This is a genomic window from [Borrelia] finlandensis (genome assembly GCF_000181875.2).
Lineage (GTDB): Bacteria > Spirochaetota > Spirochaetia > Borreliales > Borreliaceae > Borreliella > Borreliella finlandensis.
Genome location: NZ_ABJZ02000001.1, coordinates 1 through 57671, shown reverse-complemented (window position 1 = coordinate 57671; position 57671 = coordinate 1). Strand labels below are relative to the sequence as shown.

Below are 57671 nucleotides of genomic sequence, written 5' to 3'. Positions count from 1 at the left end.
AAAAAGAAAATAACGATTTTGCTCTACTAATAATGGGCAATTTCCCAAAAGATATTTTCTGGGGAATTCATAAAAATAGAAATACAGAATCAATAGGCAATATATTTACAAATCCAAAATGGAAACTTAAAAATTCAAATATATACATTATTCCAAACAAAGCTAGAACTAGCATTGCAATAACCCAAAAAGATATAACCGTAAAAGACAATAATATACTAACAACAAAATATATTGGGGAAATAGAAAAAAATGAAATGTTTTTTTGGATTCAAGATTCAACATTATTGCTCCCAAGCCAAATAGTACGCAGCAAAAATTTAATCCCCTTTAGCAGTGGAACTTTGTCTATAAACAGCTTAAATCAAGACGAATATATTTTTAAATCCTTAATCAAAACAAATAATCCACCAATACTAAAAATATTGTCAAAAAAGTTAATTCCAACCGTCTTAGCAAACATGACAAATCTCACAATATCAAGCCACATAAAAACCACAATAAAAGACCAAAATACAGTTGAAATAGAATTTAATATTCAAAAATCTAGTGTTGAAAGCCTTATAGAAAAACTAGCTTCAAATATTCAAACCTAAAATTTCTGTCACTCCACTAAAATGAGGTATTATTTTGATTTTTGCAAGTAAAATAATGATACAAAGCTCCAATTTTACCAGATTCATTATTAAATTTAGTAGGCTCAAGTGCTACAAGATTTTTTATATTATTATTATCATCAAAAGCCATTTCTAAAGACCATAAATTTTCTAATTTTTCATATATTCTATCTATTAAATCGGGTCTTGCGCTTATTCCTCCTCCGATCAAAATTTTTTCAGGATTCAAAATAAAAGTTAAATTAAAAATACCAAATGACAAATTCTCAAAAAATCTATCAACTTCATTTTTTGCATGAATATTCCCATTCTCAGCTAGATCAAAAACAAATTCTCCTGAAACCTCTTTTAAAGGTTTTCCTAATCGCATGGCAACTCTTTTTCTTAAAGCCGAAACAGACGCAATGGATTCCCATCTGCAATTAAAGGGAATATTGTTGCTAATACCTCTAGTAATCATAAATCCAACCTCTCCGGACATAAAAGAATTTCCTCTTAAAAGCTTGCCATTTGCAAAAATTCCAGCACCAATTCCTGTGCCAAGAGTTATAGCAATAAAATTATTAGAGTCAATAGCATTACCCTTAAATTTTTCTGCTAAGGCCACACAATTAGCATCATTTTCAATCTCTGTACTTACTCCGGTTAAAGATTCTAATCGCTCTTTTAAAGGATAATTAACAAATCCAGAAATAGCATTTACCCTAAGAACATTTCCCTTAAGATCAACAAACCCAGGAATACAAATTGCAACTCCCGCAATATCACTTGATTCTTTGTAAGAATTAATAATATTAACTAAAATATTTACTTGTTCGTCAGAAGTAGCACCTGTGCTTATTTCATTTTTATCAAAAAAAACACCGCTTGAATCTGAAAGCGAATATTTGGTACTAGTCCCGCCAATATCAATCGCTAAATAATGTTTCATATTTATCCTCAAGGCCTAATTGTACATAAATGATCATAAATTTTCCATAGCAATATAAGAAATTTTAGAAATCTTGTTTATAACTATTTGCGCTTTAATCATCTCCTTCAAATAAGAAACATGAGAAATTATGCCAATTTGTCGTCCAGTCATCATTTGAAACTTAGAAAGCTTAGGCATAACTTGAGCCAAAGTATCTTCATCAAGATTACTAAAACCTTCATCTAGGAAAAAAGCTTCTATTTTTAACTCACTATCCCTTATTTTATCAGATAAAGCTAAGGACAAAGCTAAAGACACAAGAAATTTCTCACCCCCAGACAAAGTTTTTACCGTTCTTATTTTATTAACATCTTTTTTGTCTTCAATTAAAAAATCAAACTCTTTGCTCTCTTTGTTCGTTTTGAGCTCAAAATCAGGGAAAATCCACCTTAAATACTTTTCATTTGCCAGTCTTAAAATATCATTAATTAAAAAAGTTTGAACATAATATTTCAATCCAGAAGATCTAATAACCACCTTTCTTAACACATCTAGCTTATCTTTCCTTTCTTTAGCAAGATTTAATTCACCCCTTAGCGAGTCTAAATTAATTTTTTGTTGATTAATCTTTTTTTGAAGAGTTTGAAAATTTAAAAGCTTGATTTTATACTTTTCAATATCTCTGGATAAAAATTCAAGCTTAGAGCTAATTGATAAACTCAATTTTTGCAAAAAATACAGACTATTCTTATTGATTTGTTCTAAGTCAGTTGTTGATTCAAAAGAAAATGAACTAAAAAAAACATTTTTTAAATTTGAAATTAAATTAATAAAATTATTTTGCTCTTCATTTAATCTCGCTTTTAAAGTCAATACAGATTCCTTTATAAATTTAATTTGTGTTTCGGTTTTAATTTTTAAATCTTCTAAATTTTTAAGATTTAAAACAAGCATATTCCATTCATTTTCTACACTTTTCTGCTTAGCCAAAACAACATTAAATTCCCTTTCCAAAGAAGAATAATCATTAAAACTTAAATTTAAATTAAGTTTTAATGATAAATCCTTAATCTTTAAAAGATTTTGATCAAAATTTTTATTTTTCAAAGAAATTTCAACTTTTAAATCTTTTTTCTTAGCCTTAAATTGTTCAAGCTTTTCTAATTTATTTTCAAATGCTAAAATTTTTTCTCTGTCAAAATAATTTATATATTTGTCAAATAAATTTTTTCCAATCAATCTTAAAATTTCAGCATTATTCTTTTCAAACTCCAAAGCATTAACCTCTTGTTTAGAGATTTCTTCTTGTCTACAAGATAGCTGATATTTAAGCTCATCAATTTGATTTTGTATCAAATGAAGCTTTGAATTTAAAGCGTAAAGCTCTTTCAAACTGCAAAGCGATAATTTATCTTTATGCTGATAATTTTTATATTCAGCCTCAATATATTTTAGCTTTTCTTTATCACTATTAATAGAAAAATTTTTATCATCAAGATATTTTAACAACTCTTTATACAAGTCAATCTTAATAATATTTTTTTCCTTATTTTTATTAAAATCTTCTTTGTCAGTAGATTTTAATAAAACTTCCAGCCTATCTCTATATTTTGAAATCAACTCATCATTAAAAGTTTGAAACAATTTCAATGCTTCATAGTAAACATATTTGTCAAAATCAAAATTAGATTTCTCAGAAGAAATGCTTTTAATCTCATCATTTTTTTTGCTCTGAGACCTTAATAATTCTTTTTTTTCATACTCAAGACTATTTTTCCTTAAAAGCAAGCCTTGATAATCATTCTCAACAAGTTTTAAATTAAAAAGATTGCAATTTTTATTATAAAGTTCCTTAACATAATTAAAATTAAAATCATTGTTATACAAATCTTTAATTTCTTCTAAATTATTCATCACTTTTGAAAGTTCTAAATCAAGCAATCTGCTATCATTAAACAATTCGCCTTGTACAGCAACTAAATTTTTCAAACTCCAAAAATCTGAACATAAATAAACTTTTCGATCCAAATCTAAGCTTTCTTTTAATTTCTTTTGAAGGGAATGATCCTTCTCTAGAGAATTTAAATATTCAATCTGAGAAGATAATTGATCATTTAGAGAAGACATTTCAATTTCCAAGCCCAAATATCTCTCATTAGACACTATTGCCTGATTACACAAAGAAATGGCTCTTCTAATATTTTCAAGATCAATTTCTAATCGATCAATATCAACCAAATCCAAATAACCTTTAAGTGATTTATACTCACTCTCATCATAATCAAGAATTGATTTTTCATAAGATTCAGAATTCAACAATTTATCTATATTAAACCTTGTGCGCTCAAAATCACTTTTTAAATAAAATTCCAAATTATCATATTTTTTCAAATTAAAAATATTATCAATTATTGCAGCTTTCTCTTTGGGAGTTGACGTTAAAAATTCTTGAAAATTGCCTTGTGGTAAAATTACAGTTTGACAAAATTGGTTAAAGTCTAATCGACAAAGACTTTTAATATGCTCTAAAACATCGGTTCGACCCTCAATAATCCTATTATCAAAAAAACAATTAAGCAACATACTCTTAGGGGTCTCTATATTTTTTACATTAAGCTCAACAAAAGATTCATAAATCTTCCCAGAAATAGTAAACGTTAATTTAACATAAGCGCTAGTCTCGCCTTTTGATATAATATCTACAATTTTTTTTCCAAGTCTGTAAACACGAGCATATAGCGCCAAAGTTATGCAATCTAAAATGGTGCTTTTGCCTGATCCAGTATTACCAGAAATTAAAAAAATGCCCGATTGTCTTAAAAGAAGTGTATCGAAATTTAACTCATGCTCGCCTTTATAAGAAGCAATATTTTTAAATATGAGCTTATTTATCCTCATATTCACCCAAATATCCGTTAGTTAAAACCTCGTTAAAAAGAGAAATAAGCTCTTCTTCCTTAAATTTGACACCTCTAATAACACCGTTCTCAAAATCCCATCTCAACTTTTTCTCAAAAAAATATTTTTCATCCATTTCAAGCACTTCAAGTTCTCCAATAAAGTTGGAATCTTCTTGCAAATCCTGGCTTGAGGATAAAGAATAGGAAATAGAAACTAAATTCATAAAATTAAGCCTTGCTAAATCATAAATAGCCTCCTCAGCGCTAGTATCAACTGCCTCATTAAGTTCAATTTTTAAATAAATAGTGAAAGACTCTTCTTTTTTGGCATTAGCCAAAAAATCAAGAACTTCATTTAAAGAACCTTTAGCAAAGATTAATTTATTGAAAATCGGCACCTGAAATGCTTCTTGCAAGATTAATTTATTGTCATTAAAATGTAGAACGTTTATGTATTTATCGCAGGTCTCATTAAATGAATATTGCATGGGAGATCCTGAATAAACAATATTATCTCTTAGTTTCATAAACTTATGAATATGTCCAAGAGCAACATAAGAAAAACTATTTCCACAAACATTAAAAGGGATAATATAACTACCTCCCAAGATGTCAATCTTTTTACTGCTGCCAAAAAAAGAATGCGCCATTAATATCTTAGGAATTCCTTTATACTTGTTTTCTAAAAAATTCGATAAATTTGATATCTTTTCTCTGTAGGCATTTTCTAAATTCTCAAGAAATAGCTTGCTGGAAGACTGATCTTCTAGTCCAAAAATATTGTCAAAATTTTGACCTAAAATAAGCCTTTCATTTATATGGGGGAGACAAACAACAATAAACTTAAGATTTCCATTATCTTTTAATAAAACTATTTGCTCATCAAAATCATATTCTGTTATTAAAAAAAAATTAAACCGTGAGAGAAGTTTTTTATTTATACTTAAATAATCCCTTTTATCATGATTTCCAGAAATAACCACACACCATTTACAAGAAGTAAAAGAAAGCTCATAAAAAAAATTATTCACTAATCTTTGCTCTTCAAACCCAGGCCTTTTGGAATCATAAACATCCCCGGCAACAAGTAAAAGATCTATATTTTCTTTTTTAATAAATTCTAAAAGAAAATATAAAAAATTTTTCTGCTCCTTAAGTATTGAAAAATTTTCAATTTTTTTTCCAATGTGCCAATCTGAAGTATGCAGAATTTTATAATTGCTCACAAAATACTCTCACTTTTTTTAATTCTTAAATTATATTTATATATTATAATACAATATATAAACATAGGGAATTTATGCAAAATAAAAAATTGATAATAGTTGAATCGCCAACAAAAGCCAAAACAATAAAGAAGTTTCTCGATGAATCATTTCTAGTAGAAGCATGCATTGGACATGTAGTAGATCTACCAAACAATGCAAAAGAAATCCCCAAAGAATATAAAAAATACGAATGGGCAAATATTTCTATAGATTATAACAATGGATTTAATCCAATTTACATTATTCCCAGCAATAAAAAACCAATTGTATCAAAACTAAAAAAATTAGTAAAAACAATAAATGAAATATATCTTGCAACCGACCAAGACAGAGAAGGAGAAACTATAGCATTTCACTTAAAAGAAGTGTTAAAAATCAAAAATTACAAACGGATGATATTTCATGAAATCACAGAAACCGCAATAACTGAATCACTAAAAAATACTAGAAATATAGACATGAACCTTGTCAATGCCGGGGAAGCTAGAAGAATATTAGACAGGCTATACGGGTATACAATCTCTCCGCTACTTTGGAAAAAAGTAGCTTATGGACTTTCTGCTGGGCGAGTACAATCTGTTGGGTTAAAATTATTAATAGAGAAAGAAAAAACTAGAATAAATTTCAAAAAGGCAAATTATTATTCAATTTTACTTCAATTTAAACACGAGAAAAAAAACTTGTTGCTTGAAGCAAAATTAGAAGAAATTGACGGCAAAAATGTAGCAGAGGGTAAAGACTTTGTAAATGAAACTGGAAAGCTTAAAAATATTGCCAAAACAACAATAATAACCCAAGATTTAATGATAGAACTTGAAAAAGAATTAAATAATGGACAAAAAATTGAATTGATTTCAATAGAAACTAAAAAAATAAAAATACCTCCTCCAAAGCCATTTACCACCTCTACACTTCAACAAGAAATAAATAAGCGTCTTAAAATTGGAACAAAGCAAATCATGCAACACGCTCAAAAACTTTACGAACACGGATACATTACCTATATGAGAACAGACTCTCATAATATTGCTAAAATTGCAAAAGATAAAATAACAAAAATAATAAAAAATAAATATGGAAAAGAGTATATAGAGGAAAAAGATAGAATTTATGAAAAAGAAAAAATGGCTCAAAATGCACATGAGGCAATAAGGCCTTCTGAAATATTTATTCCAAATGAAACCATAGAAATAGAAAGCAAAACCGCTAAAGAAATTTACAAAATAATATGGGATAGAACCATTATTTCTGGAATGAAAGATGCAATAAAAGAAAATATAAAACTGACTTTTAAATATAAAAACTTAATTTTCAGATCAAGTTTTACAAAAATAATTTTTGATGGATTTCTTAAACACACTAAAGAACAAGATGAACACCTTAACATAAATTTTGACTTAATTAAAAAGGGAGATACATTTTCCATAGTTAAAATGAAAACAAGCGAGCACGAAACAAAGGCTCCATTTAGATATACAGAAGCGTCTCTTGTGCAAAAAATGGAAAAAGAAGGAATAGGTCGTCCCTCGACCTATTCTACAATTATATCAACACTTTTAGAAAGAGAATATGCATTCAAACTTAACAACACATTAATGCCAACTATAAAAGGCGCTGCTGTAATAAATCTTCTTGAGAAATATTTTCCAGTATTAATTGAACTAAATTTCACCTCTAATATGGAAGAAAAATTAGACAAAATAGCAATAGGAAAACTAGATAAAATAAAATATCTAAGTAAATTTTATAATGGCAAAAAAGGACTAAAAGATACAGTAATGCAACTAGAGCCTAAAATTGATTCCTCTGAATTTAGAACCGTTATTGAAAGTCAAAAAATAGAAAATAAAAATAATAATAGCGTTAATTACACAATAAACATTGGCAAATATGGACCTTATTTGATATTCAAAGGACATAATTACTCAATTAATGCAAAAACTCCATTAGAAAATCTGTACAAAAAAGATGAAATAGAAAAAATAATAAATGAAAAAGAGCTAAAACCCAATATACTTGGGGTTGATCCTTTAACAGGACTTAATGTGATCTTTAAAAATACAATTTATGGAAACATTGTTCAACTTGGAGAAGATACCCATGCCCCTCAAGAATATACAAAAAAAGGAAAACCTAAAAAATTAAAAATAATTAAAGCAAAAAAAGCATCAACTAAAAAAATTGACCCTGAAAACATAACATTAGAGCTTGCCTTAAAATTGCTCTCACTGCCAAAACCAATCGGCAAACATCCCCAAACCAATGAACAAATCATTGCTGCAACTGGTGTTTTTGGGGATTATATTAAAACTGAAAGCGGAAGTATTGCTTGCTCGCTAAAAAAAGATTTAAAAGCATATGACATAACACTAGACAAGGCCATCAACCTACTCAACGAAAGAGCCAATAAAGTGGGTATAATCGTTAAAACAATCACATTTTCTAAAAACAAAATTGGCAACAAAATATATATTTACAAAAAAAACGACAAATTTTATGCTAAAATTAAAAGAAAGAAGATTGATTTACCTGATAACGTTAATCTTGAAGAAATAGATGAGAAATATGTATTCAGCTTGTTATAAATATGAATGATTTCAAACTCCCAATTTATAAATACAAAGATGAATTAATTAAAGTACTAAAAAGCCACAATGTTTTAATTGTAGAAAGTCCAACAGGTAGCGGAAAAACCACCCAACTACCAAGAATAATTTACGAAGCGGGTTTTGCAAAATTAGGAAAAATTGGAGTAACTCAACCAAGAAGAATAGCTACAGTATCAATAGCTGAATATATTGCCAAACATATTGGCGTAAATGTTGGAGAAGAAGTTGGCTATAAGATAAGATTTGAAGAAATTACAAGTCCAAAAACCAAAATCAAATTAATGACTGACGGAGTGCTTCTGCAAGAGCTAAAAAAAGATACACTGCTTTATGAATATGATGTAATAATAATAGACGAAGCACACGAAAGAAGTTTAAACATTGATTTTATATTGGGTCTTATCAAAGACATTTCAAGAAAAAGGGATGATTTTAAAATCATAGTTTCGTCTGCTACAATAAACACAAAAATATTTTCAAAATATTTTAATAATGCACCAGTTGTTAGCATTGAAACTATCACTTACCCAGTACAAATAATATACAATCCTCCTCTTTTAAACACATCAAAAGGAATGATATTAAAAATAAAAGAAATTGTCTTAAACGTAATAAAAGAAAAAAAAGCGGGAGATATTCTTATATTTTTATCTGGAGAGAAAGAAATAAAAGAAACTATAAAAGAATTACAAGAATTAAACTCAAAAAAAAATTTAATAATATTTCCTTTATACGGCAGAATGCCCAAAGAAGCTCAAGAGCAAATATTTATGACTACTCCTAAAAATAAAAGAAAAATAATAGTGTCAACAAATATAGCAGAAACTTCAATCACAATTGAAAATATTAAAATAGTAATAGATAGTGGAAAAGTTAAAACAAATAAATTCCAAACAAAAACTCATACCTATTCGCTCCAGGAAGTTCCAATTTCAAAATCATCAGCAACTCAAAGAGCTGGTCGAGCAGGAAGACTTTCAAAAGGAACTTGCTACAGACTTTACAAAAGAGAAGATTATCAATTAAGAGAAGATTATCAAAAAGAAGAAATATATAGAACAGACCTATCTGAGGTAGTACTAAGAATGGCAGATATTGGAATTAGAGATTTTACCCACTTTGACTTTATCTCAAAACCATCAACACATTCGATTCAAACTGCAAGCAAAATATTAAAATCTCTGGATGCTATAAACAATAAAAACGAACTTACAGAAATTGGGAAATATATGATACTATTCCCATTAATACCAGCACATTCAAGAGCATTAGTCGAAGCAATGATAAATTACCCACAAGCGATCTATCAAACCACAATAGGTCTATCATTTTTATCCACAAGTGGAATTTTTCTACTACCCCAAAATGAAGAAATGGAAGCCAGACAAGCTCACTTAAAATATAAAAATCCAATGGGAGATTTAATTGGATTTGTTAATATCTTTGAAGATTTTAAAAAAGCTCCAAATAAAGAAGCTTTCACAAAGGAAAATTATTTAGATCTACAAGGACTCGAAGAGATAGCAAATGTACAAATGCAGCTTGAAAACATTATTAGCAAATTAAATATACCAATAATACAAAAAGGTGTTTTTGATAACGAAGGATATTTAAAATCAATAATGAGAGGAATGAGGGATTATATTTGCTTTAAAACTTCAAAAAAGAAATATAAAACCATCAAGGCTCAAAACGTAATAATTCATCCCGGATCACTTATTAGTACCGATTCTGTGAAATATTTTGTTGCAGGAGAAATTATAGAAACTACAAAAATGTATGCAAGATCTATTGGGGTCTTAAAAAAAGAATGGATTGATGATATTATCCTTAATGAAGAGTTTAAACATAAAGACATATCTAGCAAAGAGAAACAAATAACAAATACCGGGCAGACAAAAATTATCAATGAAATCAAAATAGGTAAAAAAATTTTCAAAGCGGAATACAAAAATAACATTTATGTAATAAAAATTAACCTAGAATCGCTAAAAGAAATGATTTTCAAAAACGAACTAAACAATCAAAATAATGAAGATCTGAAAAAAATTAAAATACAATTGATGCATAAAAATATAACCGTTTTTAACAACAAAAAATTTTTAGAAACTATAGAAATAGTCAAAAACATGGGAAAAGATTGGCATTGTATAAAAAAATATGAAACAAATAATGTAAACATTAATGAACCTGAAAAAATGAAAAATCTTTTAGAATGCACAATGCAATTTATAAGCTCCCCCCCCAAAAAAAATGCTCTTTTTTTATCGTTGGAAACAGATTATTCTGGAAATTTTAGACTAAAACCCAAACAAAATTTCATAATGGCAATAGAAGAATCTATGGAAAGCATAAAAAGCCTTATAGAAAACAAAGAATACATACAAAAGTTACATTTTATAAAAAAATTAATAAATAAAGTTTACAAAAAATTAAATTACTTTTTTTAAAAACTAAACTTTGAAAGCCTTGTTATAATATAAAATATAATAATCAAATATTATTCAAAATTAACAGCAATGAAGTTTATAATAAATTATGAACTGGCTATCCTTTTTTTATGTTTTATTATTTTTAGTAATTTTTCCTTTTGAATTACAGAGTAATAATAAAGAAAATATAGAAAATTTAATAAAGCTACATATGCTTTATGATTTAACCAATAACCTGTCAAAAGAATTAGAAACAATAAATAAAATTAAAAATTTTGACTTAGAACAACATTATCTGCTAATTACAAAATATTATCTAAAAATAAAAAAATATAAAGAAGCTAATGATTTTTTAAAAAAAATAAACCAAAAAAAGATAAAAAATCAAAAAATAAAAAACGAAATCATTTCGCTAAAATTAAGAATAAATGAAGATAATACTAATGAAGAAGAAATCAAAAAAATTTTAAATAACGAAAAAAATATAGATGTCAAAATAATTTATCAAATATTTAATCTTATAAAATTTAAAAATAAAAAATTAGCAAATAAAATTAAAAACATAATACTAACAAACTATCCCAAAAGCATTTATTCTTATAAAATAAAAAGAAATGAATAAAAAAATATTAACACTGCTAGTATTGATTTTGAGTATTTCATCAGTACTAATGCTGTCCAAATCAATCACTAAAAAATCCAAATACAAAATTATTAGGGATTATTTCATAAACAGCAATTATGTTCTGGTGAAAATTGAAAATAAAGATCTAAAATTTACCATATCAAAACCTATTTACGACAAAAAGCTAAATAATTACTTCTTTAAAGGCCAAACAACAAGCCATTTCTTAATTTCTAACAATGTTGACATTGCAATTAACACAAGTCCATACGAAATTAAACAAAACATGTTTTTCCCAAAAGGACTATACATATATAATAAAAAAATGATTTCAAAACAAATAAATAACTACGGGGAGATTGTAATAAAGCACAACAAAATTATATTAAATCCCAAAGAAGACGAAATAGAAAACTGCGATTATGGATTTAGCGGATTTTTTGTTTTAATCAAAAACGGAAAGTATAAAAAAAATTTTAAAGAAACAAAGCACCCAAGAACAATAATAGGAACTGATAAAAATAACAAGCATTTATTTCTTGTTACAATAGAAGGAAGGGGTGTCAATAATAGCAAAGGAGCCTCTCTTAATGAAGCTATTGATTTTGCATTAAGCTATGGCATGACTAACGCTATTAATCTAGACGGGGGGGGCTCAAGCACTCTTGTTGTAAAATCAAATAACGCTCCTTACAAATTAAACTTTACTGCAAATATCTTTGGACAGGAAAGACCTGTCCCATTTCATTTAGGAATAAAGCTTCCTAATTGAAAAATCTCCAACCGATATTAAATCCAAGCATAATCTCGGTTGTTAACCCAGAAAAATTTTTATAATTAGAAAATGGAGAAATAGAAAGCATAAACAACGGCCTAATATATAAACCATCAAGATCGGGAATAAAAAGATCAGCAGCAAGCCCCATGCTTAAAAAAAAGAGATTAAAGTTATTAGAGCTCAAATCAAAAGCATATTTAAACCCAATTAATGGGAAAAGCATTCTAACCTGCTCTTTGAAAACCATTGGATATGTTCCATAAAGCCCAAGCGAGAAATATCTCCCATTGTGAGTAGCAACAAAAGCCTCTTTGTAAGACATCTCAAAAAGTACATAATTTGCATCAAAAAATAAATTCAAATTAATCCCATGATCTGCTCTGGTAAAATTTGGAGCAAATTTAGTAGCGCCTGTTTTATCAGTATAATTAGTAAATTGATAAGAAAAACCTCCACCAAAAGAAAGTGGATAAGAAACAATTAAATTATTAGAAGAGATGAGAAATAAAATAAAAAAAAGATATTTCTTCATTAACAATCCTTAAAAATTCTAAAAAATACTATATTATTATAGTAACACACTAAAGTAGTATATAAAAAATCAAGGAAATTATGAATACAAAAACATTATATTTAATATCCTTAATTCTTTTAGCTTGCAATAAAAATAACAAAATTCCTCTCATTCAAAAATTAGATTTACCCAAAAGCAGCATTCTTGGCTTCAGCAATAAAATGGGCATAATAATAAAAGATTATGCTTTTCTTAGTAAAAGCACTAAGAAAAATAGCGAATTGGACTATGATTACGCAATTCTACTCAGAAAAGATGAAGTCATAAAAATTGAAAAAACACTAGAAAAAACAGAGCGCTATGGAATTGAAGGAAATTGGATCCTAGTCAATTACAAGGGAACTAAAAGATACATCTTTAGCAAAGATATCAATATAGTCAACAATCTAATAATTGATCATTCTAAATAGCTTTACCACATAACCGGACAAAAGTCCGATCAATGTAATAAATTACTTATTTTTTTTCTTATGTCTATTTTTTCTTCTTTTTTTCTTCCTTTTATGGGTAGAAATTTTTTTTAATTTTCTTTTTCTTCCGCAAGGCACTCCCTAAATCTCCTTATCAACCTTAAAAATTAAATTCAAAATGTTATCTAAATCATCCTCTGGATGAAGCCATAAAACATCAGAAATTTTGGCAAAAAAGGTCATTTGCCTTTTTGCATATAAAAACGAATTTTTGTTTATTAAACTTATTATATCATTTAAACCATAGCAAGGTCTACTTTTCCATAACAAAAACTCATTATAGCCTATTCCTTTAAAAGCCGGAGTATTTTCATTGTAACCCTTGCTAAATAAACCTTTAATCTCGGAAAGTAGTCCACTATTGAGCATTTCATTAATTCTTATTGATATTCTGGTTTTCAAATCTTCAAAAGATCTCTTAAGGCCTATAATCACAATATTTTTAAATTCACTATTTTGTTTTTTTTGAAATTGGCTAATAGGAATTCCTGTTTGATAGTAAACCTCAAGCGATCTTTTAATGCGATAAATATCATTCTTATTTAACATATTAAATCTGATGGGATCTACATTTTTCAATTCTTTTAAAAGATAAGATTTACCCTTAAGCTCTAAAAGATTGTTCACATAAATTCTTATTTTAGAGGTAACCAAGGGTGTTGAAGGAAATCCATCCTTTAAATGCTTAAAATAAAAAGCAGTACCCCCTACAAATATAGGAATTTTTTTTTTCTGTCTTATTTCTTTTACTATTTTTAAAGCTTGTTCGTAAAAAATTCCAATAGTATACTCCTTTTCGGGATCTAAAAAATCTACTAAATGATGCTTTATATGTTTCATTAAATTTTTACTTGGCTTTGAAGACGCTATATTAAACTCTTTATACACTTGAATGGAGTCAACATTAATAATTTCTGCTTTATTTTTTGGAAAATGAAATAAAATATTGCTTTTGCCCACAGCTGTAGGGCCAAAAATAAAAACTACTCTATCTTCCTTCAATTGAATAGCTAAATTTACCAGTCAAAACGTCATTAAAAGCTTGTCCTAATATTTTATCATCAAAAATAGCGTGTTCTGCTAAAGAAATATTGTCTATAATTTGCTCTGTGCGCATTATAGTTGCAACAACAAGTTCATAAAAATTTCCATCAAAATCTTGTATTTTTTTTAAAGGCATTTTAGTCATTTAATCTCCTTATAAACTAAACATATTAAATAAGTTTAGCTAATTTTTTTCAAGTTTCTTTTATCAATTTCATCTCTAATTAATTCAAAAACTTCATTTGGATTAATATTTGTAACATCAATTACCAAATCGGTCTCTGAAGAATAATCATCAATATCTATATTGTAAATAGCTAAATATCTTTTTTTATCATTTTCATCTCTAACAAAAGTACTGCTTAAAACGTCAGAATACATGCCCCCCTCTCTAGTCATTATTCTCTCGGCTCTAACTTCCATTTTAGCATAAAGATATATTTTTAAATCAGCACTCTTAGAAATCCAAATAGCAAGACGAGATGCAAGCACTGTATTATTTTTTCTAGAAAGCACAGACAATCTATTATCAAGGTATTTATCCCAATAATAATCATTTCTCCCTATTATCTCTTTTTCATAAAACTCTGAAAAAGGAATATTATGCTCTCTTGCAATATCATGAAAAGTATAATTAATAAACTCAAGACCGTAATGTTTGGCAATCATCCCGCTTACAGTAGTATTGCCACAACCACTCTTACCAGAAAGTGCTATTTTCATTCAACATTCCTTATTTGCTCTTTTATTTTTTCTAAATTTAACTTCATATTCAAAATCAAATTCTTAATATCAAGATCAACCGCCTTATTACTCATGGTTGTTATTTCTCTGTGCATTTCTTGAGAAATAAATTCAAGAACTTTGCCACATATCTCATATTCAAGATTTTTATAAAAAGTTTCTATATGAGAATCTAAGCGCATGATCTCTTCATTAATATCCAGACGAATTGCCATTTTAGCTGCCTCTTCTGCAATATTTAAATCTCTAAATTCATCCATTAATTTAGAAATATTTTCTTTAATGCTTGTAAATAATTTGACATTTATATCACTGCAAGCATCTTTAACAATTTTAAGGTCCCGCTCTATTAACACAAGAGTTGACACTATGTCCGACTTGGTATTTTCTCCTTCAAAACTTCTTCCATTATTGTAATGCAATAAGGCTTCTTCTAGAACACCTTTAAACAACCCATAAATCTCTTCTTGATGCTCACTATCCTCATCAATTATCAAAGCTCCTTTTAATGATAAAAAATCGCCCAAACTTAGTTCGTTTTTAATATTAAGATTGGTATGTGCCAAAGAATCTCTAAGTCTAGAAATAGCCTCAATATAATTGGGATTAATCGCAAAATTCACACGAGGAACCAATTCCTTATATCCTACATTTAAAAAAACATTGCCTCTGCTAATATATTTTGAAATCAAATTTCTTATATCAAGATCATAGCCAGAAAAAATTTCTGGTAACCTAAATTTAAATTCTAAAAACTTTCCATTATAAGATTTCAAATTAACACTAAACGCATAGTTACCAATTATCTTTTCCAAATAAAAAAATCCTGTCATGCTTTTCAATATAACACCCTTACAGAAAATCGTGTAAAATAAAATTATTTCCAGCGCCCATTGTAATAAACAAGTCTCCAGATATTAATAAACTTTTTATAAAGTTAATAGAGTCTTTAACATCCTTAAAAAAATAAGTATTCTTATTTATTTTTTTAATACTTAAAAACAATTTAACAGAAAGTTCATCTGGATTAAAATTTTCCCTATTTGAAAGATATATATTGTGCAAAATTAATATATCAGCAGCACTTAGAACTTCAACAAAATCGGCAAAAAATTCTTTTGTTCTTGTAAAGGTATGAGGCATAAAATCCAAAATTATACGTTTGTTCTTATAAAAATTTTTAATACCAAAAAGAGTATTTTTAATTTCCCTGGGATGATGAGCATAATCGTCCATGTAAATCACTCCATTTTCCTCTTTAACAACTTCAACCCTTCTTTTTATACCACTATAATTTTTTGCAATTCTCTTTATTGCTTCTTCAAAATCAAAAATTGATTTCCCATTACTTTCTAAGAAAAGATTTAAAGCCAAAAGCGCTGCTGAAAAATTCAATACATTATGAAATAAAACAGTCTTAAGCTCAACGTTTAAAAAGCCTAAAAAAGAAAAACAAAAATATTTACTCCTAACTGCAATATTACTTATTTGAAAATCAGATAAATCTCCAGATCCATAGCTAAAAATACTTATATCTTTTCTGTTGATTTGCCTTTTAATTTTAAGCAAATTATTATCATCGGAATTAATTATTAATATTCCATTTTTCTTCAAATTATCAATATACTGTAAAAAAGCCTCTTCAAGAGCCTCATAATTTTTAAAAAAATCAACATGCTCATAGTCAACATTGGTTAAAATAAGCATATTAGGGCTAAAATTCAAAAAATGTTTCTTATACTCACAAGTTTCAACAATAAAAATATTGCTAATACCTGCTATTGCAGAATTATCTTTAAAATCTTTAACGCTTGACCCCACAATAACATTGGGATTTAATCCTAATTTATTAAAAAGAACACCTAAAAACGCCGTAGTGGTAGTTTTACCATGAGAACCTGCAATTCCAATGCTATAGTGCTTTCTAGAAAGCTCTCCAAGAACCTCAGGATAAGATAAAATAGGTATATTTAATTCTTTTGCCTCAAGTAAAACTTGCAAATCATCCTTATTATAGGCCGAAGAATATACTATTAAATCAAAAGACCTATCAAGCTGTTTTAATGAAAACTCATAAATATTCTCATAATAAGATATTTTATTATTACTTAAAATTTCATCGGTATAAAATTTATCAGAAACATCTACCCCTTCTACACAATACCCTTTTGAATTTAAAAAACAAGCCAGAGAACAAGTCCCACTTCCCTTTATTCCTACAAAAAAAATATTATTCAAATCGTCAAAATCAACCTTCATAGCTCTCTTCTAAATAATCTTTTTTGTCATAAAATTTATGTATAACTATATCAATAGATAATATATTAATTATTGTATACTTAAGTACGTTCGTAATAATATAGGTTCTAAGCATTTCTGTATTATTAAGCAAGTTATTTCCAAGAGGAATATTTAAAAACAGCTTAAAAAGGTAATTGTTTCCATCTTTTTTGATTTTAAGATCATAAACAATATAATTTCTATCATACTCAGAAACACAATGTTCAATAATTTGCCTTACAGCTCTCTTAGAAATAGATAAAACCCCTTCTTCATAAAAATGGGGCCTTACAACAGATCGAATATAATTTTTCTTCCTAGTAAAGAACCATCCGCTTTTAAAAAAAACTTTAATTGAGTTTAATAGCAAATTGGGCCTAATAGACGTTATTTCAAAAGCAGCCGCTGGTACAACATGCTCCCCCATTTGCCTTGAAATTCTTGCTTTTTCTATTTCCTGTCTGGTTGAAACATCTGTTATGTAAATAATCTTAAAAACATTTGGCAACAAAAGTTTTGAAATTATTTTATCTATCATTTTAAGACTTGTTCCTAATATTAATATTTTATTAAATTCTTCTTTTGCAAGCACTTCAAGCATTTCTCTGCAATGAGCATCATCTTCAAATACAGATCGCCTTACCGCTTTAAAAACATTATCTTCAAACTTAGCAGAACTTCCGGCAATAATTTTCATATTTTTAATTAAAACACCATCATCAATTATTAAAGGTATTGAATATTTATCTGCTACCAAATGCGATCTAAAGCTCTTACCAGTTCCAGCAGATCCTACTAATGCATACACCTTAACCCTAACAAATTTATGCTTAATGCTAGTTGCAAAGTTTTTAACCTTGCTTAATATTTTTTTTAAAAAAAAATCACTTGAAAAATTCTGAAAATTCATAGACATCAAAAATATCTTTTACTTGCTTTAAAAATTCTAAACTAGGCTTAGAGCAAAATTCATTCTTTTTAAAGAATGTTCCATTAAATTTTACCAAAAAAGCATGTAAAAAGTAATCGCTTTTCTTGAATTTATCACAGTATTTCTTGTCATTAATTAAAGGATGATTATTAAAGGAACACTGAGACCTTATTTGATGGGTAAAGCCTGTTTCAATAACAATCTCGACAAGAGTAGCTCTTTTGCAAGATAATATTGGATTAACCTTTGTAATTGCATTAACAAAATTTTTATCTTCTAAAACAAAAGTTTTTCTCAACCTTTTATTTCTAAATAAATGATTTTTATAAACAACAGAAGACTTAACCTCGCCTAAAAGTATTGCAAAATATTTTTTAATTATAGATCCACCACTAAATGCCTCACTTAGCTTTCTTGCAGTATTTATATTTTTTGCAAAAATAATAATACCAGAAGTATTTCTGTCAAGCCTGTGAACTGCCGAAGGCTTAAAGCTTAGAGATCTTAAATTTTGACTTAAAAGATAAGCATTCGCTAAAAAATCAAGAGAATTTTTACCTCCATGAACTAAAATGCCTTTTTGCTTATCTAAAACAAGTAAGTCGCTGTCTTCATAAATTATTCTTTTTCGAATATATTGAAAATCAATATTGCTTTTAAAGCATTCATCCGTGGTTAAGTTCAAATTTTGGGCTAAAGATTTGTACAAATAAATTTTATCACCTTTGCAAACTCTGCATGAAAAATGTGATTTTAAACCATTTAGCCTAATGTCGCCCTTTCTAATATGTTTTATTATCCGCGCTTTAGAAAAATTTAAAATTTTAATTAAAATTGAATCTAGTCGCTTGCCATTATCATTAGCAATCACTTCTAAAAAAATATATTTATCCAAACGCAAAAAATACCCCTAACAAACCTTACTATTTTTTTTACAAAAAAAATTAACTACTAAAAATGTAAATATAGAAACAAAAAATGATGGAAAAACGGGGTGAAAAAACCACATATTTAAACCAAAGAATAAAATGGACAAATAAAATATTAAGCCTAAAAACATAGAAGCAAAAGCCGCTATTTTGCTTACAAAATTTAAATAAAGTCCAAAAACAATAATAGGGAAAAACGAAACTTCCAAAGCTCCAAAAGCAAAAATATTAACGAAGAATAAAAAATTGGGAGGGAAGAGAGAAAATATAAGTATTATTAAAATAAAAAAAATATTAGAAATCATTATTACCCTGCCAATCTTTACATCTTCTTTTAAATCTTCTTTATAAATAAATATTGACTTTATTAAAACAGACGTTATTAATAGCAAATTTGAATCCACTGTAGACATTATTGCAGATAAAAGACCCATAAAAAACATAAAACAAGAAAAAGGATTTAAAACTTTTAAAGCCACATTTAAAACAACTTTATCATTTGGACTTAAATCTGGAAAAAGAATAATAGCAAAAAACCCTATTAAATGCATCAAAACAATTAAAAAGCTAATAATAAAAGTAGAAATGGGAAGAGAAAATTTTATAGCATTCTCATCTTTAAATGCTATAAAATTATTAATAATCTGAGGCTGCCCTAATATTCCTATTCCTATTAATATCCAAAAAGAAATTATATATTGTGGCTTTAAATCAGCATTTGAAGGAAGTAAAAGGCTTTTATCTAAGCTAGACATTGCTGTTTTGAATAAATTATTAATACCTCCTCCCAAATCTAGCATCTTGGAAAACAAAATAACAGATGAAACTAGCATTAAAAATCCTTGAATCAAATCTGTATAAGCTACTGCCTTAAAGCCACCAAAAAATACATAAATAAAAACCAAGAAGGCAAAAAAAGTAAGACCAACTACGTAATCAATACCCCAAAAAACTTCTATAAGCTTAGCACCACCTATTAATTGGGCAGAAATCAAAAACATTGAAAAAAAAATCAATACAAATCCACTCATTAACGCCAAAAAATCACTTTCATATCTATGCCTAATATAATCAATAATATTAATTGCATTAATTTTTTTTGATTCGCAATTTAATCTCTGACCAACAATAATAAAAACAATTAAAGTTGTAGGAATTTGTATGGTAGCTAATAATATAAAAGATAACCCATACTTATAAACAGCAGAAGGACCGGAAATAAAACTACTAGCACTAATATAGCTAGAAGAAAATAATAAGGCCATAACAATAAAATTAATATTTCGATTTGCAAGAAAATATTTATTTAATAACAAAAACCTACCTCTATTTCTTTTTTTAAGAAAATCTAAAAATAAAAAAATATCAATAATGTATCAAGTTTTACTAATTACTAAAATAAAAAAACAAACCAAAAAAAAATTTATACTGGGGAATAAAATTCCTGACAAAAAAAACCACAAAGGAATATTAAATATAGTAGCTGATGTGTCAATAAAATAGGCAAAACAAAACCACAATACAAATATAAAAACATACAATAATATAGCGTACAAAATCCTATTTCTCATTTAAAACAACCTTAACAAAAGGACATCAAAATTTATAAATTCAAATATAACTTATATTATATAATATATATTATATGGATAAAAATAAACATATATTAATTGGTATATGTGGGGGCATAGCCTCTTACAAGTCAGTTTACATAGTTTCCAGTTTAGTTAAATTAGGATACAAAGTTAAAGTTATAATGACACAAAATGCAACCAAATTTATTGCTCCATTAACTTTAGAAACCATTTCTAAGAACAAAATAATTACTAATTTGTGGGATTTAGACCACAATGAGGTGGAGCATATAAAAATTGCAAAATGGGCACACCTAATTCTTATTATTCCTGCTACCTACAACACAATATCTAAAATTGCATCAGGAATTGCTGATGATGCATTAACTACAATAATATCTGCAAGCACAGCTCCTACTTATTTTGCAATAGCAATGAATAATATAATGTATTCAAACCCTATTTTAAAAGAAAATATAAAAAAGCTTAAAACTTATAATTATAAATTCATTGAACCTGATAAAGGATTTTTGGCTTGCTCATCAAATGCTTTGGGGCGCCTTAAAAATGAAGAAAAAATTATAAAAATAATATTGAATGAATTTAATCAAAAAGACTACCTAAAAAACAAAAAAATACTTATAACAGCATCCAGAACTGAAGAATTAATAGATCCAATTCGCTATTTCTCAAATACATCAACGGGAAAAATGGGGTTTTGCTTAGCACAAGAGGCTGTCAAACTAGGAGCTCAAGTTACAATTATTACAGGACCAACCAATGAAAATGGGCCTGAAGGAGTCAACATTATAAAAATAAAAACTGCAATGGAAATGTACAAGAAAGCTCTCAAAATATATAATAAATTTGAAATAATAATTGGAGCCGCCGCTGTTGCCGATTTTAAACCCAAACACATTTTCAATAGTAAAATTAAAAAAAATAAAATCAATAGATTATATATAAAATTAGTAAAAAATCCCGACATAATCCAACACATAGGACACAATAAGCTTAAAAACCAAATTGTTATTGGATTTTGCGCTGAGAGTTCTAAAAATTTAATTCAAAAAGCTAAAGAAAAATTAAAAAATAAAAACTTGGATTTTATCATTGCAAATGAACTTAAATATTTTGGTTCAAACTTAAACAAAGTTTATATAATAAATAAACAAAACACAAAAGAACTGCCAGAAATGGAAAAATCAGAAGTGGCTAAAGAAATTTTAAAAATTTTATACTAATATGCTTAATAGTTTATTAATAATCAATAATCTTTTAAAAGCATTTTAATATATTCGGAGTTCGTTTCACTTTTAATTTTTTTAAGCTTATCAGAAAGCGATGAAGATTTATTATAAACAGCTCCCTTTAATGCCAAATACCTTAAATCAATATTTTTGCTGTCAATGATTTTAGAATAAAAATTATCAAAATTACCCTTTTTACCAGCCAACATTGAAGCAACACCTCTTAAAACATTTGAGGGTCTATTAATATTTTCTTTATTAACAATTTCTAAAGCAATTGACAATGCTTTTAGAGAATCCTTATCTAAAAGGTAACTAAACATTGAAATTTTAAAATTATTGTCAATCTTAAAATCAAACATAATGTTTTTTATCTCAATATTCCCAAGATCCATATCAATCAAAGCCTTAGCAGAAACCTCCCTAACTTTAAGAGATGGATCGCTTTTAAGCTTATAAATCAAAATATCCTTTGCAGAAGAGTCCTTATGTCCTTTGATTGCATTAATAGCTTTAAACCTAATATTATCATCAGAATCTCTTAAAAATCCTTGTAAAATCTCTTTAGACTTTAAAGAAGAATCTTTGGACAAAGAAGCAATAATAGCTAATTTAACATTTAAATTATTGTTATTACTCTGAAGATATAAATCAGCATTTTCAGTTACTTTATCTGAAGCAAGATATGACAACGCTTCGATTGCAGCAGCCTTAATTGATGGGCCCTCGTAATTATCTAGCGAAATTTCATAAATTCTATCCTGATAATCAACAGCGGCCATTTTTCCAAGAGCAATAAGTATTTCTCTTCTAGCCCCATCATTTCCAGAATATTTTTCAAAAACTTCCATCATGTTTTTGGAATACTCAAGAGCATTAAGCTCTCCTAAATAATAAGCTGCAATAGATACCACATTGCCCTCTTTATTTTCAAGAATGTCAATAAGAGTTTTTTTTAATTTTTCTTTATCATCAAACTCCTTAAGATACGAAATTGCCAAGCCAAATAAAGAGTTTGAATATCTTTTACTCTCATAATTTTCAAGAATATAATTTGCTGTATCAATGCCTCCCGAATACTTAAGAGAAATAAACAATTCAAGTATTTCCCTTTTAAGCTCAGCATTAAAAGTTTTCTCAAGTCTTTTTTTAAGAGAAAAATTATATTGACTATCGCTTGATTTTTTAAGAGCTTTTATAATGCTTGTCACTTGGCTATCAAGCCCATAAAGAATTGTATCGTTAACATACTTACCATCTAAACCAACATTAGAAAAATTCTCTCCCTTAGAAGAATTTTCTCTCTCAACAAGCTTATTTTCTGTAATTTCGGGCAACAAAGGAGGACTAGGAAGAGTTGGAGAATTAACATTTTGAGCATATACATTAAAAATAGGTAAAAAAAATAAAAAATAAAAGTATTTCATAAAGCATCCCCCCTAATATATCTAAAAAGCTTATTTATTCCCAAAACAGAATAACAAATAAACAAAACAAAAATACTAACAATTCCAGCTGCCATTAAAAAATAAAGATTTTTAAAACTAAACCCCACATCCCACTGAAACTTTTCAAAAAAGAAATAAATTGCATATAAAGGAAAAAGTGTAATAATTGACTTTAAAAGAACAAATAAAATTTCAATTAAATCAATTTTAACTCCACTTTTCAATATTATAAAATAAAAAACAATTACACAAATCATAAAAGAAATAGATTGGGCTAATGCTAAAGCGTTCAAACCATAATAATTAATACCAAAAACAGAAAGTGCAATATCAAGAATAGAAAATAAAACACTCAAATAAAACGGTGTTTTTGCATCACGAATAGAAAAATAATATTTTTGGAAAAAACCAAACATTGAATAAAAAAGCAGGCCTAAAAGAAAACATTTCAAAACACCCGCTGTTTTTTGAGTATCATAAATAGAAAACTTGCCTCCCATAAGAAATAAATTTAAAATATAATCAGACCAAATAAACATTAAAAAAGACACTGGAATAAAAATTAACAATAAAATTTTAATTCCATCTACTAAAAGGGCATTTAATTTTATATTATTCTCCAAAACAGCGTGCTCCGCCATTTTGGGGAAAATCACTGTTGCAATAGAAATATAAAAAATTCCTACAGGAAGCTGATAATAAACTACAGCATTACTAAGAATAGAAACACTTCCTATCTCAAGGGTAGATGCTAATGCAAATGAAATCTGCTGAGTAACAATTGAAATGGAAAATCCAAAAATCATACGAAGCCATCTGGTTAAAAAATTTAAAAATACTTTTTCTCTGAAATAAAATGTTGGTTTCCAGGCAAAACCAATCAGAAGGCAATTTGCAAACGGAATCAAAAATTGTAAAAACCCTCCAAAAATTACGCCAATAACAGCACTATATATTCCAAAACGACCATAAAATAAGAATATGCTCAATATTATTCCAAAAGAAAGCATAATAGGGGAAAATGAAGGAATGAAAAAAATTTTATATGAATTTAGAACAGACACAAAGATTGATGATAAGCTTATTAGTAAAATATATAATACCAAATAACCAAATACAGAACTTGCAAAAATTAAGTTTTCTCCCCTATAATAAGATATAAAATACATAATAGGCTTTGCAAAAATAATCATAACTAAAACAATTAATCCAATGGAAATAATGTTAAAGGTTATGACAGTTCTGAAAAAAGAAACAGCTTTTTCGTGCGATTTGTTTTTTTCATGTGTAAATTCAGGTAAAAAAGCCGAGGTCATTGCGCCCTCTGAAAGAATTTTGCGCAAATTATTAGGAATATTGAAAACATAGTTAAAAATATCAGCATCAAGATTTGCACCAAAATAATAAGAGAAAATCTTTATCTTTACAAAGCCCATTATTCTTGAAAAAAAAGTGGAAATCATGACCAAAATTGTAGAAACAACATATTTATTCATCGAAATTTCCCTCTTCATACTTTTTTAAATATGAAGTTCTAAAGTTTAAAAAATCATCATTTAGAATTGCGGTTCTGATCTTTGAAATCAACCGAAACATATAGCAGATATTATGCTCACTTGCCAAAACTATTACAAAAAGCTCTTTCGATTTTATTAAATGTCTTAAATATCCTTTTGAATACCTTGTACACAAAGTACAGATGCAATTTTTCTCTATCTGAGAAGTATCATCCTTATACTCCTTTCTACCAATGCGCATAATCCCATTATCTGTCAAAAGAGACCCATGCCTAGCAATTCTTGCGGGATTAACGCAATAAAAAATATCAATGCCATAATATATGGCATCAAGTATGTAATGGAGAGTGCCAATACCCATTACATACCTTGGTTTTTCTTTTGGTATCAACAAAGAACTATATTTAAGGATTTCTAAATATTTCTCTCTTGGTTCTCCAACAGAAATGCCTCCAATGACAATACCTGGACTGTCTAATTCCAATATATCATTGATGCTTCTTTTCCTTAAATCTTTAAAAAAATTTCCTTGAGCTATTAAAAATAAAAGCCCGTTGTATCCCTCTTTTCTGTTTTTATAAGATTTGAATGTGCTGCAAGCCCAATTAGTTGTAATATTTGTATATAAATTGGCTTCATTATAATCAATCCCGTAAGAACTGCAAATGTCAGGTGGCATAATAATATCACTGCCAAAAATTTCCTGCATAGCAAATATTCCCTCGGGAGTAAAATAATGATACGATCCATCCAGATAAGATTTAAAATGTACACCTTTTAGATCAATTTTTCTCAGATCAGAAAGAGAAAACACCTGAAATCTGCCCGAATCGGTTAAAAAATTTTTATTCCAAGTTGTAAAATTATGAAGACCACCATATTTTTCAATAGTTTTAATTCCCGGCCTTAAATATAAATGATAAGTATTTGCAAGCATCAAATTACATTCTAACTTCTCAAGAACAGCATGTTTTAATCCTTTCATTGCCTCCAAAGTATCAACTGGCATAAAACAAGGAGTATCTACTCTACCATGAGGAAGATTTAAAAATCCAACCCTTGCATTAGAATGTTTATCATTCTTGATTACACTAAACATATAAATATCCCAAATAATTATATATATTATTTCCTAACAATCCTATAAACAAAAAAATTGATAATCAAAAAAAATATAGTTGTAAAAGAACTTGCTATATATATATGTAAATAGCCTAAATCCGCTAAAAAATTAAAAATTACAATAGAAATAACATAAACAACAGCAAAAGCAATGCTATTTAATAGGCTGAGTATAAAAATATTTTTTTTAAGAGCAAGAGCAATAAAACCAACAGTAAAGCTAAGAAGAATCAATCTAAATGAAAAGAATATCCTATTTAATAAATCAAAAAATGCATCAGAATAATTTAAACGTTCAGATTTGAGAAAACTTATCCAATTAATAAGTTTAGTAAAATTTAATGCCTTTGATGAGAGCATCACAGTTCTTATGTAATCAGGCGCTAGCTTAATAATTCCTGTCCCATCAAGAACATCGTAGGCGTTCTCCTTAATTTTTTTACCAACCTTAACAAACTCTCTAATACCATAAAGCTTCCATTTATTATCTTTCCATTCGGCTTTATTTATATCGTACCTTGTTTGAAACTCATCTTTACTGTCTTTAATTATAATCATCAAGTTAGCAAAAGTATTCTCATCAATATCATAAGATTTAATATTATAAATTTCTCTAGCAAGATCTCTTATTATTATAGTTTTATCCCCAGATCTACTGTCGCCAATGCTATTCTTAATAAGAACATCTCTTCTTGCTATAGTATCTATTACTAAATAATTATCAAAAAAGAAAAGAACAACTGAAATAAATATACTAATTAAAATGATTGGTTTTAATATCCTGGTAAGTGGAACTCCACAACTAAAAAGACCTATTATTTCATTTCTCATAGAAAGATTGCCAATAAGATTCGAAATAGCAAAAAGAAAGGATAAAGCCACTCCATCTGAGAACGCCTTTGGCAAATATAAATAATAAATATAAAGAATATCCTTAAGGCCAATATTCTTTTCAAGATAATTAAGAAGATTGACAAATAAATCACCAAGCATAATTAAAATCATGAAAAGTAAGTTCATGGACAAAAAAGTAAGAATGATGCTTTTTATAAAAAGCTTATCTATTTTCATTTTTTTAACAATCTCAAAAAGAGAATTGCTCCTGCAATAATTAAAATTAAATTAGGCAAAATAGTAACAATAATAGGACTTGGTGCATACTGCACAGTATAAACTTTTCCACCAATAAACATTACCCAATAAAAAACACAAACAATAATTGAAATTACAAGCTCAAGAATAATGGAATATTTCCTATTAGAATACATTCCCATTGAAAAAGCCAAAAAAATAAAAAATAAAACTGAAAGCGGTAAACTAATTTTTTGATAAAATTCAAGATTAAACAGAGCCAAATTTTGCTTCATGCTTCTATCTTGATAAGGTTTAAAATTTAAATTTAAATTATACATATAGTTTAAATTTTCAAAAACATAAGATTCATCCACATAATAGTTTTGATTATATAAATAATTCAAATAAAGATTTGAAAAATTTAAACTTAAAAAGTCTCCTTCTAGATTATTTTTTATATTTGAATCTGCAATTAAATTATTCTGCTTTTTAATTAATTTTATAACATCTCTCATGCTCATTTGTGAAGGAGTTACATAATTTAATAAAAAACTATCACTAAATGTAACCTGATCGATTGAATATTTCATCTTATCTGCATAAAAATAATCATAAAATCCACTCTCACTATCTGTTAAGGCAATAGATAGAACATCATTTAAAATAAAATACACTTGAAAATTTTCTTTTCTAATATCAAGATTTTTTGCCATAAATATTCTATCAAAACCCTTAAGCCCAGTGTTATCAAAAAAAGTTACATTTTTATAACCATTTTCCGATTTCTCACCAGAAACAAAAATCAAATCTCCATATTGTTTGCTTGAATAAGGCTTTAATACCAAATGGGGAACTTCTTCTTTTATTTCATTAAAAATTTTTAATCTGCCAATAGATCCAAGTGGAAGTAAAATATCATTAGATATAAAAGATACAAAAGCAATAACTATTCCTAATTTAAAAAATGGGACAAGTAAATCAAAAATTGATATGCCAATTGAACGAAAAGCTAAAATTTCATTGTGAAGCTTGAATTTATGAATAGTAAGAATTACTGAAATCAAAGAAGCAAAAGGGGGAGAAAGCGCAATAACCATAGGAAGAGAATATATAATAAAAATAAAAGCCTTAAAAAAGGGAACATAATTTTGAAGAAGTATTCTCATAAAGAATAAAATTTGATTTATAAAAAATACGAAAAAGAAAAATAAAAACGTAATTAAAAAATATTTAAAAAATTCAGCAATTATGTAAGACTCATAACTGTTTTTTAATATTTTCATCTACAAAAACCAAACCGTTATTAATAGTGCCCAGTATGACATAATTTTCAAATCTAGAAACTTTTATTAAATTCAAACTAAGAAGCCCATTATTGGGTCCAAAATAATCCCAATTGCCATTTTCAGAATCATAAATCAATAGCCCATGATCAAAGGTTGCAAACAATAGCTTTTTATCTTTAATCTCCATATCCATAAAATAATTAACATCAATATTACTGGCAATAACGTGCTTTTTGTAGCTATTTTTATTTAAATTTAATTCAAAAAGACCCCCACCATATGTTCCAACAAAATAACTATCTTTATATTCTTTTATAAAATTAATATTTTTTTCATTATCATTTTTGCTAAAAAAATCCAAATGTTCAATCTTTTTCAAATTGTCGACATTAACACTATAAATAGCCTTGTCAACTGTTCCAACTAATAATAAATTTTTTAAACTATCAAAGCAGAGTGAAGAAATTTTATTAGATCCAAGCGGTATATTTTTCCAATTTTTTAAATCATAAAACCATAACCCAGAATTTAGAGTGCCAACAAATATTCCATTTTTAACAGCAAGCAAAACTTGTACATTGCTAAAATCAGCATTACCGGGAACATTTATTTGCTTTAAATCCCCATCAACATCATCTATATAATAAACAACATTTTTACCACCAATATAAACTGTTCCATTATAATCCGCAAAACCCCTAATGCCATTTAAAAAAATGCTTTTTTTATCCTTAAGATAGACCCTACAATCATTTTTTTTAATATTATATCTTAAAAGCCCTCCTAATATATTAGTTACAAATATATTGTCATTAAAGACAAATGTATCAAAAACGCTGTTGTCAAGAAATCCTAAAGACTCTAAGTTTAAATGACTTACTCCAAGTTTATTACTTAAAAAACCATAAATCTCTTTATCATAACCCGAGATAGAAAATTCATTAATCTCTTTAAATGCAGAAATTGCATCAGATTTTTCTTTAACAAGATATTTTAATTCAGCTGATCTTAAACTAGCATGAGAATATTTATAGTCTTTTAAAAATAGATCAAAATTATATTCGGAAAGATCATAAAAACCATTCTCATAATTTACATATCCAAAAAACAAATTCGCTTTAGCTAGCAATTCTCTGCTGTGTTGATTCTCATTAGTTACTATTTTATTCAAATAATAATTTGTCAAGCCAATATTTTTTTTAGCATAACTTTCTCTGGCTTTTTTAAAATAAAAATTATTTTCTTTTAAAAAAGCATCGCTAAGGAAAAAAGATTCATTATCTTTTAATCCTATCAAATAGTCTCTTTTAAATTTACCCTCATTACTCTCAAGAACAACATTATTATCATCAATAATGGCTACTTCTTTTTTATTCTCTACAATATCACTAATATGAGAATCTTGAATAGATCTATCTGTAGTAAGGCAGGAAAAAAATAAGAAAAAATATACAGGGTAACCTTTAAATAAATTATTCAAAACAAATTTCATATTATTTTAATAATCTTTATCTCTAACAATTTCAAGATCAATTTTTCCAAATTTGTCTATATCAATTATTTTGACCTTAATTCGCTGACCTTCTTCTAATTTTGGAGGTCGAACTAACCCCGCATTACCTCTTATACTCTCTCCACCGCCACCAAATCTAAAATATCTATTACTATTCCCAAATCTTCCAGAACCATACTTACTGTCTCTGGGTTTCAAACGAGTACTTAAAAATCCCTCCTTTGCAGGAGTAAGTTCAATAAAAGCCCCAAAGCTATTAATCTTTTTCACAGTTCCTTCATAAATTTCGCCTACCTTTGGCTCTCTTACAATACTCTCTATTCTTTCTTTAGCTTTTTGCATCTTAAAATCATCATCCCCGAAAAGAATGATTTTTCCATTCTGCTCAATTTGAACCTTAACTCCAAATTCATCTGTTATAGCCTTAACAGTTTTTCCAGTAGATCCTATCACAAGAGATATCTTGTCAATGTCAATTTGAAGTTGAACAATTTTAGGAGCATACTTAGATATACCAACTCGTGAATTAGAAATTACAGTATTCATAATAGATAATATGTGTATTCTACCTATTCTTGCTTGCTCAAGAGCATCCCTCATTAAATCTTTAGTAACATTTTCAATCTTAATATCCATTTGAAATCCAGTAATTCCATTTTTTGTGCCAGCCACTTTAAAGTCCATATCACCTAGATGATCCTCTTCTCCAAGAATATCACTTAAAACTACATATTTATCCCCTTCGCTAATAAGCCCCATGGCTATCCCTGCAACTTGCCCTTTAACAGGAACCCCTGCTGACATTAAAGACATGCTCCCAGCACAAACAGTAGCCATTGAAGAAGATCCGTTAGACTCTAAAACCTCAGAAACTACTCTAATAGTATAAGGAAAATCATTTTTTCCAGGAACCATTGATTCTAAAGCTCTTTGGGCTAAATGACCATGGCCAATCTCTCGCCTACCGGTCATTAGTCTACCAGTCTCGCCAACTGAAAATGGGGGAAAATTGTAATGGAGCATAAAATTAAGGCGCTTATCGCCATCAATATCATCCATTATTTGCTCATCAATGCTTGTACCAAGAGTAGTAACCGCTAAAGCTTGCGTCTCCCCCCTTGTAAAAAGTGCAGATCCATGCGTTCTACTTAAAATATCAACTTCTGAGATAATATCTCTTATCTCATTAGGAGTTCTGCCATCTGTTCTAATATTGTCGTTAAGAATAGAGCTTCTAACAATCTCCTTCTCAAAATCATCAAAAGCTTTATGAAAAAGAAATTCATTACTATCGGTCAATTTCTCAAGAGAAGAAAAGTGCTCATAAGATTTATTTCGCAGCAAAGTTATAGCTTTATCTCTATTAAGCTTTCCCTTAACAAAACAAGCTTCTTTAAGATCAGCATAAACAAAATCCCTAAGCTCATCTTTAAATTCAAATATTTTTTCTTCAAAAGCTAAAGGAAGTTTTTCCTTCTTGCCTACAATATCTAAAAATTCTTTTTGGGCATTACAAATTTGTTTAATATATTCATGAGCACCATCTATTGCTGAGAGCAAAATATCCTCACTAACCTCATTAGCACCACCTTCTACCATAGTAATTCCATTTAAACTTCCGGCAACAACAATATCAAGATCAGAATCATGAATCTCTTCAAACGAAGGGTTTACTATAAACTTGCCATTCAAATAAACCATTCTAACAGCTGCAATTGGACCATTAAACGGAATATCTGACAAAAAAACTGCCGTAAAAGCAGCATTCATTCCAACAATATCAGGAGGATTAAGCTGATCTGTAGCTAAAGTCGTAGGAATTACTTGAATTTCTCGACCAAATCTTTTATCAAAAAGAGGTCTCATTGGCCTGTCTATTAGCCTGGAAACAAGTATTTCTTTATCCTTTGGCTTTCCTTCTCTTTTGATAAATCCTCCCGGAATTTTACCAGCCGCATAATATTTCTCATTATATTCAACAGAAAACGGAACAAAATCTAAATCTTCTCTCACGTTACTCGAACAACAAACAGTTGCAAGAACCGAAGATCCACCATAAGTTGCAAGAACCGATCCATTAGCCTGTTTAGCCATAAATCCGGTCTCAAACACTAACTCGTCCCTACCTATTTTCAACTTTAATATTTTCCTCAAAATTCAACCTCTTTTTATTTTCTAAGACCAAGTTTAGATATCAACATCCTATAAGCTTCTAAGTCTTTTTTCTGGTAATACCGCAATAAACTTCGCCTTTGCCCTACTAACTTTAACAAGCCTCTTTTTGAACTATGATCTTTTTTATTTATCTTTAAATGTTCAGTTAAATACTTTATTCTACCTGTAATAAGTGCAATCTGAACCCCAACAGAACCAGTATCGCTTTCATTTTTTCCAAATTCAGAAACTATTTTTTGCTTTTGCTTTTTATCTATCATAAAGCAACTCCTATACCATTATAGCAAAGCTCTAACAAACCTCTTGCCATAATTTAAAATAACTACTACGATAGATTATAATATTTTTTCTTAAAAATAACAAAAGCAATTTATCCTTTTCAGGTTATTTTTAATAATAAATTATTAAATTGTTTAAAAAAACAAATATAAAATTAATATGTCATAACATATTTATAATTAAAATATAATGACATATTTATATTTATTTAAACCCACTCCTTGAATTACTGCCAATATTTTCTCTTCTCTGGATTTTAAAATTTTAAATTCATTAATATTGATTTCAATTTTAAAATAAGCACCATTTTTAACAAGATTTATCTTATTAAAATCAATATAAACCTTTTCAAAACTTTTTAAAGATTCTAGACTAATTAAGGAGGCTTTACTCAAATTTTCACACAATGTGGAATCTTTTAGTCTAAACATACCTACTTTAGTCCTTTTTAAATTACTAACATACGCGCAAGAATTTAGAGAATACGCCAAATCTCTTGCAATACTCCTAATATAAGTACCTTTTGAACAGCTAATTTTCAAACTAAGCAAAGAAGAACTAAAATCATAACTTAATCTTTGAATATTATAAACAGTCACTCTTCGTTTTTTAATTTCAAAAAACTTTCCATTTAAAGCAAGCTTATAGGCTCTGCTGCCATCAATATGAACAGAAGAAAATCTAGGGGGACTTTGATAAATCTCTCCTACAAAATCTTTAAGCTTTAAATCTATATCCTCTACATTAGGAATATAATCTGTTTTACTAACTATTCTTCCATTCGGATCAAGGGTATCTGTTTCTAATCCAAATCTGAATTCTGCTACATACTCTTTATCTAAAGAAGTAAAATAACTTGAAAGCTTTGTATATTTTCCTACAAGACCAACCAAAATTCCACTTGCAAATTTATCAAGTGTGCCAGCATGCCCAACACGATTTGTATTAAAATATTTTTTTATAGGGAAAAGAGTTTCAAAAGAAGTTTTACCTTGTTCTTTATTAATTAAAAGGAATCCATTTTCCAAATTTAATTCTCTCTTGTAGTATTTAATCCTTCAATTAACTTATTAACATAAAATGATTTGGAAAGAGAATCATCCTTAACAAATAATAATTTAGGAGTGCTTCTAACTTTAATTCGCTTAATAATTTGACTTTGAATAAATCCCTTAGCATTATTTAAAGCTTTAACTGCATTGTCCAAAGAAGCACCTTCCTTAATAGAGCCCACAAACACTTTAGCATTTATTAAATCTTTTGAAAATTCTACTTTAACCACGGTTAAAAATGAATGAATTCTGGGATCTTTAATTCCCCCACTTACTATTAAATTGCCAATTTCTTGAGCAATAAAACTTTCAAGTTTAAACTTTTTAATATTCTTATACATAAACACATATAAATAAAACAATACTAAGTTTTAAAAGATTTTTTAACCTTTTTTACCTCAAATGCTTCAATTATATCTCCTTCTTTAATATTAGCATAATTATCAATCATAATACCACACTCATATTGCTCAGCAACTTCTTTAACATCATCTTTAAATCGCTTTAAAGATGAAATTTTACCGGAATGAATCTGTAAACCATCTCTCATTACATTAGTAATAGCATCTCGCTTTATTAGTCCCTGAGAAACATAACAACCGGCTATTACCCCTATTTTAGGAACATTTATTACAGCTCGCACTTCAGCAAAGCCAATAAACTGCTGCTCAACATCTGGCTCAAGCATCCCTTCAAGAACTGACTTAACATCATTTATAGCATCATAAATAACATTGTACTTTCTAATCTCAACTTTTTCCTGATCTGCTAGTACCTGAGCTTTTGCAGTAGGCCTTACATGAAATCCAATAACAATAGCATCGCTTGCTGAAGCAAAGCTAATATCTGTTTCGGTTATTACCCCTGCTGATGAATGAACAACTCTTACTCGAACCTCATCGTTTGTTAATTTTTCAAGAGAATTCTTTAAAGCTTCCACTGAGCCTTGAACATCTGCTTTTAAAATTATTTTAAGCTCTTTAAGCGTTCCTTCTTTGATTGAATCATAAAGATTCAACATAGTAACTTTCTTTACATTTTTGGAAGATTCATATTTTTTAAGATCTTGTCTTTTAGAACTGATCAATTTTGCTTCTTTTTCAGTTTTAGTTACTTGAAAAGGATCCCCGGCTTGAGGCATTGAAGAAAATCCTAAAACACTAATGGCTTTAGCAGGTCCAACGCTCTTAACAGGAACACCCTTTTCGCTAATTAATGCCTTAACTTTACCATAGCATGCTCCACCCACAAAAGAATCTCCCACATAAAGCGTTCCATCCTCAATAATAACAGAACAAACTATTCCGCGCCCCAAATCAATCTTGGCATCAAGCACTTTTCCAATAGCTCTTTTGGATGGATTTGCCTTTAATAACATCATATCCGACTGTAAAAGAATCATATCAAGTAGTTCAGAAATTCCTATGTTTTTAAGAGCAGAAATCATCACAAAAATAGTATCTCCTCCCCAATCCTCAGATACTAAACCGTATTCTGAAAGCTGGTGTTTAATCTTATCGGGATTTGAATCTGGTAAATCAATCTTATTTACAGCAACAATAATTGGAACATTTGCCTCTTTTGCATGATTGATAGCCTCAATAGTTTGGGGCATAACACCATCAATTGCTGACACAACAAGAACAACAATATCTGTAACTTGAGCCCCACGACTTCTCATCATAGTAAAAGCTTCATGACCAGGAGTATCTAAAAATGTTATTTCTCGATCATTATAAACAATAGTATAAGCTCCAATATGCTGAGTAATACCACCGGACTCTGTTTGATTTATATCTATATTTTGAAGCACAGAAAGTAGTTTGGTCTTGCCATGATCAACATGACCCATTATTGTAATAACAGGGGGCTTTTCAACTCTTTTGCTTTGATCTTCCACTTCTTCTTCTATAACCGTTTCATCATAAATAGAGACAACATTAACTTTTGAACCATATTCTTCAACTAAAATAGTTGCAGTATCAGAATCTATCTTTTCATTAATAGTAACCATTACGCCCAAAGCCATTAATTTAGCAATCAAATCAGAAGATTTTAAATTCATCTTTCTTGCAAGATCAGAAACAGTAATGCTGCCCATAATGTCAATTGACTTTGGAATAGGGTTAGCTAAATTTTCTCTCTTCTTTTTTTGAAGTTGTTCAAAAACTTTTTGTTCAATTGTTTTACTCTCAGTTTCTGCTTTTTTTCTCTTATAGCTTTTTTGACTCTCTTGTTGCTGTTTTTTTTTCTCGCCAAGCTTACGATTTAACTCTTTACTATTCTCAGAATCTGCTGTAGGTGTGCTGCTAACAATAGCGGGAACTTTGGTTTTTATAACTCTTCTAAAAGACATAGAAGTAGTAGTATATTTATTTTGAGAATTATTTTTGGCAACATATGTTTTCTTTGCCGAGCCTTGATATTGAGAGGATAAGCTGTCTCTGTTTTGTGAATATCCACCAGTTCTGTTGTCTCTGTTTTGTGAATATCCACCAGTTCTGTTATCTCTGTTTTGTGAATATCCGCCAGTTCTGTTGTCCCTGTTTTGTGAATATCCGCCAGTTCTGTTGTCCCTGTTTTGTGAATATCCACCAGTTCTGTTATCTCTGTTTTGTGAATATCCGCCAGTTCTGTTATCTCTGTTTTGTGAATATCCGCCAGTTCTGTTGTCTCTGTTTTGTGAATATCCGCCAGTTCTGTTATCTCTGTTTTGTGAATATCCGCCAGTTCTGTTATCTCTATTTTGTGAATATCCACCAGCTCTATTGTCTCTGTTTTGTGAATATCCACCAGCTCTGTTGTCTCTGCTTTCCGAATATTCAACCTTATTGTTTTGATTATGTAAATCAACAGAGCTATTTGAATCATTTTTACCGCTTAAATCATTATGTGTTACAATTTTTACTACCTTCTTTTTTAACTTAATAATCTTAACTTTTTTGCCATCTTCATTTTTAATATCATCAATATTTTTCGACAAACCTACTCCTCCTCAAATTCAAAACTAAGCCCTATTTTACAACCCGGACAGGAGGTCATATTTTCATTAATAACAACACCGCATTCAGGACAAAGAAGCTCTTCATCTTCTTCTACCTTTTCTATAGACTCATCATTGTCATTAGCAATTATTATCATCCCCTCTTTTAATATTTTGTTAATTTCTTCTTGTTTTTCATAACTTACACCAAGATTAAAAAGCAATCCCTCATCTGCTTGTAAAAAATTGTTAATATCATCAAGCCCCTCTTTTGATAAATCAGAAATCACAGAAGGATCAAGCAATTTAAGATCACTTATTTTACTAATCTCTTCAAATTGCTCCTCTTCAACAACATCCTGCATAACTTTATCAAACATTTCGAGTGTTTCTTGCTTAAACTCCGAATTAGCCTTCATTTCTGCAAATTGACTGCTAGTTTTAACATCAATAGCCCAGTCAAGAAGTCTATTAGCAAGTCTAACATTTTGACCCATTTTACCTATAGCAAGAGAAAGTTGGTCATCACTAACAACCACTAAAGCTTTATGTAAATCCTCGTCAAGAATATAAACATGCTCTATCTTTGAAGGAGTCAAAGAATCCTTTATAAATTCTTTAATATCTTTACTATAGGGAATAATATCAATTTTTTCTCCTTCAAGTTCCTTAATTATAGATTGAATTCTGACTCCTTTTTGCCCTATACAAGGACCAACAGGATCAATCTCTTCTTTTTCAGAATAAACAGCGACTTTGATTCTGTAACCAGGATCGCGAACTATTTTATGAATCTTAATAATACCTTCTTCGATTTCTGGAATTTCAAGCGCTAAAAGCTCTTCAATAAACTTTGGATGGGTTCTAGAAAGAATAACTTCAATACCATTTTTACCCTTTTTGACATTATAAACTAAAACTCTGATCTTATCATTAAGGTTATAAACTTCTCTTGGCGATTGATATTTCTTGGGAATTATACCATCCGTATTGCCAAGATTAACATAAAGATCACCATTTCTATTTTGTTGAACGTACCCAATAACAACCTTATTCAACTTGCTTTTAAATTCTGATAAAATTTCATTATCCTCAATTCCTTGCAGGTCATTTTTGGTTCTTTGTTTTGCAACCTGAATAGAAAGCCTATCAAAAACTTTGGGATTAATTTCAATGTAAGCATAATCACCTTCTACAATATTTTCCTTTGAGATATCTTTTTCTAATATTTCAAGAAAAGAATCTTTTACCTCTTTTACAATTTTCTTTTTTGCATAAACAGACAAATCTCCCGTATCATCATCAAACTTAATAAAAGCATTCTCATTGCTTCCAAAATACTTCTTATAAGCTATTAATACTGATTCTTTAATTGTTTTTCTAATAGAATCTATACTCATGCCGCGATCATTTGCAATATTTACAATCATATGCCCCGTACCCTTTATCATCCAAACTTCCTCCTTAAACTAATCTAGCCTTTTTAACATCACTATAAAAAACATTTACTTCTTTGCTATCTGTTTTAAAAATAAAACTTTTTGGCTTTGACTCTAATATAAAACCCTCTTCAAATTCATTATCCAACATCAACTTAATCTTTTTACCTTCAAAAATTTTAAACTCTCTGTCACTTTTTATTTTTCTATCTATTCCTGGAGTAGAAAGCTCTAAAGTAAAACCATATTTAAGATTTGCTTCTAAAATTAATAAAATTATCTTATGCAAATCAGTCAAAAAATCAATATCTAAGGAAAAATTTTTACTATAAAGAACTATTTTAATTTTTCCATTATTTTTATTTCTAAAGATATTAATTTCTAATATCTCAACATTTAGCCGCCCTGTTAAATCTTTTATCAAATTAAAAACTTCATTATTTTCGTCAAAATACTTAATCAACTGTATTCCTAAAAATAATAAGGTTCTTTAAAAGAACCTTATTAAATACATAAACTAAACCTTAAGTCAAGGTTAACACTTAGCAAAAATAATGTCAACATTAAACCAAATTATAAGATTTGGCCAAAGAAAGCTTTATCACCTTATAAGCTCCCAATTGCATAATAAGATCTTCACAAATAGACATAGATGCTCCTGTAGTAACAATATCATCAAGTAAAACAATCCTTTTAAACTGAAAATTTTTATATTTTGATCTTAATTTAATTTTATTTTCAAGATTTTTAAATCTGAGATTCCCTTTCATTAACTTCTGACTTTTTCCATACTTTCTTGAAAAAATATTTATATAATTAAAACCAAAACGGCTTAATGAAATGCCAATGTATTCCATATGATCAAAACCATAAAATAATTTTCTTTTAAAACTACAAGGAACAGTTACTATTTGATCAAAATCAATATTATTTAAACATTCAGCAATGCCACTTGCTAAAAATCTACCAATTGACTTTTGAGCATCCCTTTTATAAGACAAAATTAAAGATTTATAATGCTCTTTATATTCAAAAAAATAAATCAAATTCTCATCAAATTTAATATTAAAATTAAAAAGTGACTTACATTGGTCACAAAGAGCATTAGAAGATACATATCTTTTTCCGCAAAAAACACACAAAGGTAAAAATATACTCTTTAAAACATTTAAATAGCTCATACTAACTAGACTGAGAAATAACCTTTAAAACAATTTGATTTAACAGCTCAATTGATTGAAAAGGGGTAATATTATTAATATCTATGTTAGAAATAAAATTTTTTAACTCTAAATACTCATTTAATTTAATATGAATATCAGTGTCATTTTTCAAGATCTCTTTATCATTACCATCAGAAGAAACATGGGGAAGAAACTCTAAACAAGAGTTGCCCTCTCGGCCCACCAAACTTTCTAGAATAACATTAGCTCTATCTATTACCCTTAAAGGAAGTCCTGCTATGCGAGCAACATAAATCCCATAAGAATTAAGGGATGGTTTTTCTTCAACTTCTCTTAAGAAAACAAGATCGTTGCCCTGCTTTTCAATTTTCATTGAAAGATTAATAAAAGCTTTATGATTAATAGACGACAATTCATGAAAATGTGTGGCAAACAAACTTCTAGCTTTAATATACTCTAAAATATACTCTATAATAGAATAAGCAATGGCAAGCCCATCATTTGTACTAGTGCCTCTTCCAACCTCATCCATAATTATTAAACTCTTTTCTGTTGCATTCCTTAAAATATTGGCTGTTTCATTCATTTCAACTAAAAAAGTGGATTCCCCTTTGGCAATGTTATCACTTGCTCCAATTCTGCAAAAAATTTTATCTGTAATGCCTATTAAAGCTTTAGAAGCTGGCACAAAAGAACCTATATGCGCCATTAAAGTAATTAAAGCCACCTGACGCAAATAGGTTGATTTACCTGCCATATTAGGCCCAGTAATTAAACAAAAATACTTTTCTTTATCAATCCTTACAAAATTTTCAGTAAAGATTTCAGTGTTTTTCACATAATGCTCAACAACAGGATGTCGAGACTTGTCAAGAAGAATTTCTTTACCAGATGTCAATACAGGCCTTTTATATTCATTTTTTTTTGCCAAATAACCAAAGTTAACAACTAAATCAATATATGCAAAAAATTCTGCAACCTTTTTAAGAACTTTATTATGCATAACAACATTTGATGCTATTTCATCAAAAATTTCCTGTTCAAAAGCAACCACATTATCTTCAGCATTATTAATATCCACCTCAAGAGAAATAAGTTTTTCTGTTTTATATCTTTTTGAAGAATTTAAAGCTTGGCTTTCTATAAAATGCGGTGGCACTTGAGCATAATTACTCTTTGTAACTTCAAAAAATAATCCCCTATTATTAGTTTTTCTAATCTTTAGGTTATTAATCTTGCTAAGCAATCTCTCTGATTCAAGATATTGATCAATATATTTATTTGCATTAATCTTTAAATCTTTTAAATTATCAAGCTTTAAGTCATAACCTCTTTTAATAAGTTCATCAGGCGCACTTGAAATTGCACTATTTATCAAAAAATAAACTTTAGAAATACTATCCTCTTCAAATTTATCAAAATTCCAATAATCAAAATTATGCTTGTCAAATAACTTTTTTACGGTAAAAAATACAGAAAGAGCTTTTTCAATAAATAAAAAATCTTTTTTAATATATCTTTTCATTTGAATCCTAGATATTATTCTCTCAATATCCCATATATTAATAAAAGTTTCTCTTAAAGTCACAGTCAAGCTAATATTTTTGCAAAAAAATTCAACATGATCTAGTCTGGTATTAATCTCAGAAATATTTAAAATTGGATTTAAAATAAATTCTCTTAAAAGTCTCTTTCCCATTGCAGTTTTGCAATCATTTAACACAGAATATAATGAATATTGAGAAGAAAAATCATTATTATTTTTTACAAGTTCAAGATTAACTTGAGTTACGTCATCAAGAAACATATACGAAGAATCATTATTAATATCTATTTTATCAATATTACTTAATAAATTTTTTAAATTATTTTTTATATGATTTATAATAAGAAAAATTGAAATGTAATAGGGCTTTTCCTCATCAAATCCAAGAGAGCTCAATCCAAGTATGTTAAAATGCTCCTTTATTGTTTTTATTGCAATATCCTTATCAAGATGCCAAGTAGGAACTCTGTTGATTAAAAATCTACTAAGATTAAGCTTCTCTGAGTATTCATAATAAAAATTTTCAGAAACTATTATCTCTTTAGGAGAGTATTTCTCAAGATCCCTTTTAAGTTTTTCAAAAAAACCATTCTCATAAAACATTATTCCAAGACTGGAAGTAGATAAATCTATATAAGAAAACGAATAATAATCTTTATAATCACTAATAGCAACTAAATAGTTATTAATATCATCATTTAAAAAATCTTCATCAATAATAACACCTGGGGTTATTACCTCAACAACCTCTCTTTCTAAAGGCCCCCCAGAAGTAGAATTAGACGCTTGTTCACAAATTGCAACCTTTTTATCAAATAAAATTAATTTCCTTATATATTCTTTACTGGTATGATAAGGAACCCCACACATTGGAACATTTTCTCTTTTTGTCAACGTTAAATTAAGAAGCTTGCTTACCTCAATTGCATCATCAAAAAACATTTCATAAAAACTTCCTACTCTGAAAAAAAGAACAGCATCTTTATATTTTTTCTTGATATCTAAATACTGCCTTATCATTGGGGTAACATTTTTTTCCATATGCTTCCTAAATAATATTGAATTACAATTGATATTATAAAATAAATATAATTCATTTAAAAAGAAAGAATATAAAATGATAAAAAGACTATAAAAGAAATATTTTACGCAATTAAACGCTATTTAATTATTAAAAAGCCTAATGTTTTAAATTTAATTAATTTTAAAAAATTTGCAAAAAACTTTTACAATAAACAATAATTTTTTGCTTAAGTTAAATTTAAACTTATTCTGAATCAAAATATTACAGATTTAAAAAAGAAAGCAATATCCTTAAAAGAAAAGTCTTTAAGGGTTTTTATTGTCCTTTTCTAAAAGATGCTTAACAACATCGCCTGTTATATCAACAGTGCTATTGTGGTAAAGAATATATGGATTATTTTTTTTCATAATCAAAGAAAACCCATTAATTTCTGCAACATATTGAATACCACGAAGTATTTTACTTAAAGATTCACTATTATTATTTAAACTATTAATGTTGGCCAATCTCTGCTGTTCTAAATTATTCTTTGCTAAACTAGACACTCTCTTTAGCTCATCAACTTTCAAATTATATTGATTTCCAAAAGATCTTGCATTATCTAAATCATTATCAGCAATCGATTTATCATACATATGTTTTAAACTCTTAAGCTCTAAATTTAACGTATTTATTTGTTCTTGATACCGATTTTTTATTTGATCAAGATTAGCTTTCAATTGAGGATTTAAAACTTCAATCACAATTCTATCAAAATCAACAATTCCTATCTTAATAACATCTATCGAAAAAACATTAAAAGATAATAAAAAAAACAATGGTAAAATCAAAAAAAACACAAATTTCTCCATAGCATTAATCAATATCTCATCTCAATTCCTAAGAAAAATTTAAATCCAGAATAATATTTGTAATAGCTGTTAACTTTATCATTGTCAAAATAAAAAGGATAAGCTATTACAAAAGAAAGCGGCAATTGAGGCAAAAGACTTCTAATTCCAGTTCCCCAGCTAAAAGCAAAACTACTAAAAGGTCTAAACAAAGAATTTTCTTGCCCTTCTAAAGAATAGGAAGCAAAATCTATAAAAAAAGCATCCCAAACTAAAATATTTTTTAACAAAGGAATAGATATCTGCACAGTATTTACAAAAGAACTGTAAATATTTTTCAAAATCCCCCAACCTCTAGCCTGCATAAAATTTTCACTAAGAATTATGTGGTGATGAGGTTGAATTTCAATTTCAAAACCATTACCAAGAGGAGGTAATATATTTGAATAGACGCTCCTTAAGGTCAAAATAATATCAAAATAAGGAGTAAACACATCCTCATATCCTAAAAGAGAAAAATATCTCTCAAAGGTTGTAGAAGATTTAATAAAATGGCTCTGACCAAATAAAAATCCACCAAAAAAATCAAACTGCTGCTTAAGCAAAAATCCATTATTAGATAAAGAGGTAGAATTTCTTGTATCCCAAGCCGCGCTCAAACTAAGAGAATTTTCAAATCTAAAAGTTTTGTAATTATCTCTTAAATAATAATTTGAAGGTCTGTTAACCTCATTATCATAAAAAACATATTTTAAAGCGGTTTGCAAAGTACCAAGAAGGGTTTGCTTACCAAGATAATTAGAAAAAGTATACCCAGTAAACGCTCCAAAACTAAGTTTAAGCAAAGAATAATTCATAGCATTAAAATCAGAAAAACTTTTAGCATCTCGATATTCTTCCCAACTTGTAAATGGATCAGGAACTTCCCTCTTGCCAGAAAAAATAGGCCCATTAATATCCTGATAAGCAGTATTAACAGAATGTGAAAAATCTATAAATCCGCCTACGGTCCATCTTTTTTGAAAAAACCAATTATCTCTAAATGTCAAACTAAGACTTTGCTCTAAAAAAGATAAATTTAGTCTTGCAGCAAAATAATAGCCCTCGCCTAAAAAATTGGAAAGCTCCCACTGCCCAAATACTGAGAATGGAAACGAAGAATTTGAATTGCCTCCAAAATTCATACCAAATCCAAAATTACTTGTTGCTCGCTCCTCAATGTTTAAATTTATTTTCATAAGCCCTTCTGTATTGCCTGGAACAATATCAGGAATTACATTTGAAAAATAACCAAGCTGCTGCAAATTTGCCATACCCATCTTAAACTTGTCCAAACTAAAAACATCTCCCTCTTGAAGAGGAATCTCTCTAAGTATTACATGCGAAGCTGTATTTTTATTTTTAGAAACAGTAATAGACTCAATATGAGCTTTATCCTTTTCTAAAATTTTAATTAACAAATCAACAAATTCCCCTCTTACCTTTTGTGAAGGAATAATTTCTGTAAAAATATACCCTTCTTTAAAATAACTTTCCTTAATTTTGGCAAAATCCTGCTCAAATTTAGAATCATTAAAAATATCACCTTCGCTAAAGGTAATAAAACTTTTTAATTCTTCCAAACTAAAAACTGAATTACCAGAAATTTCAAGCTTTCCAAATCTAAAAACATTGCCTTCTGAAAGAAAATATTTCAAAAAAACTTCCTTTTCTAGTCTTTTAAGATCTTTAAGGGAATCTTTAATATCAACAGTGCTATTGATAATCTTAATATCAATATATCCATTATTTTTATAAAAAGACTCTAGTTGACGCCTGTCCTTATCAACATTACTTTTTAAATATTTACCATCTGAGAAAAGAGACACTACTCTTGATGCTAAAGATTTCCTCAAGGTGCTACTTTTAAAGCTTAAATTTCCTTCAAAGTCAATCCCCTTAACAACATATTTGGGTCCAGCTACTATATTAAAAATAATATCAACTAAATTTCCTTCTTCTTTGATTTCAAAATTTGCAGAAACATCAAGATATCCCATGTCTTTATACATCTCTTCAAGCTTGCCAATACCTTTATTAACACTTGCAAGATTTAAAGGCTCATTGGTTTTAATATTCACCTTCTCAACAAGTTCGCTATTCCAAAAAACTCTACTGCTATCAGAAAAAACAACAGAATTAACTAAAGATTTTTCTTTTACAATAAATGTAATAAAAAGATCCTCACCATCTATTTTAAATATAGGCTTAATAAGCCCAGAAAAATAATCAAGAGAATAAAGATCAATTTGCAATTTATCAAAAATTTCATTAGAATATGACACGCCAATGTAAGGTTTTAAAATATTAATAAAATCTCTCTCCTTCTTATTCTTAAGTCCTTCAAAATTAATACCCTTTATTATTTTCCCTTTGTAATTTTCAACTTGACCAAAACTAAAAACAACAAAAAATATTAAAAAACTTACAAAAAACAAACCTCTAATTGAACCCATCTTAACCTCTTAACAATTTAATATTTAAATTTCCAAGAAATGCCTATATTATTTCCTATTCCATCTAAACCTTTTTTCATAAAATTGTAATCAAGCTCATAATTAACCAAAAAAAATGGAGAATCAAACTCAATACCCAAATTGATAACAAAATTTAAATCTTTTGAAAAAGGAGTCATTTGTTCTTTCAAAAAACCAAAGCCCCCACTAATAAAAACACCCTCAACAAGATATTTGCCTACCTTAACACTTGTATTGTCAAGAACATCAACAAAAGTAGGATTCCCGATTTTGAAAAAATTACTATTAATAGAATTTTTCAATATATCTGTCTTTATACTCAACAAGTCTAAGTTTAATACAGAACGCATATAATCTTCAATGGGTTGAATTAAAAAATCAAGAGCAATGTCACTCACTATTCCAATTGCCATTTCAGCAGCATTAGTCCCTGCCGATCGCAATCCTCCCTCATACCCCCCTATTGTTGAGCCTGAAAGCAAATATTTAATCTCCTGCTCATTTCTAGAAGGATAAGACATAAACTCAATTTTCCATAAACTTAAAGGACTATCAATGCTTATTGTAACAAGCAGTTTATCATTTCTATCCTTAATAGTATTTGTAGCCTCCGCTTTTATCCATGGATCAAATTTAGCCCTACTCTCATTAAAGGATATATAAGAGCCACTTTTAAAGATAAATTTTTTATTATTATAATTAACAAAACCACTTGCAATATTCAAATCCCCCTTAATAATAAAATCATCTGTTTTTGTATCAGATTTTATTACAAGTTTATCCCCTCTTGAAATAGTAGCCTGTAAAAAAGAAATATTACTATCTGGCCAATGAAAAGTAACACCGCTGTCAAAATTTATCTCAAGATCGGTTAAAATATCAAAATCTAGAAGATTAATATCGGTTTGCAATCTTTTTGCTCGCTTGAAAGGATTTATTAATAAATCAACAACAGAACTTTCAAGAGAATAAACCCAAGCATTTGAAATATTTAAAATACCTTTAAACATAATTTCATCGGCATTTCCTTCAATTGAAAAATCGCCTAAAGCATAACCTGTAAAGCTTAAGGCAATTTTGTCAAATTTAATAGGAACTCCCGTTCTACCAGTCACATTAATATCTATTTTGTAATAATCAATAATAGTATCACTTAAAAAATTTAAATTTAAACTAGTAGAAACAAAAATCTTGGAATATCGATCTAGGTCAAACTCATTATTAAAAATTATTTTATTATCCTGAATTGCAACTGGCATATCAAATATTTCTAAAGCTCTATCACCACCAAATTTTCTAGAAGCTCTTAAATACTCAGTGCTAATTGATCCTTTTTGAATATTTAAATTTCCATTAATATTAGGATTATACAAATCCCCATCAATATCGAATTCACCATTTAAAACAAGATCGTAAAGAATAAAATGATTGTCAACATTAAATAAAAAATGTGAGTCCAAAAAATCTTTGGTGATTATTTTTGAATCAAATTTAATATCTCTCACATTTCCAAGAATTTTATTTTTAATTATTTTGCCTGACGAATTAAAACTAAGAGGCAAATAATCTTTTAAAATAAAGCTATATTCTCCACTGCCATAATGGTATAAAATATTAATAAGGTCATAATCAATTGAAGCCATATTAAATTTTTCAAAATCATTGCTAAATTCAATCGTAAGATTGGATAAAAATTCATTTTTATACTTAATATCTCTAAAGAAAAATTCGCCCTCTGTTTTGGTTTTCAAAACTCCAAATTGCTCTTCAACTCCACTTTGGAAATTTCTAAAATTTGCATTAAACTTGTAAGAAAACAAGTCGCTATTAAAAACTATATTAGATACCCCTATAGAACTGCTTAGGTCATATCTTAAGCTCCCAGTAAGAAACTCTTTTTTATTGCGCTTGGCTTTTACGTCATATATGTTAAGCTTATTGTCCAATAATCCTAAATTCATAGAAAGCTGAACGGGAACGCCCAAAAAAGTTAATTTATCTGCCTCAAGATATCCACTCAAAGAATAATTTTTAAAATCATTCTTTTTAAAATTTAGCAAAAAATTACCATTAACCTTTCCCTCTAAAAGGGATAAAGAATTAAAATTGTAAAAATCTAAGTCTTGAAATTTAAGCAAAAAATAACTTCCATATTCATCGGAATTAACCCCTAAAAAATATCTCTCTGAATTTAAGCTAGAAAATAGATTCAAACTTCCATTAAAATTATCTTTTAAAGTGAATTGTCCATATCCTTGCAAATTTGAAAGTTTGTTTATAAGTTTAACATCAGAAATGTACAATTTATCATATTCATATAAGCCCTTAAAACCAAAATTGAAATTATAGGCAGGTATTTTAGAAGCTTTTATTATATTAAACTGGTCTATTTTAAATTTCAAATCTTTATTAAGGCCTAAATAGTTCCCATAAAAATTTATATTTATTAAAAGATCAGAGGTTTTATTGTAAACCTTAAAATCATTAACATTAAGGGTATAAACTACTTTAGAATCAAAATAATTAAAATCTAATTTAATACCAAGAGGAGATTCGGCAACAATAAACTTATCTTTAAGATTAACATTAAAATGCAAAGGATAGACTTTATTCAAATAAGAAAAATTCGTGCTAATATTAAATCCACTTTCAAATAGCTCAACAAACAAGTTAGAATGCAAATTGTGATCATTGTACTGCAAATCAAAATTATTTGATTTGTAAAAATTTTTTTCTCCACTGACATCAAGCACAAATTTGAAATTGTCTAACTTTGAAAATACCATGAAATTGAATTTTTTTAATTTATTTTTATGATAATCAAATTTATTTAAATTAAAATCAGAAACCAAATTTAAATATTTACCTGTAAATAAAGTCTTGGGAAAAAAATTTATCAAGTGAGAACTGGGAATAACTTCTTTTAAAAAAAGCAAAGGAAATTCTTTAATACCTAAGCTTAAAGAAAATTCTTCATCATTAAGATCTCCTTTTAAAGAAATTTGAGAGTTTTTATTTTCTAAATAAATCAAATAGTCAACAAAAATTTTATCCTTTAAAAAATAAGTTTTTAAAATTAAATTTTGAAAACTAAGATTTCCAAGACTAAAATTATCAGACTTAACCGAAAAAATATCTTTATCTTTATTAAAATCTAAATACCCATTTAGGTCGTTAAAGTTTAAAATTTTTGCAGACTTAAAGTTAAGACGTCCTATTGGAAGCAAATCTTTCAAAGAATAATAACCTTTATAGTTTACAACCCCCCTTTTAAGCTTTAAAAAAGCATTCTTAACACCTACAATTCTATCATCCCCCTTGATTTCAAGCTGCAAGCCTTGAACTTCTTTGCTTATAGTATCTAAATTTAAAGACGAATCTATTATTCCTGCATATCTTAAATCTTTATCCTTAAAATCATAAGAAAATGCCAATTGCCCATTTAAACTTATATCAAAATAATCTTTATAAATTTCAAAGCCTTTGTTCAGCTTAATCCAATCTAAAAGATTAACATTGAAAAATAAAGCATCTAATCGAACAAAACCATTAGCCTTGTCATAACTTAAATTAAAATCAAAATTTTCTCTTCGTAAATTAAAAATTTTTAAATTTCCTTTTGAATAATTTATTTGGAACCCCTGCTCAAGTAAAGAAAAATAACTTGTTTTAAATTCAAAAAAACTAAAATTAACATAGCCATCCTCAAAGCCTTTTTTGAATTTCCCCTCAAAATAGAAAGTTGAATCCAAAATTCCATCATCAACTCTTTCAGAGGGTAAATTAATTTCTAAATTTTTAACAGCATTAAAATCAACCACAGAGCTAAATAAAAAATCTTCATCTACGGTACTTAAGGAAAAATTTTTAACTTGAAAATTAAGCCAACTATTATTATTAAGCTTGATATTAATATTGATATTTTCTAAATTAATATTTAATCTATAAAGATAGTTTAAAATTTTATTAAAAACTGCATTTTCATTGTTAGAATAGGCATTGCTAGGATTTACGCCAGATAAACTAAAGTCGCTTATATCAAAATTGAAATTACTCCCCTTAACGTAAACATTTAAAATAATATTTTCATCACCCAAAATTAATTTAAACAGATTTAAATCTATCCTAACAATATCTATTAATATTTTATCTTTTCCATCCAAGCTTAACTCTAAACCATCTATCTTGATTGATGATAAGAAATACGGTGAAATTTTATCATATTTAATCTTAAAGCCAAATTTTGATTCAAGATATTTTATAGCAAAAAATTTTGCAGAATAAATTTGAACTTGAACAAATAGATTAATGGAAAAAAATATTAAAACAAAAATAAAAAATGGTAAAATAAACAATAAAAATGTCTTACTTCTCAAAAACAACAAATTCATACACTCTATCGATAATTATTATTATATAATAATTATCGATAACCTAATTATTGACACCAAAAGAAAGGAAGAAAAAATATTTGTGATTAAAATATTGAAAAACTTTTATTGCATAGAAGGAATCGATGGAAGCGGGAAAACAAGCATCACTAATAAACTGAAAGCTCTTTGCAACGATGAATCAAGGTATTATTTTACAAAAGAACCATCAAGCGGAATAATTGGAGAGCTGATAAGAGAACAATTGATGAATTTTGAAAATCCTTTAGAAGAATCAACATTTGCATATCTTTATGCTGCAGACCGACACGATCATTTATATAAAAAAGGTGGAATACTGGAAATTTTAAACACAAAATCTAGAAAAATAATAACTGATCGCTATTTATTCTCATCGATTGCATATCAAGGAAAATTAGGATATGAATTAAATAAAAATTTCCCATTGCCTGAAAAAGTATTCTTTATCGAAACAGACCCAAACATAGCTTACGAAAGAATACAGAAAAATAGAACACAAAGTGATCTTTTTGAACTTGAAAAATATAAAACTTTTGAACAAATTGCTCTAAAATATTTAAAAATATTTAAAAAACTAGAAAAAAAAATTAATGTGATTTACATCAACAATTCAATAAAAGATAATTTAGATAAAAACGCAAAAAAAATTTTCAATCTAATAAAATTCTAATATAATTAATCATATGCGTATTTTCAAAAATGTCCCCTTCCAAATAAATTTAATTTTATTTCTTTTAGTATCAGTTGCAAAGATAAATGCATCGTCCAAATTTTATTACGCAGAACAATGGTATGTAATCTTTAATTCTCAAATGAAAAAAAACCCTGAAAACTATAAAAAAAATATATTTTTTCTTCAAAAAGCCTTAAAATACCCATTTGGAAATCCAAAATATTCTCTAACTAAAATAGAAACCAAAGAACAGTGGGGAAAATATAAACTTCTTTTCAAAATGCATGTAAACTTGCTTCTAGTTAGGCAAAATTTATATTTAGGAGATTTATTCGACACAAGAAATTTACATTTTTTCAAAACTCCAGAAAAAGATGGAATTATTTCCAATCTAGAAAAATCAAAAAAATTATATAAATTAGCTATTAATTACTACAGCGAAGCACTAAAATACCACAAAAAACTTGAAAATTACAAATCTGTTAAACTAGAAAACGATGGAATAACAAACTGGGAAGATGAATATCATAAAATTTCTCTTAAAGAGCTTAATTACTATGATATTATCGAAAAAGAACTACTAAGAATTGACGAAACTAAAGCATTTTTTAAACAAAGGCCAAAATATTATTAAAAAAACTCTTTGCCCTCTTTGGAAAAAAAAATTTTATTTATATAATCCCTATTTAAAGAAAACTTAAAAACAAGATCTTTAAAATTATCCTTACTTAAAATACTATATTCTGAGAAAAGAGTTATTAAGGCTCTTTCTGCTAAAAAAGGCAGTTCTAAAATATTTCTTAAAATTTCAGCTCTAAATTCACACGCTTTTTCACTATCTAAAGAATTTACAAAATTGGAATTTTCAACATCAGTGCTTAGCGCTACAATTTCATTTTCAAGAAATTTTTTATCTCCTTGTGAATATAGCAAAGCAAATGGCTTTAAAAAAGAAAAAAAATATTCCTTGCCTATAAGATAATGGTGCATTGAACACCTTGTAGAGTAATTTGGGTAAATAGCAGATTCAATCTCTTCATCGCCACCAACAATAAGCAAAGGATCAAAATAAGGAGCTGGAATTTCTTTATTGTTGTAAAAATAATACCTATACGAAAAAAAAGATTCTTCCATACAATCAATGTGCCCACAATAAGCTCCAAGCTTATAAATCTTATCTGAATATTCTACTAAAAGCTTGGCAGTATCATTAAAAGATTCTTTTCTAAAATTATAAAGCAGTGTAGGCAATATAAATAAAATATTCTCATTTGATGAAATTTTATTTAAAACAAAAATTAAACGTTCATCATAAAAACATGCCTCATCAATAATAAAAGTGCCACAACTAGGATTAGAGGCTATTAAATTTTCAATATCAAAAGAGTTGCTAGCATAACCAATCTCATCAATTTTATCTTTTCCACCACCTCTATATGGTATTACGTTTTCTGGATAATCTTGAAACCTCCTCTTGTCGAGAAAATTTCTAATAAAAAATACATTAACCCTACTTCTATTTCCTTTAATAATATTGCCCAATACCTTGAAAGATTTTTTTCTTACAACAAGCGAATCTTTATAAATTTTTGCAGCATATTCTGTTTTTCCACTTCCCATGGGTCCAACTACAAGAATTAAGTTTATTTTTACCCTAAAATCAAAATGACTAACAGAGATAATGTTATTTAATTTAGTATCTTCTTTATTAGCAAAGTCTAAACAAAAACCCAAAAATCCTCCCTAAAGTAAATTAAAATTCAATTATATAAATAAAAAAACATTAACATTAACATTAAAAGTCTAAAAATTAATAATTTAGGATCTTATTAAAGTTATTATTCAAAAGAATAATAACTTTCAAAACTATCATCATCTAACAAAGCTTTCTTTATTTTTAGTTTATTCTTCTCATAAATTTCAATATAATTAAATTTTTTAGAACCATTAACTTTTCTATAAATTGAAACCAAACTTCCAACCACATAATTTTTAATTTCTACTAAATTAGATCCAAAATATTTTTTTTTACTTATCAAGCTTGATCTAATATCTAAAACAGAAGTTTTTTCAAAAAATAAATTTAAAGCATTTGGAATAATAAAATCCTTAATATCAATCAAGAACAACTCTCTGATCTCAAAACTATTAAAATTGCAGCCCAAATTGTTAAAAAGATTGAACTTAAAAGCATGTAAAGCAAAGGTATAAACATCTCTTTTATCAGGATATTGAACTTCAATCATATCAACATAAGGATAAACAGAATAATTTATTTTATAACCAAGCGAACTATTCTCATAATAAACTGGAGATTTATCTTTAAAATAAATTTTACTAAAATATTTGCTATTTAAACTAAATTTGTTGTCAAAATCTACTATTCCTGAAAAAATGCCTACTAAAACTCCATCTTTTAGTATGGCAACATTATTTTTATTATCAATACAATAAATTCCTGACAAACTTTTATAATCTTCTAAAAATTTACTCTTCATGTCAGGATCCTCTAAAAGATCATAAAACATTTTATATTCATTTATTGTCTCAGGAGGAAATTTTTTAAAAACCCTATAAGCTTCAGCAGGATCTAAAAGTTTGTATTTTAAAAAATAAATACTGTGAATTCCATTATATTCTTTAATTTTGCCCTTAAGAAAAGAAAACAAAGAAACAGAATTGTCATAATTAAAATTTGAATTTCTAAATATATAATTAATGTTTTCAGTTGTAAAGAAAAAATCTTCTTTTGATCTAATAGTATTAAAGATGCTAAAAAAAAACCTATCTTCTTTTAAAAACCACTTAAAAAATAAAAAATCATTACCATATAAAGAAAAAGCCTTAAATAAAATTTTTTTGAAATCATCTCCAAAACTTTCAAGTCTTCCAGAAGCTTCAAGCCTCATGCAAATTAAATCTTTGTCTATTTGCAATTCTTCATTCAACTTTCTATACAAAGTAATAATTTCTTCATACATACTCTTATTTTCATTTTGTCTTAAAAGCAACGAAAAATAATAAGTGTATACTTCTTTAAGAGTTGCTACTTTGAAGTTATTAATATTAATTGCTTCTTTTAATAAATAAATTTTATCCGTTAAAGCAACATTCTCTTTTAATGAAAGCTCATAAAGAGCATCTGAAGCTAGCAAATTGAAATCAAGAGATCCATAAATTAAATCATTTCCTTTTTGTAAATTGGAAAAATTTTTAGACTCATTGAAAAGAATACTTGAAATATCTTCATCTTCTTTGACTGAAATTGCATATAGGCTTATAGAAATAAAAAGAATGAAACCCATCTTTAAATAAAACATAAACACTCGCCTAACCTTTTATATCCTCCTCCTTTACCTCTTTTGCAGTAGAGTCTGATGAAAATAAATCGTAGTCATCCTTATTAGCTTCAAAACCTAAAAGCTCTCTCACTTCTTTGTCTGTCAAAGTTTCTTTTAAAACAAGTTCTTTTGCAAGCTTAACAAGTTGATCCTTATGCTTTAAAAGAATATCTGATGCCTCTTTTAAACATTCTTCAAGTATTCTTTTTACCTCTCTGTCAACTTTATCGGCAGTGTTCTCAGAATAAGCTTTAGCCTTTGAAAACTCTTTCGGAAGGAAAATAGGTGCTTCATCGTCTACTAAAAATATTGGACCAACTTCTTCACCCATTCCCCACTCCGTAACCATTTTTTTAGCTAAACTAGTAGCTTGCATTAAATCATTTTGAACGCCCGCTGTTGTAACACCCAAATTTATTTGCTCGCTAGCATAACCACCATAGCATATCTTTATTTTGTCAAGAATTTGATGTTTGTTTATTGAAAGTCTATCTTCCCTTGGAAGAGAAAATGCAACGCCAAGTGCCCTACCCCTTGGAATAATGGTAACCTTGTGGAGTGGATCAGCATGTTCAAGATAATAGTGAAGCAAAGCATGGCCTGCCTCATGATAAGCTGTCTCAAGCTTTTGCCTATCAGTAATAGTCATGGATTTTTTTGCAACCCCCATCAATATTTTATCTCTAGCTTCTTCCATATCCTTCATTAAAATTTCATCTTGATTATTCCTTGCAGCTATTAAGGCTCCTTCATTAATTAAATTTGCAAGATCAGCGCCACTAGCTCCAGGAGTAGCTCTTGCTATTACTTGTAAATTAATATCTTTTGAAAGCTTTGTTTTTGAAGAATGGATATTTAATATTGCCTCTCTTTCCTTAATATCAGGCAAAGAAACTGTTACTTGCCTGTCAAATCGTCCAGGCCTAAGCAAAGCAGAGTCAAGAACGTCGGGACGATTTGTAGCGGCCATAACAATTACATTGGTATGCGTTCCAAATCCATCCATTTCAACCAACAGCTGATTAAGAGTTTGCTCTCTTTCATCATGACCGCCGCCAAGCCCCGCACCACGACTTCGACCAACAGCATCAAGCTCATCAATAAAAATAATACATGGGGAATTTTTTCTAGCATTATCAAATAAATCTCTAACACGACTTGCTCCAACTCCAACAAACATTTCAACAAAATCTGAGCCTGACATGTGAAAAAAACTAACCCCAGCCTCACCGGCAACGGCTTTGGCAAGCAAAGTCTTGCCAGTACCTGGAGAGCCAACTAAAAGCACTCCTTTGGGGATTTTTGCACCTATTTTTTCAAATTTTTTTGGATTTTTAAGAAATTCGACAACTTCTCGAAGCTCTTGCTTAACCTCTTCTTGGCCAGCCACATCTTTAAAGGTGATTTTATTCTTTCCAGCTTCATACTTTTGAGCATTACTTTTCCCAAATGTAAAAACCTTCCCACCACCACCTTGAGTTTGACGAAATATAAAGAAAAAGAAAATAAAAAACAAAATCCATGGCAAAGTCTGTAATAAAACCCCAATCAGAGAAGCTTGACTTTTTCCTGAGCTAAGCTCAACTTTTTTATTTTTTAGTTCTGAAAGTAAATTTATATCAAGATAGGGAATACTGGTAGAAAAATAAGACTTTGCAAAGTTAGAACCCTTGACAACAAATTGAATCAAATTTTTATCAATTATTACTACAGACTCAACTAGACCATTGTCTAAATAACTCTGAAAAGTGCTATAAGGAACATTTTTATAGCTTTCCCCCCCCCTTATAAAATATGACATAAATATTGCTGAAATTAGAAAAACAACAACAAGTCCTAAAATCCAATTTTTATTCTTCTTTTTGTTGTTAGATTTTCCATTGTTATTCATATTATTACTGCCATTCATTCCTTTAAAAGCCCTCCAATCAAAGATATACTAATTTTTTTAAGAATGCTTTTTTCACTCCATACTAAGTTTAAAGTATTTAAATCAATAATCCCAATTAATCTGTTATCTAATGCTAACAACATTAAATAAGCTGGATTACACCTTATAAACTTAGAAAAAAATTTTTTTGCTTTCAATCTATCCTTAAAAAATTTATACCTAAACTCATAAGAACAACATTTTAATCTTGATACAGAAGCTGCATTACACTCTAAATATTTTAGCAAAATCTCACCTAAAGATAAACTATGCCATTTGCCAACTTCCAAAATAAAATCAAAAGGTTTGTAAAATTTTTCATCCCTTTTAAAAATTAAATTAATTTTATTATGCCTTTTTTCTAAAAAAAAATCATTGGTTTTTAACAAAACATTATTTTTTTTCCTATTAATCTCTACTTTAAACGCTTCATTAAGAGCTTTATAGGAAACTTTAGCTGTAATTCCTTCTGAATTTAAAATTTTAAAAATCAATCTAAATACCAAATACTTAGGAAAATCTAAGAAAGTTTTCAGATCAAAAGAATAATAATATTTACCTTTCTCAACAGGAAAAAATTCATCTTTTTCAAAATAATCCGCAAATTCCCTTGAAAATTCAGATATTCTTTTAAGACATTTTTCATACCCTTTAAAAACCTTTTTTATAGCGGGTAGTAAATTATTTCTAACCCTATTTCTTAGATATAAATTTTGAGCATTTGTACTATCAACAAAAAACCCAATATTATTCAAAGATAAAAAATTTTCAATTTCTAGTCTTGAAACCTCAAGCAAAGGCCTTATAATGTTTCTATTGACACCAGGAATACCTGAAAGACCATCCAAAAAAGATCCTTGAAAAAATCTCATAATTATTGTTTCAATTTGATCGTTTTCGTTATGAGCAAGGGCAATATAATTTGCGCCATTTTCTTTAAGAGCATTTTCTAAAGCAATATATCTAAATTTCCTTGCAAGCTCCTCAATAGATACTCCTAACCTAGCCGATTCACTTTTTATATCTATATCACATTTTTTAATTTGTAAAGCAATATTGTAAAGATCGCAAAACCCCTTTACATGCTCTATCTCTTGATTTTGCTCATTATCAGATCTAATAAAATGGGCAAAATAAAATGCAATAACATTATTGCTCAGGTAATATTTTAAATTCAACAATAAAGCCGTAGAATCAGCCCCACCAGAAAAAGCAACAATAACCCGATTTTTATCTAAAGAATTTTTTTTATAAAATTTATCTATTTTAATTTGTATATTTTCGTCTAAAAAATGCATTAAAAATTACTAGAATTAATTTTTTGAACCTTATTTTTAAAATTTGCTTCGCTAATATCAATCAGCTCATCGCTTAAAAAATCATACAATTTTTCAAGCCTATCCATTTCATCCTTGCAAAATCTAGAAAGAACAAAACTCTTTATATCACACATAAGATTGCTTCCAACCCCAATATAAAGTCTACTATAGTTAGAGCTTCCAAGAACACTTGAAATCGATCTAAGACCATTATGAGTAGACACACCACCTCGCTCTTTAAGCCTGCATTTTCCCAAGGGAAGATCAACATTATCAAGAACCACTAATAAATTCTTTATACACATATAAAAATCTGAAAATATTGAAGGAAATAAAGATCCACTTAGATTCATATAGGTCAATGGCTTAACCAAAATTACTCTTCCGGAAATCATTTTTAATTCTGAATATTCATATTTTTTTTTTCTTTTTAAAAAAAGGCCGTTTTTAGAGACAATTTTATCCAAAAGAGAAAAACCAACATTATGCCTAGTTAAAGAAAATTCTAATCCAGGGTTTCCTAATCCAAGTATCAACAACCCCATAAAATCACTTTATAATAACAACTTCCAAATTCTCGTCATTTTCTGCAAGCCTAACATTAGAAGGCAACACAAGATCTTTAAAAAGAACGCCATCTCCTTTATTAACAGGAGTTAAATCAAGCTCTATGAATTCTGGCAAATCCAAGGGCAAAGACCTTACCTTAACCTGCTCTTTTAAAACAGTCAAAATTCCACCCTCTTTAACCCCAACAGAAGCTCCAATAAGTTTAATGGGAACATATTTTTCAAGCTCAACATTCCTATCTACTTCGTAAAAATCAATATGATAAATGAGCTTGCTGGCAATATTTTCTGCAACATCTTTAACAAAAACACATCTTTCAAGCTTGCCATCATCTAATATTAAGACAGTATTATCCGTAAATTTTGCAAATTTCTTATTAAACTCACTACTCTTAATTCTCAAGTGTGAAACATCATTGCCTTGCCCGTAAACAACAGCTGGTATTTCAGACTTAGCTCTTATTCTGCGAGCATTAGAAGATCCAAAGCTTGATCTATATT

Annotated in this window: 46 protein-coding genes (1 of these 46 running past the window's edge); 9 read left to right on the top strand and 37 right to left on the bottom strand. The window is 28.1% G+C overall.

Annotation, left to right across the window (positions count from 1 at the left end):
* On the top strand, positions 1 to 596 hold the 3' portion of the coding sequence (locus BSV1_RS00225; RefSeq protein ID WP_008882130.1) for a hypothetical protein. It extends 229 nt beyond the left edge of the window; only the last 596 of its 825 coding nucleotides appear in the window; its start codon lies beyond the left edge, outside the window; its stop codon occupies positions 594 to 596.
* A gap of 16 nt (positions 597 to 612) precedes the next feature.
* Here BSV1_RS00225 and BSV1_RS00220 read toward each other — a convergent pair whose 3' ends face one another.
* The 3 genes from BSV1_RS00220 to BSV1_RS00210 are packed head-to-tail and all read right to left on the bottom strand — an operon-like array spanning position 613 to position 5656.
* On the bottom strand, positions 613 to 1548 hold the full coding sequence (locus BSV1_RS00220) for an ROK family protein (RefSeq protein ID WP_008882113.1): 936 nt from the start codon (positions 1546 to 1548) through the stop codon (positions 613 to 615).
* A 33-nt stretch (positions 1549 to 1581) separates the two neighbouring features.
* Positions 1582 to 4428 (bottom strand): AAA family ATPase, encoded by a 2847-nt coding sequence (locus tag BSV1_RS00215; protein WP_008882112.1) that lies wholly within the window; start codon positions 4426 to 4428, stop codon positions 1582 to 1584.
* Positions 4415 to 5656: an exonuclease SbcCD subunit D gene (locus tag BSV1_RS00210; protein WP_008882135.1), complete on the bottom strand. Its 1242-nt coding sequence runs from the start codon at positions 5654 to 5656 to the stop codon at positions 4415 to 4417. Before BSV1_RS00210 ends, BSV1_RS00215 begins: the two co-directional genes overlap by 14 nt.
* Before the next feature lie 74 nt (positions 5657 to 5730).
* On the opposite strand from BSV1_RS00210, the gene topA reads away from it, so the two are divergent.
* From topA to BSV1_RS00190, 4 genes are all read left to right on the top strand, one after another.
* A complete protein-coding gene (gene topA, locus BSV1_RS00205) occupies positions 5731 to 8283 on the top strand; it encodes a type I DNA topoisomerase (protein ID WP_008882108.1) in 2553 nt (850 codons plus the stop codon).
* Between the two features lie 2 nt (positions 8284 to 8285).
* On the top strand, positions 8286 to 10757 hold the full coding sequence (locus BSV1_RS00200) for an ATP-dependent RNA helicase (RefSeq protein ID WP_008882150.1): 2472 nt from the start codon (positions 8286 to 8288) through the stop codon (positions 10755 to 10757).
* Positions 10758 to 10845: 88 nt separating this feature from the next.
* Positions 10846 to 11361 carry a hypothetical protein gene (locus BSV1_RS00195; RefSeq protein WP_008882121.1) on the top strand — a complete coding sequence of 172 codons (516 nt, stop codon included), beginning with the start codon at positions 10846 to 10848 and terminating at the stop codon, positions 11359 to 11361.
* Positions 11354 to 12136 (top strand): phosphodiester glycosidase family protein, encoded by a 783-nt coding sequence (locus BSV1_RS00190; RefSeq protein ID WP_039949344.1) that lies wholly within the window; start codon positions 11354 to 11356, stop codon positions 12134 to 12136. Before BSV1_RS00195 ends, BSV1_RS00190 begins: the two co-directional genes overlap by 8 nt.
* On the opposite strand, the gene BSV1_RS00185 is transcribed toward BSV1_RS00190, so the two are convergent.
* A complete protein-coding gene (locus BSV1_RS00185; RefSeq protein ID WP_002663899.1) occupies positions 12129 to 12674 on the bottom strand; it encodes a hypothetical protein in 546 nt (181 codons plus the stop codon). The genes BSV1_RS00190 and BSV1_RS00185 overlap by 8 nt on opposite strands.
* Before the next feature lie 80 nt (positions 12675 to 12754).
* Between BSV1_RS00185 and BSV1_RS00180 the strand changes: the two genes are divergently transcribed.
* Entirely contained in the window at positions 12755 to 13126 is a 372-nt protein-coding gene (locus BSV1_RS00180) for a hypothetical protein (protein WP_008882133.1), read from the top strand.
* Positions 13127 to 13267: 141 nt separating this feature from the next.
* On the opposite strand, the gene miaA is transcribed toward BSV1_RS00180, so the two are convergent.
* From miaA to BSV1_RS06490, 9 genes are read right to left on the bottom strand one after another with little or no spacing between them, the layout of a single operon-like run.
* The gene (gene miaA / locus BSV1_RS00175; protein ID WP_008882120.1) at positions 13268 to 14188 is read right to left on the bottom strand and encodes a tRNA (adenosine(37)-N6)-dimethylallyltransferase MiaA; all 921 of its coding nucleotides are present in this window, start codon (positions 14186 to 14188) and stop codon (positions 13268 to 13270) included.
* Positions 14175 to 14375 carry a DNA-directed RNA polymerase subunit omega gene (locus BSV1_RS00170; protein ID WP_008882122.1) on the bottom strand — a complete coding sequence of 67 codons (201 nt, stop codon included), beginning with the start codon at positions 14373 to 14375 and terminating at the stop codon, positions 14175 to 14177. The genes miaA and BSV1_RS00170 overlap by 14 nt, the downstream gene beginning before the upstream one ends.
* 35 nt (positions 14376 to 14410) lie before the next feature.
* A complete protein-coding gene (gene cmk / locus BSV1_RS00165) occupies positions 14411 to 14953 on the bottom strand; it encodes a (d)CMP kinase (protein WP_008882114.1) in 543 nt (180 codons plus the stop codon).
* Positions 14950 to 15816 carry a YicC/YloC family endoribonuclease gene (locus tag BSV1_RS00160; RefSeq protein ID WP_008882123.1) on the bottom strand — a complete coding sequence of 289 codons (867 nt, stop codon included), beginning with the start codon at positions 15814 to 15816 and terminating at the stop codon, positions 14950 to 14952. Before BSV1_RS00160 ends, cmk begins: the two co-directional genes overlap by 4 nt.
* A 10-nt stretch (positions 15817 to 15826) precedes the next feature.
* Complete coding sequence (gene murC, locus BSV1_RS00155; RefSeq protein WP_008882142.1) at positions 15827 to 17233, bottom strand: UDP-N-acetylmuramate--L-alanine ligase; 1407 nt, start codon at positions 17231 to 17233, stop codon at positions 15827 to 15829.
* The gene (locus tag BSV1_RS00150) at positions 17223 to 18170 is read right to left on the bottom strand and encodes a hypothetical protein (protein WP_008882153.1); all 948 of its coding nucleotides are present in this window, start codon (positions 18168 to 18170) and stop codon (positions 17223 to 17225) included. The genes murC and BSV1_RS00150 overlap by 11 nt, the downstream gene beginning before the upstream one ends.
* On the bottom strand, positions 18139 to 19086 hold the full coding sequence (locus BSV1_RS00145; protein WP_039949340.1) for a pseudouridine synthase family protein: 948 nt from the start codon (positions 19084 to 19086) through the stop codon (positions 18139 to 18141). The genes BSV1_RS00150 and BSV1_RS00145 overlap by 32 nt, the downstream gene beginning before the upstream one ends.
* A gap of 9 nt (positions 19087 to 19095) precedes the next feature.
* The gene (panF, locus tag BSV1_RS00140) at positions 19096 to 20478 is read right to left on the bottom strand and encodes a sodium/pantothenate symporter (protein ID WP_095522057.1); all 1383 of its coding nucleotides are present in this window, start codon (positions 20476 to 20478) and stop codon (positions 19096 to 19098) included.
* A gap of 12 nt (positions 20479 to 20490) precedes the next feature.
* Complete coding sequence (locus tag BSV1_RS06490) at positions 20491 to 20685, bottom strand: DUF997 family protein (RefSeq protein WP_141630999.1); 195 nt, start codon at positions 20683 to 20685, stop codon at positions 20491 to 20493.
* A 74-nt stretch (positions 20686 to 20759) separates the two neighbouring features.
* On the opposite strand from BSV1_RS06490, the gene coaBC reads away from it, so the two are divergent.
* Positions 20760 to 21932, top strand: a complete 1173-nt coding sequence (gene coaBC, locus BSV1_RS00135) for a bifunctional phosphopantothenoylcysteine decarboxylase/phosphopantothenate--cysteine ligase CoaBC (protein WP_008882148.1) — start codon at positions 20760 to 20762, stop codon at positions 21930 to 21932.
* A gap of 23 nt (positions 21933 to 21955) precedes the next feature.
* On the opposite strand, the gene BSV1_RS00130 is transcribed toward coaBC, so the two are convergent.
* The 18 genes from BSV1_RS00130 to BSV1_RS00045 all read right to left on the bottom strand — a co-directional run bounded on the left by BSV1_RS00130 (position 21956) and on the right by BSV1_RS00045 (position 49317).
* On the bottom strand, positions 21956 to 23365 hold the full coding sequence (locus BSV1_RS00130) for a HEAT repeat domain-containing protein (protein ID WP_008882146.1): 1410 nt from the start codon (positions 23363 to 23365) through the stop codon (positions 21956 to 21958).
* Positions 23362 to 24882, bottom strand: a complete 1521-nt coding sequence (gene murJ, locus BSV1_RS00125) for a murein biosynthesis integral membrane protein MurJ (RefSeq protein WP_008882144.1) — start codon at positions 24880 to 24882, stop codon at positions 23362 to 23364. The genes BSV1_RS00130 and murJ overlap by 4 nt, the downstream gene beginning before the upstream one ends.
* On the bottom strand, positions 24875 to 26002 hold the full coding sequence (gene tgt / locus BSV1_RS00120; protein WP_008882134.1) for a tRNA guanosine(34) transglycosylase Tgt: 1128 nt from the start codon (positions 26000 to 26002) through the stop codon (positions 24875 to 24877). Before tgt ends, murJ begins: the two co-directional genes overlap by 8 nt.
* Positions 26003 to 26028: 26 nt before the next feature.
* Positions 26029 to 27096 carry an LptF/LptG family permease gene (locus tag BSV1_RS00115; protein ID WP_039949338.1) on the bottom strand — a complete coding sequence of 356 codons (1068 nt, stop codon included), beginning with the start codon at positions 27094 to 27096 and terminating at the stop codon, positions 26029 to 26031.
* Positions 27093 to 28382 (bottom strand): LptF/LptG family permease, encoded by a 1290-nt coding sequence (locus BSV1_RS00110; protein WP_002660997.1) that lies wholly within the window; start codon positions 28380 to 28382, stop codon positions 27093 to 27095. The genes BSV1_RS00115 and BSV1_RS00110 overlap by 4 nt, the downstream gene beginning before the upstream one ends.
* Positions 28357 to 29877, bottom strand: coding sequence for a ligand-binding sensor domain-containing protein (locus BSV1_RS00105; RefSeq protein ID WP_008882129.1), 1521 nt, complete (start codon positions 29875 to 29877; stop codon positions 28357 to 28359). The genes BSV1_RS00110 and BSV1_RS00105 overlap by 26 nt, the downstream gene beginning before the upstream one ends.
* A 6-nt stretch (positions 29878 to 29883) precedes the next feature.
* Positions 29884 to 32052, bottom strand: a complete 2169-nt coding sequence (pnp, locus tag BSV1_RS00100; RefSeq protein ID WP_008882145.1) for a polyribonucleotide nucleotidyltransferase — start codon at positions 32050 to 32052, stop codon at positions 29884 to 29886.
* A gap of 14 nt (positions 32053 to 32066) precedes the next feature.
* Complete coding sequence (gene rpsO, locus BSV1_RS00095) at positions 32067 to 32333, bottom strand: 30S ribosomal protein S15 (RefSeq protein WP_002557393.1); 267 nt, start codon at positions 32331 to 32333, stop codon at positions 32067 to 32069.
* A gap of 198 nt (positions 32334 to 32531) precedes the next feature.
* Positions 32532 to 33380, bottom strand: coding sequence for a tRNA pseudouridine(55) synthase TruB (gene truB, locus BSV1_RS00090; protein WP_008882124.1), 849 nt, complete (start codon positions 33378 to 33380; stop codon positions 32532 to 32534).
* Between the two features lie 2 nt (positions 33381 to 33382).
* Positions 33383 to 33745 (bottom strand): 30S ribosome-binding factor RbfA, encoded by a 363-nt coding sequence (gene rbfA / locus BSV1_RS00085; RefSeq protein ID WP_002557391.1) that lies wholly within the window; start codon positions 33743 to 33745, stop codon positions 33383 to 33385.
* A gap of 23 nt (positions 33746 to 33768) precedes the next feature.
* Positions 33769 to 36387 carry a translation initiation factor IF-2 gene (infB, locus tag BSV1_RS00080; protein WP_039949319.1) on the bottom strand — a complete coding sequence of 873 codons (2619 nt, stop codon included), beginning with the start codon at positions 36385 to 36387 and terminating at the stop codon, positions 33769 to 33771.
* Between the two features lie 2 nt (positions 36388 to 36389).
* On the bottom strand, positions 36390 to 37838 hold the full coding sequence (gene nusA, locus BSV1_RS00075; protein WP_008882139.1) for a transcription termination factor NusA: 1449 nt from the start codon (positions 37836 to 37838) through the stop codon (positions 36390 to 36392).
* A gap of 13 nt (positions 37839 to 37851) precedes the next feature.
* The gene (gene rimP, locus BSV1_RS00070; protein ID WP_008882126.1) at positions 37852 to 38289 is read right to left on the bottom strand and encodes a ribosome maturation factor RimP; all 438 of its coding nucleotides are present in this window, start codon (positions 38287 to 38289) and stop codon (positions 37852 to 37854) included.
* Between the two features lie 100 nt (positions 38290 to 38389).
* The gene (locus tag BSV1_RS00065; protein ID WP_008882116.1) at positions 38390 to 39007 is read right to left on the bottom strand and encodes a ComF family protein; all 618 of its coding nucleotides are present in this window, start codon (positions 39005 to 39007) and stop codon (positions 38390 to 38392) included.
* Between the two features lies 1 nt (position 39008).
* Positions 39009 to 41597, bottom strand: coding sequence for a DNA mismatch repair protein MutS (gene mutS, locus BSV1_RS00060; protein ID WP_008882125.1), 2589 nt, complete (start codon positions 41595 to 41597; stop codon positions 39009 to 39011).
* Positions 41598 to 41885: 288 nt separating this feature from the next.
* The gene (locus BSV1_RS00055; RefSeq protein ID WP_008882138.1) at positions 41886 to 42419 is read right to left on the bottom strand and encodes an OmpH family outer membrane protein; all 534 of its coding nucleotides are present in this window, start codon (positions 42417 to 42419) and stop codon (positions 41886 to 41888) included.
* 20 nt (positions 42420 to 42439) lie between these two features.
* Positions 42440 to 44905 carry an outer membrane protein assembly factor BamA gene (gene bamA / locus BSV1_RS00050; protein ID WP_008882155.1) on the bottom strand — a complete coding sequence of 822 codons (2466 nt, stop codon included), beginning with the start codon at positions 44903 to 44905 and terminating at the stop codon, positions 42440 to 42442.
* Positions 44906 to 44922: 17 nt separating this feature from the next.
* A complete protein-coding gene (locus BSV1_RS00045; protein ID WP_008882119.1) occupies positions 44923 to 49317 on the bottom strand; it encodes a translocation/assembly module TamB domain-containing protein in 4395 nt (1464 codons plus the stop codon).
* An 82-nt stretch (positions 49318 to 49399) separates the two neighbouring features.
* Between BSV1_RS00045 and tmk the strand changes: the two genes are divergently transcribed.
* Positions 49400 to 50008, top strand: a complete 609-nt coding sequence (gene tmk, locus BSV1_RS00040) for a dTMP kinase (protein WP_008882140.1) — start codon at positions 49400 to 49402, stop codon at positions 50006 to 50008.
* 13 nt (positions 50009 to 50021) lie between these two features.
* The gene (locus tag BSV1_RS00035) at positions 50022 to 50645 is read left to right on the top strand and encodes a hypothetical protein (protein ID WP_008882132.1); all 624 of its coding nucleotides are present in this window, start codon (positions 50022 to 50024) and stop codon (positions 50643 to 50645) included.
* On the opposite strand, the gene BSV1_RS00030 is transcribed toward BSV1_RS00035, so the two are convergent.
* From BSV1_RS00030 to BSV1_RS00005, 6 genes are all read right to left on the bottom strand, one after another.
* Positions 50642 to 51745 (bottom strand): thymidine kinase, encoded by a 1104-nt coding sequence (locus BSV1_RS00030; RefSeq protein WP_008882152.1) that lies wholly within the window; start codon positions 51743 to 51745, stop codon positions 50642 to 50644. The genes BSV1_RS00035 and BSV1_RS00030 overlap by 4 nt on opposite strands.
* Positions 51746 to 51849: 104 nt before the next feature.
* Entirely contained in the window at positions 51850 to 53331 is a 1482-nt protein-coding gene (locus BSV1_RS00025) for a hypothetical protein (RefSeq protein WP_008882107.1), read from the bottom strand.
* A 10-nt stretch (positions 53332 to 53341) separates the two neighbouring features.
* A complete protein-coding gene (gene ftsH, locus BSV1_RS00020) occupies positions 53342 to 55261 on the bottom strand; it encodes an ATP-dependent zinc metalloprotease FtsH (protein WP_008882151.1) in 1920 nt (639 codons plus the stop codon).
* The gene (gene tilS / locus BSV1_RS00015; protein WP_008882110.1) at positions 55258 to 56580 is read right to left on the bottom strand and encodes a tRNA lysidine(34) synthetase TilS; all 1323 of its coding nucleotides are present in this window, start codon (positions 56578 to 56580) and stop codon (positions 55258 to 55260) included. Before tilS ends, ftsH begins: the two co-directional genes overlap by 4 nt.
* The gene (gene pth, locus BSV1_RS00010) at positions 56580 to 57146 is read right to left on the bottom strand and encodes an aminoacyl-tRNA hydrolase (protein ID WP_008882131.1); all 567 of its coding nucleotides are present in this window, start codon (positions 57144 to 57146) and stop codon (positions 56580 to 56582) included. The genes tilS and pth overlap by 1 nt, the downstream gene beginning before the upstream one ends.
* A 4-nt stretch (positions 57147 to 57150) precedes the next feature.
* The coding region (locus BSV1_RS00005) for a 50S ribosomal protein L25/general stress protein Ctc (protein WP_008882147.1) at positions 57151 to 57671 on the bottom strand (521 nt) is incomplete at its 5' end.

Excerpts from the sequence above, each read along its gene's own strand:
- ftsH (WP_008882151.1), bottom strand. The coding sequence starts at position 55,261 with ATGAATGGCAGTAATAATATGAATAACAATGGAAAATCTAACAACAAA.
- murC (WP_008882142.1), bottom strand. The coding sequence starts at position 17,233 with ATGAAGGTTGATTTTGACGATTTGAATAATATTTTTTTTGTAGGAATA.
- cmk (WP_008882114.1), bottom strand. The coding sequence starts at position 14,953 with ATGAAAATAGCACTTTCTGGTAAGAGTGGTTGTGGCAATACTACTGTA.
- nusA (WP_008882139.1), bottom strand. The coding sequence starts at position 37,838 with ATGATAAAGGGTACGGGGCATATGATTGTAAATATTGCAAATGATCGC.
- BSV1_RS00190 (WP_039949344.1), top strand. The coding sequence starts at position 11,354 with ATGAATAAAAAAATATTAACACTGCTAGTATTGATTTTGAGTATTTCA.
- rbfA (WP_002557391.1), bottom strand. The coding sequence starts at position 33,745 with ATGTATAAGAATATTAAAAAGTTTAAACTTGAAAGTTTTATTGCTCAA.
- BSV1_RS00130 (WP_008882146.1), bottom strand. The coding sequence starts at position 23,365 with ATGAAATACTTTTATTTTTTATTTTTTTTACCTATTTTTAATGTATAT.
- BSV1_RS00105 (WP_008882129.1), bottom strand. The coding sequence starts at position 29,877 with ATGAAATTTGTTTTGAATAATTTATTTAAAGGTTACCCTGTATATTTT.
- BSV1_RS00195 (WP_008882121.1), top strand. The coding sequence starts at position 10,846 with ATGAACTGGCTATCCTTTTTTTATGTTTTATTATTTTTAGTAATTTTT.
- BSV1_RS00150 (WP_008882153.1), bottom strand. The coding sequence starts at position 18,170 with ATGTCTATGAATTTTCAGAATTTTTCAAGTGATTTTTTTTTAAAAAAA.
- murJ (WP_008882144.1), bottom strand. The coding sequence starts at position 24,882 with ATGAATAAATATGTTGTTTCTACAATTTTGGTCATGATTTCCACTTTT.
- coaBC (WP_008882148.1), top strand. The coding sequence starts at position 20,760 with ATGGATAAAAATAAACATATATTAATTGGTATATGTGGGGGCATAGCC.
- BSV1_RS00200 (WP_008882150.1), top strand. The coding sequence starts at position 8,286 with ATGAATGATTTCAAACTCCCAATTTATAAATACAAAGATGAATTAATT.
- rpsO (WP_002557393.1), bottom strand. The coding sequence starts at position 32,333 with ATGATAGATAAAAAGCAAAAGCAAAAAATAGTTTCTGAATTTGGAAAA.
- BSV1_RS00035 (WP_008882132.1), top strand. The coding sequence starts at position 50,022 with ATGCGTATTTTCAAAAATGTCCCCTTCCAAATAAATTTAATTTTATTT.
- BSV1_RS00185 (WP_002663899.1), bottom strand. The coding sequence starts at position 12,674 with ATGAAGAAATATCTTTTTTTTATTTTATTTCTCATCTCTTCTAATAAT.
- mutS (WP_008882125.1), bottom strand. The coding sequence starts at position 41,597 with ATGGAAAAAAATGTTACCCCAATGATAAGGCAGTATTTAGATATCAAG.
- pth (WP_008882131.1), bottom strand. The coding sequence starts at position 57,146 with ATGGGGTTGTTGATACTTGGATTAGGAAACCCTGGATTAGAATTTTCT.
- BSV1_RS00110 (WP_002660997.1), bottom strand. The coding sequence starts at position 28,382 with ATGAAAATATTAAAAAACAGTTATGAGTCTTACATAATTGCTGAATTT.
- BSV1_RS00215 (WP_008882112.1), bottom strand. The coding sequence starts at position 4,428 with ATGAGGATAAATAAGCTCATATTTAAAAATATTGCTTCTTATAAAGGC.
- BSV1_RS00220 (WP_008882113.1), bottom strand. The coding sequence starts at position 1,548 with ATGAAACATTATTTAGCGATTGATATTGGCGGGACTAGTACCAAATAT.
- BSV1_RS00180 (WP_008882133.1), top strand. The coding sequence starts at position 12,755 with ATGAATACAAAAACATTATATTTAATATCCTTAATTCTTTTAGCTTGC.
- tilS (WP_008882110.1), bottom strand. The coding sequence starts at position 56,580 with ATGCATTTTTTAGACGAAAATATACAAATTAAAATAGATAAATTTTAT.
- BSV1_RS00045 (WP_008882119.1), bottom strand. The coding sequence starts at position 49,317 with ATGAATTTGTTGTTTTTGAGAAGTAAGACATTTTTATTGTTTATTTTA.
- bamA (WP_008882155.1), bottom strand. The coding sequence starts at position 44,905 with ATGGGTTCAATTAGAGGTTTGTTTTTTGTAAGTTTTTTAATATTTTTT.
- tgt (WP_008882134.1), bottom strand. The coding sequence starts at position 26,002 with ATGTTTAGTGTAATCAAGAATGATAAACATTCTAATGCAAGGGTTGGA.
- BSV1_RS06490 (WP_141630999.1), bottom strand. The coding sequence starts at position 20,685 with ATGAGAAATAGGATTTTGTACGCTATATTATTGTATGTTTTTATATTT.
- BSV1_RS00115 (WP_039949338.1), bottom strand. The coding sequence starts at position 27,096 with ATGAAAATAGATAAGCTTTTTATAAAAAGCATCATTCTTACTTTTTTG.
- BSV1_RS00025 (WP_008882107.1), bottom strand. The coding sequence starts at position 53,331 with ATGTTTTATTTAAAGATGGGTTTCATTCTTTTTATTTCTATAAGCCTA.
- topA (WP_008882108.1), top strand. The coding sequence starts at position 5,731 with ATGCAAAATAAAAAATTGATAATAGTTGAATCGCCAACAAAAGCCAAA.
- BSV1_RS00065 (WP_008882116.1), bottom strand. The coding sequence starts at position 39,007 with ATGAGCTATTTAAATGTTTTAAAGAGTATATTTTTACCTTTGTGTGTT.
- BSV1_RS00170 (WP_008882122.1), bottom strand. The coding sequence starts at position 14,375 with ATGACTAAAATGCCTTTAAAAAAAATACAAGATTTTGATGGAAATTTT.